The 57,671-nt window shown below is 66.3% G+C and carries 46 protein-coding genes and 5 pseudogenes; 26 read left to right on the forward strand and 25 right to left on the reverse strand.

Features of this window, described 5'->3' with window-relative positions:
* On the reverse strand, positions 1 to 194 hold a 194-nt coding region (locus VBO01S_RS06585; RefSeq protein WP_255221066.1), incomplete at its 3' end, for an ATP-binding cassette domain-containing protein.
* 469 nt (positions 195 to 663) lie between these two features.
* On the opposite strand from VBO01S_RS06585, the gene VBO01S_RS06590 reads away from it, so the two are divergent.
* The 6 genes from VBO01S_RS06590 (at position 664) to VBO01S_RS06615 (ending at position 8,277) form a co-directional block, all read left to right on the forward strand.
* On the forward strand, positions 664 to 2,085 hold the full coding sequence (locus VBO01S_RS06590; RefSeq protein ID WP_062472252.1) for an FAD-binding oxidoreductase: 1,422 nt from the start codon (positions 664 to 666) through the stop codon (positions 2,083 to 2,085).
* A gap of 76 nt (positions 2,086 to 2,161) precedes the next feature.
* Positions 2,162 to 3,241, forward strand: coding sequence for an ABC transporter substrate-binding protein (locus VBO01S_RS06595; RefSeq protein ID WP_062472255.1), 1,080 nt, complete (start codon positions 2,162 to 2,164; stop codon positions 3,239 to 3,241).
* A gap of 43 nt (positions 3,242 to 3,284) precedes the next feature.
* Positions 3,285 to 4,370, forward strand: coding sequence for an ABC transporter ATP-binding protein (locus tag VBO01S_RS06600; RefSeq protein WP_062472258.1), 1,086 nt, complete (start codon positions 3,285 to 3,287; stop codon positions 4,368 to 4,370).
* Positions 4,371 to 4,374: 4 nt separating this feature from the next.
* Positions 4,375 to 6,153, forward strand: coding sequence for an ABC transporter permease subunit (locus VBO01S_RS06605; RefSeq protein WP_062472261.1), 1,779 nt, complete (start codon positions 4,375 to 4,377; stop codon positions 6,151 to 6,153).
* Positions 6,154 to 6,195: 42 nt separating this feature from the next.
* Positions 6,196 to 7,098, forward strand: coding sequence for a 4-hydroxy-tetrahydrodipicolinate synthase (gene dapA / locus VBO01S_RS06610; RefSeq protein ID WP_062472263.1), 903 nt, complete (start codon positions 6,196 to 6,198; stop codon positions 7,096 to 7,098).
* Positions 7,099 to 7,110: 12 nt separating this feature from the next.
* Positions 7,111 to 8,277: an alpha-hydroxy acid oxidase gene (locus VBO01S_RS06615; RefSeq protein WP_062472267.1), complete on the forward strand. Its 1,167-nt coding sequence runs from the start codon at positions 7,111 to 7,113 to the stop codon at positions 8,275 to 8,277.
* Positions 8,278 to 8,325: 48 nt separating this feature from the next.
* Here VBO01S_RS06615 and VBO01S_RS06620 read toward each other — a convergent pair whose 3' ends face one another.
* The 6 genes from VBO01S_RS06620 to proC form a co-directional block, all read right to left on the reverse strand.
* Positions 8,326 to 9,165: an IclR family transcriptional regulator gene (locus VBO01S_RS06620; RefSeq protein ID WP_062472270.1), complete on the reverse strand. Its 840-nt coding sequence runs from the start codon at positions 9,163 to 9,165 to the stop codon at positions 8,326 to 8,328.
* 130 nt (positions 9,166 to 9,295) lie between these two features.
* A complete protein-coding gene (locus VBO01S_RS06625; protein ID WP_062472273.1) occupies positions 9,296 to 10,276 on the reverse strand; it encodes a Bug family tripartite tricarboxylate transporter substrate binding protein in 981 nt (326 codons plus the stop codon).
* A gap of 48 nt (positions 10,277 to 10,324) precedes the next feature.
* Positions 10,325 to 11,713 carry an MmgE/PrpD family protein gene (locus VBO01S_RS06630; protein WP_082818013.1) on the reverse strand — a complete coding sequence of 463 codons (1,389 nt, stop codon included), beginning with the start codon at positions 11,711 to 11,713 and terminating at the stop codon, positions 10,325 to 10,327.
* Entirely contained in the window at positions 11,710 to 12,408 is a 699-nt protein-coding gene (locus tag VBO01S_RS06635; protein ID WP_062472278.1) for an RraA family protein, read from the reverse strand. Before VBO01S_RS06635 ends, VBO01S_RS06630 begins: the two co-directional genes overlap by 4 nt.
* 108 nt (positions 12,409 to 12,516) lie before the next feature.
* Positions 12,517 to 13,404, reverse strand: a complete 888-nt coding sequence (gene gcvA, locus VBO01S_RS06640; RefSeq protein WP_062472281.1) for a transcriptional regulator GcvA — start codon at positions 13,402 to 13,404, stop codon at positions 12,517 to 12,519.
* A 56-nt stretch (positions 13,405 to 13,460) separates the two neighbouring features.
* On the reverse strand, positions 13,461 to 14,300 hold the full coding sequence (gene proC / locus VBO01S_RS06645; RefSeq protein WP_062472284.1) for a pyrroline-5-carboxylate reductase: 840 nt from the start codon (positions 14,298 to 14,300) through the stop codon (positions 13,461 to 13,463).
* Positions 14,301 to 14,787: 487 nt separating this feature from the next.
* Here proC and VBO01S_RS06650 point away from each other — a divergent pair, with 487 nt between their 5' ends.
* From VBO01S_RS06650 to VBO01S_RS06685, 8 genes are all read left to right on the forward strand, one after another.
* Complete coding sequence (locus VBO01S_RS06650; RefSeq protein WP_062472286.1) at positions 14,788 to 15,282, forward strand: gamma-glutamylcyclotransferase family protein; 495 nt, start codon at positions 14,788 to 14,790, stop codon at positions 15,280 to 15,282.
* A 165-nt stretch (positions 15,283 to 15,447) separates the two neighbouring features.
* Positions 15,448 to 16,224, forward strand: a complete 777-nt coding sequence (locus VBO01S_RS06655) for an ABC transporter substrate-binding protein (RefSeq protein WP_223301493.1) — start codon at positions 15,448 to 15,450, stop codon at positions 16,222 to 16,224.
* Positions 16,221 to 17,081 carry an amino acid ABC transporter permease gene (locus tag VBO01S_RS06660; protein ID WP_255221067.1) on the forward strand — a complete coding sequence of 287 codons (861 nt, stop codon included), beginning with the start codon at positions 16,221 to 16,223 and terminating at the stop codon, positions 17,079 to 17,081. The genes VBO01S_RS06655 and VBO01S_RS06660 overlap by 4 nt, the downstream gene beginning before the upstream one ends.
* Positions 17,078 to 17,896, forward strand: a complete 819-nt coding sequence (locus VBO01S_RS06665) for an amino acid ABC transporter ATP-binding protein (RefSeq protein WP_062472290.1) — start codon at positions 17,078 to 17,080, stop codon at positions 17,894 to 17,896. The genes VBO01S_RS06660 and VBO01S_RS06665 overlap by 4 nt, the downstream gene beginning before the upstream one ends.
* Positions 17,893 to 18,333 carry a VOC family protein gene (locus tag VBO01S_RS06670; RefSeq protein ID WP_062472293.1) on the forward strand — a complete coding sequence of 147 codons (441 nt, stop codon included), beginning with the start codon at positions 17,893 to 17,895 and terminating at the stop codon, positions 18,331 to 18,333. Before VBO01S_RS06665 ends, VBO01S_RS06670 begins: the two co-directional genes overlap by 4 nt.
* A gap of 20 nt (positions 18,334 to 18,353) precedes the next feature.
* A complete protein-coding gene (locus VBO01S_RS06675) occupies positions 18,354 to 19,004 on the forward strand; it encodes a GntR family transcriptional regulator (RefSeq protein ID WP_062472295.1) in 651 nt (216 codons plus the stop codon).
* A gap of 17 nt (positions 19,005 to 19,021) precedes the next feature.
* The gene (locus tag VBO01S_RS06680; RefSeq protein WP_062472298.1) at positions 19,022 to 19,324 is read left to right on the forward strand and encodes a hypothetical protein; all 303 of its coding nucleotides are present in this window, start codon (positions 19,022 to 19,024) and stop codon (positions 19,322 to 19,324) included.
* A 7-nt stretch (positions 19,325 to 19,331) separates the two neighbouring features.
* Positions 19,332 to 20,195, forward strand: a complete 864-nt coding sequence (locus VBO01S_RS06685; RefSeq protein WP_062472301.1) for a DMT family transporter — start codon at positions 19,332 to 19,334, stop codon at positions 20,193 to 20,195.
* Here the strand turns inward: VBO01S_RS06685 and VBO01S_RS31675 are convergent.
* The 3 genes and pseudogenes from VBO01S_RS31675 to VBO01S_RS06695 all read right to left on the reverse strand — a co-directional run.
* A pseudogene (locus tag VBO01S_RS31675) lies at positions 20,163 to 20,766 on the reverse strand (transposase); the annotation flags it as partial. The gene VBO01S_RS06685 and the pseudogene VBO01S_RS31675 overlap by 33 nt on opposite strands.
* A gap of 90 nt (positions 20,767 to 20,856) precedes the next feature.
* Positions 20,857 to 22,125 carry an alpha/beta hydrolase family protein gene (locus VBO01S_RS06690; RefSeq protein ID WP_062472304.1) on the reverse strand — a complete coding sequence of 423 codons (1,269 nt, stop codon included), beginning with the start codon at positions 22,123 to 22,125 and terminating at the stop codon, positions 20,857 to 20,859.
* A 15-nt stretch (positions 22,126 to 22,140) separates the two neighbouring features.
* Positions 22,141 to 23,199 (reverse strand): SDR family oxidoreductase, encoded by a 1,059-nt coding sequence (locus VBO01S_RS06695; protein ID WP_062472307.1) that lies wholly within the window; start codon positions 23,197 to 23,199, stop codon positions 22,141 to 22,143.
* Positions 23,200 to 23,360: 161 nt separating this feature from the next.
* On the opposite strand from VBO01S_RS06695, the gene VBO01S_RS06700 reads away from it, so the two are divergent.
* Complete coding sequence (locus tag VBO01S_RS06700; protein ID WP_062472310.1) at positions 23,361 to 24,056, forward strand: TetR/AcrR family transcriptional regulator; 696 nt, start codon at positions 23,361 to 23,363, stop codon at positions 24,054 to 24,056.
* Positions 24,057 to 24,083: 27 nt separating this feature from the next.
* Here VBO01S_RS06700 and VBO01S_RS06705 read toward each other — a convergent pair.
* Together VBO01S_RS06705 and VBO01S_RS06710 are read right to left on the reverse strand one after the other, a co-directional pair.
* A pseudogene (locus VBO01S_RS06705) lies at positions 24,084 to 24,281 on the reverse strand (GntR family transcriptional regulator); the annotation flags it as partial.
* 54 nt (positions 24,282 to 24,335) lie between these two features.
* Positions 24,336 to 25,289 (reverse strand): LysR family transcriptional regulator, encoded by a 954-nt coding sequence (locus VBO01S_RS06710; protein ID WP_062472316.1) that lies wholly within the window; start codon positions 25,287 to 25,289, stop codon positions 24,336 to 24,338.
* 135 nt (positions 25,290 to 25,424) lie between these two features.
* On the opposite strand from VBO01S_RS06710, the gene VBO01S_RS06715 reads away from it, so the two are divergent.
* From VBO01S_RS06715 to VBO01S_RS06745, 7 genes are read left to right on the forward strand one after another with little or no spacing between them, the layout of a single operon-like run.
* Entirely contained in the window at positions 25,425 to 26,468 is a 1,044-nt protein-coding gene (locus VBO01S_RS06715) for a porin (protein WP_169805030.1), read from the forward strand.
* A gap of 30 nt (positions 26,469 to 26,498) precedes the next feature.
* On the forward strand, positions 26,499 to 27,473 hold the full coding sequence (locus tag VBO01S_RS06720; protein WP_062472321.1) for a Bug family tripartite tricarboxylate transporter substrate binding protein: 975 nt from the start codon (positions 26,499 to 26,501) through the stop codon (positions 27,471 to 27,473).
* Between the two features lie 13 nt (positions 27,474 to 27,486).
* Entirely contained in the window at positions 27,487 to 28,998 is a 1,512-nt protein-coding gene (locus VBO01S_RS06725) for an FAD-dependent monooxygenase (protein ID WP_062472324.1), read from the forward strand.
* The gene (locus tag VBO01S_RS06730; protein WP_082818016.1) at positions 28,995 to 30,332 is read left to right on the forward strand and encodes an amidohydrolase family protein; all 1,338 of its coding nucleotides are present in this window, start codon (positions 28,995 to 28,997) and stop codon (positions 30,330 to 30,332) included. Before VBO01S_RS06725 ends, VBO01S_RS06730 begins: the two co-directional genes overlap by 4 nt.
* Positions 30,332 to 31,324 (forward strand): alpha/beta hydrolase, encoded by a 993-nt coding sequence (locus tag VBO01S_RS06735; RefSeq protein ID WP_062472326.1) that lies wholly within the window; start codon positions 30,332 to 30,334, stop codon positions 31,322 to 31,324. The genes VBO01S_RS06730 and VBO01S_RS06735 overlap by 1 nt, the downstream gene beginning before the upstream one ends.
* Positions 31,321 to 32,253 carry a VOC family protein gene (locus tag VBO01S_RS06740; protein WP_062472329.1) on the forward strand — a complete coding sequence of 311 codons (933 nt, stop codon included), beginning with the start codon at positions 31,321 to 31,323 and terminating at the stop codon, positions 32,251 to 32,253. The genes VBO01S_RS06735 and VBO01S_RS06740 overlap by 4 nt, the downstream gene beginning before the upstream one ends.
* Positions 32,254 to 32,274: 21 nt before the next feature.
* Positions 32,275 to 33,135 carry a fumarylacetoacetate hydrolase family protein gene (locus tag VBO01S_RS06745; protein ID WP_062472330.1) on the forward strand — a complete coding sequence of 287 codons (861 nt, stop codon included), beginning with the start codon at positions 32,275 to 32,277 and terminating at the stop codon, positions 33,133 to 33,135.
* Between the two features lie 390 nt (positions 33,136 to 33,525).
* On the opposite strand, the pseudogene VBO01S_RS31680 reads toward VBO01S_RS06745, so the two are convergent.
* From VBO01S_RS31680 to VBO01S_RS06770, 6 genes and pseudogenes are all read right to left on the reverse strand, one after another.
* Positions 33,526 to 33,726 (reverse strand): annotated as a pseudogene (locus VBO01S_RS31680) (GMC oxidoreductase); the annotation flags it as partial.
* A 14-nt stretch (positions 33,727 to 33,740) separates the two neighbouring features.
* Positions 33,741 to 34,451 (reverse strand): RNA polymerase sigma factor, encoded by a 711-nt coding sequence (locus VBO01S_RS06750; protein WP_082818018.1) that lies wholly within the window; start codon positions 34,449 to 34,451, stop codon positions 33,741 to 33,743.
* Between the two features lie 9 nt (positions 34,452 to 34,460).
* Positions 34,461 to 48,071 (reverse strand): filamentous hemagglutinin family protein, encoded by a 13,611-nt coding sequence (locus VBO01S_RS06755; RefSeq protein WP_062472336.1) that lies wholly within the window; start codon positions 48,069 to 48,071, stop codon positions 34,461 to 34,463.
* Between the two features lie 336 nt (positions 48,072 to 48,407).
* A complete protein-coding gene (locus VBO01S_RS06760; protein WP_062472338.1) occupies positions 48,408 to 49,418 on the reverse strand; it encodes a FecR family protein in 1,011 nt (336 codons plus the stop codon).
* A 64-nt stretch (positions 49,419 to 49,482) separates the two neighbouring features.
* Positions 49,483 to 49,998, reverse strand: a complete 516-nt coding sequence (locus VBO01S_RS06765) for an RNA polymerase sigma factor (RefSeq protein WP_062472341.1) — start codon at positions 49,996 to 49,998, stop codon at positions 49,483 to 49,485.
* Positions 49,999 to 50,000: 2 nt separating this feature from the next.
* Positions 50,001 to 50,729: a TonB family protein gene (locus tag VBO01S_RS06770; protein ID WP_157627298.1), complete on the reverse strand. Its 729-nt coding sequence runs from the start codon at positions 50,727 to 50,729 to the stop codon at positions 50,001 to 50,003.
* A 592-nt stretch (positions 50,730 to 51,321) separates the two neighbouring features.
* On the opposite strand from VBO01S_RS06770, the gene VBO01S_RS06775 reads away from it, so the two are divergent.
* Together VBO01S_RS06775 and VBO01S_RS06780 are read left to right on the forward strand one after the other, a co-directional pair.
* A complete protein-coding gene (locus tag VBO01S_RS06775) occupies positions 51,322 to 51,612 on the forward strand; it encodes a hypothetical protein (protein ID WP_062472346.1) in 291 nt (96 codons plus the stop codon).
* Between the two features lie 48 nt (positions 51,613 to 51,660).
* A complete protein-coding gene (locus VBO01S_RS06780) occupies positions 51,661 to 52,221 on the forward strand; it encodes a suppressor of fused domain protein (protein WP_062472348.1) in 561 nt (186 codons plus the stop codon).
* 546 nt (positions 52,222 to 52,767) lie between these two features.
* On the opposite strand, the pseudogene VBO01S_RS33175 reads toward VBO01S_RS06780, so the two are convergent.
* Positions 52,768 to 52,910, reverse strand: a pseudogene (locus tag VBO01S_RS33175) (IS701 family transposase); the annotation flags it as partial.
* A 285-nt stretch (positions 52,911 to 53,195) separates the two neighbouring features.
* Between VBO01S_RS33175 and VBO01S_RS06785 the strand changes: the two are divergent.
* Positions 53,196 to 54,080 carry a JmjC domain-containing protein gene (locus tag VBO01S_RS06785; RefSeq protein WP_255221068.1) on the forward strand — a complete coding sequence of 295 codons (885 nt, stop codon included), beginning with the start codon at positions 53,196 to 53,198 and terminating at the stop codon, positions 54,078 to 54,080.
* Between the two features lie 202 nt (positions 54,081 to 54,282).
* On the opposite strand, the gene VBO01S_RS06790 is transcribed toward VBO01S_RS06785, so the two are convergent.
* From VBO01S_RS06790 to VBO01S_RS32290, 3 genes are all read right to left on the reverse strand, one after another.
* Positions 54,283 to 54,723, reverse strand: coding sequence for a hypothetical protein (locus VBO01S_RS06790; protein ID WP_062472352.1), 441 nt, complete (start codon positions 54,721 to 54,723; stop codon positions 54,283 to 54,285).
* Positions 54,724 to 55,248: 525 nt separating this feature from the next.
* Entirely contained in the window at positions 55,249 to 55,542 is a 294-nt protein-coding gene (locus tag VBO01S_RS32285) for a hypothetical protein (protein ID WP_157627299.1), read from the reverse strand.
* Between the two features lie 72 nt (positions 55,543 to 55,614).
* A complete protein-coding gene (locus VBO01S_RS32290; RefSeq protein WP_157627300.1) occupies positions 55,615 to 55,899 on the reverse strand; it encodes a hypothetical protein in 285 nt (94 codons plus the stop codon).
* A gap of 127 nt (positions 55,900 to 56,026) precedes the next feature.
* Here VBO01S_RS32290 and VBO01S_RS33180 point away from each other — a divergent pair.
* Positions 56,027 to 56,170: pseudogene (locus VBO01S_RS33180) on the forward strand (IS3 family transposase); the annotation flags it as partial.
* Positions 56,171 to 56,368: 198 nt separating this feature from the next.
* Here the strand turns inward: VBO01S_RS33180 and VBO01S_RS06800 are convergent.
* The 3 genes from VBO01S_RS06800 to VBO01S_RS06810 form a co-directional block, all read right to left on the reverse strand.
* A complete protein-coding gene (locus tag VBO01S_RS06800) occupies positions 56,369 to 56,731 on the reverse strand; it encodes an Hsp20/alpha crystallin family protein (RefSeq protein WP_070059545.1) in 363 nt (120 codons plus the stop codon).
* A 63-nt stretch (positions 56,732 to 56,794) separates the two neighbouring features.
* Complete coding sequence (locus tag VBO01S_RS06805) at positions 56,795 to 57,232, reverse strand: Hsp20/alpha crystallin family protein (RefSeq protein WP_062472360.1); 438 nt, start codon at positions 57,230 to 57,232, stop codon at positions 56,795 to 56,797.
* A 50-nt stretch (positions 57,233 to 57,282) separates the two neighbouring features.
* A complete protein-coding gene (locus VBO01S_RS06810) occupies positions 57,283 to 57,618 on the reverse strand; it encodes a hypothetical protein (RefSeq protein WP_062472362.1) in 336 nt (111 codons plus the stop codon).
* Positions 57,619 to 57,671 lie beyond the last annotated feature (53 nt).

A 57,671-nucleotide genomic window follows, 5' to 3' on the forward strand; every position in this document is an offset into this window, starting at 1 on the left:
ACAGGCGTGTCTGAGTCTTCTTGAAGAGCGGACATGATGGTTTCCATCATCTGGAACTTCTCGTCGGCGGCGACCGCACTGGTCGGCTCGTCTAGCAGCAGCAGCTTGGGCCGGACTGTCAGCGCCATCGCGATGTCCAGCAGCTTGCGCACGCCACCCGGCAGTTCGCTGACACGCCGGTCGCGGTGCTCCAACAACCGGAACCCGCCTGCGAGCCCGCGCAGATGCGCCCACGTCTGATCGGGACGGCTGGGTCCAGCTTGCGTGCGAGCACCCTCGCTTCATCGACCGATGCCACGACATCACCGGGCAAACCGTTCGCGACGAGCGCCGCTGGCCACCCGCACTCGACGACATTCAGTGAAGCACGGTCCACATGCACCGTACCAGCCGGGGCTGCGCGTGTGCATGTCCACCCCTGGGCCCGCCTCGCATCGGCGCCCTTGTTCGCACTCCCCGCACTCCTCCCACTCCGAACGCCCGACCTGGGTCGCTTTGGGCGGTCATGGGTGCTAACCCCGATTCCATTTTCCTAAAGTCTAAATAATAATCGTATATCGATTAACAAGAGTGCATTGCAATTACTGGCCTGTTAATTGCTCAGGTCAGGCCGAGGCGTCCTTGGACGTCCTTCGATCCCTCAAACAGTGCAAAGGACCCGAAATGAAGCTCGTTGACGCGCTGATAGAACTGCTCGGCCGGGACGCCGTGCTCCAGGATGAAGCAGACACGGCAGGCTTCACGCAGGATTGGCGCGACCGCTATCGCGGGGCCGCCTCCTGCGTCGTGTTGCCGTCTTCGACCGCGCAGGTCGCCGCCGTGGTGCGCCTGTGCGCGCAGCACCGTACCGCCGTGCTGCCCCAAGGCGGCAACACCAGCCTGTGCGGCGGCGCCGTACCGGACGAGGCGCAGGCCCTGCCGGTGATCGTGTCGCTCAACCGCATGCGCAAGGTGCGCTCGATCGATGCGGCCAACAACTCCATGGTCGTGGAAGCTGGCTGCGTGCTCGCCGCAGTCCAGCAAGCGGCTGTGGAAGTCCAGCGCCTCTACCCGGTCAGCCTGGGCGCCGAGGGCTCCTGCCAGATCGGCGGCACCATCGCCACCAACGCCGGAGGCACGGGTGTACTGCGTTGGGGCGGCACGCGAGACAACGTGCTCGGGCTGGAAGTCGTGCTTCCCGACGGCACGGTCTGGGACGGCCTGTATGCGCTGCGCAAGAACAACACCGGGATCGACCTCAAGCACCTGTTCATCGGCGCGGAAGGCACGATGGGCATCATCACCGCCGCCGCCCTGAAGCTGCACCCGCTGCCGACGAGCCATGCGATGGCATGGTTCGCGCCGACCGATCCGCAGGCCGCCGTCGAGGTCCTGGGCCTGTTCCAGGCGCGCTGCGGCTCGCAACTCTCGGCGTTCGAGATGATCGATGCGCACCAGTTGAACCTGGTACTCACCCATGTGCCGGGGCGTCGCAATCCGCTCCCGTCACCCCACCCCTGGCATGTGCTGGTCGAGCTGGCCGACACCGGAGATTCGGCGGCGCTCGACCAGGTGCTCCAGGATGTCCTCGAAGACGCCAGCGAGAAGGGGCTGCTCGGCGATGCCGTGCTGGCCACGACCGAGGCACAGCGCGCGGCCCTGTGGGAAGTGCGGCACAGCGTGTCGGAAGCCAACAAGAAGGCCGGCATGGGCCTGACCACCGACTGCGCCGTGCCGGTATCGGCGGTGCCGGCCTTCATCGCGCAAGCCACGCAGGCGGTGCGCGCGATCGTGCCGGACATGCCGGTCGCGGTGGTCGCCCATCTGGGGGACGGGAACGCGCACTTCATTCCCTTCTATTCGTTCGCGCAATGGAACGCCTTGCCGGACCAGGAGGGCGCGGCACAGGCGGTGCGCCACGCCGTCAACGACATCGCCCACGCCCTGGGCGGCACCTTCAGCGCCGAGCACGGTGTCGGCCGCACCCAGCTGGCGGAGATGCGCAGCTACAAGCCCGCCGTCGAGTTGCGGCTGATGCATGCGATCAAGCGCGGCATCGACCCGGCGCACCTGTTCAACCCCGGCCGGCTGCTGCCGCCAGAGTGAACCCCGTCCACGCCCGTTCTCTTCTCTTGCTCTTTCTCTTCTTCCTTCCGTCCATCACTCTCATCCTGGAGTTGTCATGAAAACCAATCACCCCTCCTCGCGCCGCGTGGTCCTGAAGTCCGCTGCCGCCGGGCTCGTGGCCCTGGCAGCCCCCGCCATCTGGACGCCCGCACGGGCCGCCAGCAAGCGCATCGTCGTGCGCGATGACGGCGGCATCTACACCAAGGCCTACGGGGCGGTGTTCTATCGCCCCTTCACAGAGAAGACCGGCATCGAGGTGGTGGCAGTGCAGGCCAACGCTGAGCCCACGGCCCAGATCCGCAGCATGGTGGAGACCAAGAACTACACCTGGGACATGGCAAAGATCAGCCAGCCCGCCATCCGCACCCTGACCAGCGGCAGCAAGATCTATCTGGAAAAGCACGGCTTGGAAGCCGACCCGATGGTCGCCACCATTCCGGCGCAATACATGTCGCCCTACGGCGTGGGCAACAACGTCTACTCCACCGTGCTGGCCTACCGCACCGACAAGTTCAAGGGCCGCAAGGCGCCCTCCTCGTGGGCCGACTTCTGGAACGTGAAGGACTTCCCGGGCCGCCGCGGCCTGCGCAAGCACCCGTTCGACACCATCGAGGAAGCGCTGATGGCCGATGGCGTGCCCAACGGCCAGGTCTACCCGTGCAACCTGGACCGTGCCCTTGCCAGCCTGGACAAGGTCAAGTCGGCCGTCGACGTGTGGTGGACATCCGGCGCGCAGGTCGAGCAGATGCTGGGCAACGGCGAGGTCGACATGGTGGCCACCTGGGTCTCGCGCGCGCAATCGGCCATTGCCAATGGCGCACCGGTCTCGATCGTCTGGAACCAGAACCTGTGGGGCTGCGACAGCTGGTCGATCCTGGCTGGCTCGCCCAACGCCGACGCCTGCCGCGAATTCATCAAGTTCGCCTCCGACCCCAAGCGCATGGCCGCGCTCACCGAGTACTTTCCGGCCGGCATGACTCAGCCCGCCGCCTTCAGTTTCGTCAAGCCGGAACTGGCAAAGGGCTGCCCCACGCACCCGGACAACATCAAGAACGGCCTGCAGATCGATGCCCGCTACTGGCAGGAGAACCAGGCGCAGGTGCTGGAGAAGTTCAACGCCTGGATTCTCAAGTAAGCGCCGCTGCGCCTGCCATCCTTTACCCGCCTGCTCCTGCACCATGTCCAAGACCAGTCTGAAAATTTCCGGGCTCTCCAAGCGCTACGGCGACTTCGTTGCGCTCGCACCGACGAACATCGACGTCGCCCAGGGCGAGTTCCTGACCCTGCTGGGCCCGTCGGGCTCCGGCAAGACCACCCTGCTGAGCCTGATCGCCGGCCTGGCCCAGCCCGATGAGGGACAGATGCTCATCGACGGCGTCGATGCCACGCGCAGCGCGCCGTACGAGCGCGACATCGGTATGGTGTTCCAGAACTACGCCCTGTTTCCGCACATGACGGTGGAGGACAACATCGCCTTCCCGCTGCGCATGCGCAGGCAGGAGCAGGCCTCGATCGGGCGGCGCGTGGCCGAGGCGCTGGAGATGATCCGCCTGCCGCATGTCGCCAAGCGCTATCCGCGCGAACTCTCCGGCGGTCAGCAGCAGCGCATCGCGCTGGCGCGCTGCATGGTCTACCGCCCCTCGATCATCCTGATGGACGAGCCGCTGGGTGCGCTCGACAAGAAGCTACGCGACCAGATGCAGCTGGAGATCAAGCGCATCCACCGCGAGCTGGGCACGACCATCGTCTACGTCACGCACGACCAGGAAGAAGCGATGACGATGTCGGATCGCATCTGCCTGATGAACGGCGGACGCATCGAACAGCTGGGCACGCCCGCCGACCTGTACTTCCGCCCGCGCACCCTGTTCGTGGCGGACTTCCTCGGCGAATCGAACCTGCTGCCTGGGACCATCGCCGAGGTCGACGCCGACGGCGTGCACGTGGCCCTGAACGGCAGCGAGATCACGGCGCGCGGCGTGTCCAACGGCACCGCACTGGCGCGCGGCCATGCGGTGCGCGTGATGGTGCGTCCCCAGAACCTGAACGTCTCCTCGGCGGCGCCTGCGCCCGGCCAACTATCGGGCCAGCTGATCGACATCATGATCACCGGCAGCCTGACCAAGCTCTATCTGCAGGCGACGCAGCAGGCCGAACCGATCGTGGCGGCCTTCCCGACCTGCCAGTCCGCCGAGCGCTACGAGACGGGCCAGACGCTGTCGCTGCACTGGCATGCGAATGACGCCGTCGTGATCGCGGAGTGATGCCATGAACAACCGTGTGAAGGCGCCCGGATTCCGCTTGGGCGCGTCGTGGCGGCAGGCCCTCATGGCCACGCCGTTGGTGCTGCTGTTGCTGGCCTTGCTGGTCTATCCGGTCGGGCAACTGCTGCTGCTGAGCATCCAGAACGACGAAGGCTTCAGCCTCGCGTCGTACCGGCAGCTGTTCGCCTCGTCGGTGTACATCAACGTGCTGCTGATCACGCTCAAGATCTCGCTGTGGACAACGCTGCTGTCCGTGGTGGCCGCCTATCCGGTGGCCTACCTCATCTCGGCATCGTCACCGAAACGCAAGGCGACGCTGCTGTTCTGGGTGCTGCTGTCGTTCTGGACCAGCTTCCTGGTGCGTGCCTTCGCCTGGGTGGTTCTGCTGGGCCGCAACGGTGTCATCAACCAGCTGCTGGTCTCCCTGGGCGTGATCGATGCGCCGGCCAACCTGCTCTACAGCGTGGGCAGCGTGCTGGTCGGCATGGTCCATGCCCTGATGCCGCTGGCGGTGCTCACCATGCTGTCGGTCATGGAGAACATCGACCGCAACCTCCCGCGCGCCGCGGCCACGCTGGGCGCGCCCCCGGGCACGGCGTTCTGGACCGTGTACTTTCCGCAGTCGCTCCCCGGCGTGGCGGCCGCGGCGATCATGGTGTTCGTGACCGCGATCGGGTTCTTCATCGTGCCCGCGCTGCTCGGGGGACGCCAGGAGACCATGATCACGCAGATCATCATCGACCAGGTGCAGCAGACGATGAACTGGGGCTTTGCCGGTGCCATCTCGGTGCTGCTGCTGGTGGTGGTGCTGGCGGTGTTCGCGCTCTACGACAAGCTGCTCGGCCTGTCCAGCATGACGGGCAGCGCGCCCAGCCGCACGCGCCCCGCGGCCGACTCGGTCAGCACCCGCTGGATCAAGCGCCATGGCAGCGAGCTGCTTATCGCGCTGGGCCGCGCTTGCGACCTTCTCATCAGCTGGCTGCCGCGCCGCCAAGCCCATGCAGAAGGTCCTTCGCGCGGCTGGAACCTGCTGGTCTGGGCCCTTCTGGTGTTCCTCAGCGTGCCGGCATTCCTGATGATTCCGCTGTCCTTCAGCGGGGGCTCCGGCCTGGCATGGCCACCTAAGGGCTTCTCGCTGCAGTGGTATCAGCAGATGTTCGATTCGCCGCTGTGGATGCAGTCCGTGGTGCGCTCGCTCACCGTGGCGCTGGGCGCGGGCTTCCTGTCGATGCTGATCGGCACGCCGGCCGCCCTGTTGCTGGTGCGCGGGCAGATGCGCGGCAAGTCGGCCATGCTGGCGTTCGTGCTGTCGCCGATCATCGTGCCGCGCATGATCATCGCCGTTGGCATGTTCTATTTCTTTGCGCGCGTCGGCCTGGTCGGCACCTGGATCGGCCTCGTGCTGGGCCACACGGTGGTGGCGGTTCCCTATGTCGTGATGACCATGATGGCCGTGCTGCGCAACTACGACACGCGGCTCGACCTGGCAGCGCAAAGCCTGGGCGCAGGCCCGCTGGCCACGCTGCGGCATGTGACCTTCCCGATCCTAGCGGCCGGCCTGCTGTCGTCCTTCCTGTTCGCGTTCGCCACGTCCTTCGACGAACTGACGATTTCGCTGTTCGCCTCTGGAGGCTTGAACTCGACATTGCCCAAGCAATTCTGGGACGAAGTCACGCTGCAGCTGTCACCCGTCATCGCGGCGGTCTCGACCTGCCTGTTTGTCTTCATCGCGGCGCTGATCTGGGTCGCTGACCGGCTGCGCCGCGCCAGCCTGGCGCGCTGAACCGGCCCCTCCTCCATCCATTCCACTTCAAAGACATTTCTCATGAGCTTCATCGACGCATCCAAGCTGCGGGGCATCATTCCCGCCATCCCCACCCCCGTCAACGCGGACGACACGATCAACGAGTACGCCACCAAGGCGCTGCTGGCCCATCTGCTCGAGCAGGGCATCGACGGCGTGCTGCCGCTGGGCGGCACTGGGGAGTACGGCGCATTGGCGCGTGCCGAGCGCGTCAAGATGGCACGCCTGACGGTCGAGGCCGTGGCGGGCAAGGTGCCGGTGATCCCCGGCGTGCTCGACCCCGGGTTCCACGACGCGATGGATGCCGGCAAGGCCTTTGCCGATGTCGGCGCGGATGCGCTGCTGGTGCTGACGCCCTACTACACAAACCCCACGCAGGCCGGCATCCGTGACTACTTCCTGCGCTACGCCGACAGCTCGCCAGTGCCGATCATGATCTACGAGATTCCCTACCGCACCCGCATTGCGATTGCACCGGAAATCCTGCATGAACTGTCGCGCCACGAACGCATCATCGGCATGAAGGCGTGCAACACCGACATGTACCACTTCCTGCGCACCATCGCGGGCGTCGACGACTCCTTTGCCGTGCTCAGCGGCGAAGACACGCTGTTCCCCCTGCACGTGGCGGCCGGCGCCCGCGGCGGGATCGTCGTGACGGCCAGCCTGCTGCCGCGCGCCTGGCGCAACATCTATGACGCCGCGCGCGAGGGCCGTACCGACGAGGCGCTGTCCCTGCACCGCGACCTGATGCCGCTGATGAACCTGGCATTCGCCGAGACCAACCCGGGGCCGATGAAGTCCGTCATGGACCTGATCGGCGTGAATGCCCCCGAGATGCTGGCGCCCCTGGTGCCGCCCGCCCCCGAACTGCAACAGGCCATGCGCGCGGAGTTGTCGCGGCAACTGGCGATCGCGCGCTGATCGGCAGCGGCCATGGCGGCACTCGCTGCAGTACAGGACTACCGCGTGCTGGCACGCAAGCGTCTCACGCGCATCGCCGGCGACTACCTGGAGGGTGGCGCGGAAGATGGACGCACGCTGACGCGCAATCGGCGCGCTTACGACGCGCTGCTGTTCAAGCCGCGCGTGCTCACCGAAGTCAGCGCGGTGGATGCGGGCGTCGACGTGCTCGATCAGCATCTGGCCATGCCCGCGGTGGTGGGCCCCACGGGTCTGAACGGCCTGTACTACCCGCGCGCCGAGGAGGCACTGACCGTCGCGGCACATCGCGCCGGCTTGCCGTTCGTGCTCTCCACGGCCTCCACCTCGCTGCTGGAAGACGTGCGCCGCGCCAGCGACGGCGAGCTCTGGCTGCAGCTGTATGTGCAACGTGACCGCAGCATCGCCCAACGCATGATGCAGCGCGCACGTGACGCCGGCTACACCACGCTGATGCTCACCGTCGACACACCCGTGCACGGTGTGCGCGATCACGACATCCGCAATGGCTTCAAGATGCCCCTGCGCATCACGCCGCGGCTGATGGCCGATGTCATGACCCACCCGCGCTGGTGCATGCGCATGCTGCGCCAGGGCGGCTCACCGCAACTGGTGAACCTAGCACGAAGCACAGGCATGGCGGTCAACCTGGCCGCGCAGGCCGGCGCGATGAGCCGCCAGATGGACATGTCGCTGCGCTGGCAGGACATCGACTGGTTGCGCGCGCACTGGCCGGGCCGTGTGCTGGTGAAGGGCATCCTGTCGGTGGACGATGCGCTGCGCGCAAGCGCGGCGGGTGTGGATGGCATCGTGCTGTCCAACCACGGCGGTCGTCAGCTGGAAAGCGCCCCCAGTCCCCTCGAGCTGCTGCCGGCTGTGACCCAGGCGGTGGGGTCGGCATTGACGGTCATGATGGACGGCGGCATCCGTCGCGGCAGCGACATCGTCAAGGCGCGTGCCCTGGGCGCGCAGGCCGTCTTGCTCGGACGCGCGCCGCTGTACGGTCTGGCCGCGCGAGGTCCCCGCGGCGTGTCCGAAGTGCTGCAGATCCTGCGCAACGAATGCGAAACGACCCTTCGCCTGCTCGGGTGTCCCCGTGCGGCGGAACTGACGCCTTCGATCTTTCAGCCCGGATGGGAAGAACGCCTGAGAACGATCTGAGGCCTGCATGCCGGAATCGCCGGCATACCTGCAGAGCGTCGCCGCTCGCTACTCCCCGTAGCCCGCGAACTTGGCCTTGGAGATGGAGGTGGCGGCCACCTGCACGTGCTGTGCAAGCTGCGCCTCCACCTGCTCGGTCGTCCAGCGTGTCGTCGGCACGGCGATGTTGACCGCGGCCACGGCAACTCCCCGATGATCGGTGATCGCAGCGGCAATGGAGATGTCCCCCATCACCGTCTCGTTGGTGATCACGGCATAGCCGCGCTCGGCCGCACGTTCGATGCGCGCAAGGAGCTCATCCATGCGCGTCTCGGTATAAGGCGTGATCGCCGTCAGCCGTGAGCGCTGCAAGACCTCGACGCGCTGCGACGGCTCCATGCGCGCCAGGATGGAGGTGCCCGAGGCGGTGCAGAAGGCAGGAAGCCGGCTCCCCACCGCGATGTCGACGTTGACCAGGTGCTTGCCGGGAAACCGGGCCACGAACACGATCTCGGTGTCGTCCAGTTCCTGCAGGTTGGTGGTCTCTCCGAGCGTGCGACTGATGTCCAGCAGGTACGGCGACGCCTTGTCCACCAAGGCATTGGCACGCAGGTAGTTGTAGGACAGCTGCAGCACCTTGGACGTGAGTCCATATTGACGCGTGTCGGGAATGCGGCGCAGGTAGCCGATCTTCTCCAACGTGTAGACCACGCGCTGCGTCGCACTGCGGTCGAGGTTGGACGCGCGCGCAATGTCTGCGATGGTCAGGTGACCACGCGTTCCATTGAATGCATCCAGGACATGGAAGGCCTTTTCCGTCGAGCCGATGAACAGCGACGAATGGCCGTGACGCCTGGTTTGCTGGGTTTCCGAGGGGATCTCGGGAGATGGATCCGACGGACTGGGCATCTGCGCGGAAGAGCTGAAGTGGAGGAAGCGCCCCTCGGGGCCATGCGCCGTTGTTGCAACGGCGAGCCTGCCCAGTTTACCGCGTGCGCGACGCTCGAACGCACCTCATCCCTGCCCGCGCCGACCCATCTCACTGGAGCGTGATACCGGTCTCGCCAAGCACCTTCGCCCAGGTCGCCACCTCGCTGCCGATCTTCTTGCGTGCCTCAGCGGGGCTTTGCGTGACCACCTCGATGCCCAAGGCCTCGAACCGCTGATGCACCTGCGAGTCCTTCAAGGCAGTGTTGAGGTCTGCATTGAGCTGATCCACCACAGCCTTGGAGGTGCCGCGCGGCGCAGAGATGCCGAAGATGGAAACGACATCGTTGGTCAACTTGACGCCGCTCTCGCGCAAGGTCGGTACATCGGGCAATGCAGGGCTTCGCGCCGGCCCTGCGATGGCCAGCACCTTGATGCGGCCCCCTTTTAGGTTGTTGATGGCCGTCGAGGTGTTGACGAACATGGCATGAATCTGGCCGCCGATCAGGTCGGTAAGGGCCGGTGTCGACCCCTTGTAAGGCACTGCGAGCAGATCGATGCCCGCAGCGCGCTTGAGCATCTCGCCCGCGACGTGCTCGAGCGAGCCATTGCCCGTGGTCGCATACGAATAGCCGCCAGGGTTCTTCTTTGCGGCTTGGATGAACTCCTGCAGCGTCTTCACGGGCAGCGAGGACGGCACGACCATCACGTTCGGCAGGTTGCCCACGATGGCCACGTGCTCGAAATCCTTCATCAGGTCGTAGCCGGCGCTGCTGCCCATGAGGTTGGCATTGATGGCGTAGGTGGTCAGCGCGGACATCAGCACCGTGCGGCCATCGGCCGGCGAGCGCGCCACGTACTGGGCGCCGATGTTCCCGGAAAATCCGGGCCGGTTGTCGACGATGACGCCATGGCCGCGCAGCGCGGACAGCTTCTGGGCCAGCGCGCGTGCCATGGCATCGAGCGAGCCCCCCGCGGGGTAGCCCACCACGATCGTCATGTCCTTAGAACCTTGGCTGTGGGCGAGCTTGCTCGAGGCCAGCAACGGCAACGCGGCGCAGGCAAGCAGTTGGCGGCGTGAAATGGTGGGCATGGCGGGTACTCCAGAAGAATCGATGTGATGAATGAACGAATGCGGCGGTCAGCGCGTGGCAGCCAGCAGACGGCCCAGTGTTCGCGCATCGGGAAACGGTGTGCCGCGCAGTGCACTGAGCAGCTCGGCAGCCGCTGCGCCGTCCATCGCCAAGCTCGCGCAGGCCATGAATTTGTCTCGGTGCTCGGCATCGCTCAGAGGTTGCGATGGATGGCCTCGCGGCTTGGCGCGACGGTCATGGAACACCGTCTGGCCATCCACTTCGATATGAAGCTCGGCGAAGTCGCCGTTGCCCGCGGGGAAGTCGATGCCCGGTGCGACTTCGATGCGCTGCGCCAAGGCACGCACGTCGGGGCGCTCCAGCGCCGCATCCACGAAATCCGTCAGCCCCTGCGTCCCACCAAGCAGCGCCACGGCGACGCAGTATTCGACATGGAACTTGGCCTCCATCCCCGATGTCGGCCAGACCGTCCTGCGCGCAGCGCCCAGCCGCGTGCTGATGCCACAGCGGATCCGGCTGGCACCGACCAACTCGGGCAGGCGGTGGGCCCGCGTCTCGATCGCCATGTCGACCAGCGCATGCATCAAGGAACAGGTGGGGTACTGCTTGTAGACGATGCCCGGGGCCACCAGCTCGAACGGCTGGCCCAAGGCTGCCAGGGCGCGCTGCGGTCGCGCGTCGTCACCGCAGAACAGGGCTAGGAATCCTTCGTGCCCCTCCAGCGCCTGGGCACTGGCGGTGACGCCCGCCTCGGCCAGCCGCGCGGCCAGCACGCCGTTGTGGGCTGCCAGCCCCGCATGCAGCGGCTTGGTCATGGAGCCGAAGTTCACGCGCAAGCCTGCCGCCATCGATGCCGCGATACCCAGTGCGTGCACGGTGCGCATCTCGTCGAGCCCCAGCAGCTTCGCGCAGGATGCGGCGGCCCCCACGGCGCCCAGCGTGCAGGTGGTGTGCCACCCCAGCTGCGAATGGCGGTCATTGACGGCGAGCCCGAGCTTGGCGGCGATTTCAACGCCCACCACGTAGGCCTCGACGAGCGCTGGCCCCGCGACACCGATCTCTTCGCCCAACGCCAGCACGGCCGGAACGATCGGCGCCGAGGGATGGCCACGCATGGATTCGTTGGTGTCGTCGATGGCGTGTGCGTGCGCGGCGCAGCCGTTGATGAGCGCGGCATCGCGCGCCGAGGCGCGCCGCGGCTGGGCCCAGAGGGTGCACGGCCCGGTGCCGGTCTCGGCCAGCCGGGCCGCCTGGATGGAGACAGGCTCACCGGCACCGGCGAGCGCGCCCCCCAGGCAGTCGGCGATCGCGCGTTGCGCTTCGGCGTGCACAGAGACGGGCATGTGATCGCAGGCAGCGGACTGGACAAAGGCCGCGAAAGCGCGCGTCAGGCCCTGAGGCTGCTCCGCTTCACCTGCGCAGGACGCGGCGCTCATGCGGCGTCGCCCTGCGGTTGCCAGGCGGCGACGTGCGCCTCCATCTCGTCGAGAAAGCCATGGATGCCATGACCGCCGACTTGCACGCTCAGCGCCGCACACACCGCGTCGATGCTGCGGCGCGGGACGATCGCGACGCCTTCGACGCTCGCGCAGATCACATCCCCCGGGCTGACGATCACGCCACCGCAGGCCACCGGCACGTTGAGTTCGGCGGGCCCGAGCTTCGGTCCCGAATGGGGGGAGATACCCAGCCCGTAGATCGGGATGCCGGCCTCCTGGGCCTCTGCCATGTCTCGCCAGGCGCCATTAACCAGCAGACCGGCCATGCCGTATTCGTCGCGCGCCACCTTGAGCAGTTCGAAGCCTCCCATGCACCAGCGCGTGAAGGCTTGGCCGTCCACCACGAGGACGTCGCCAGGCTTGATGCGGCGGATCGCGGCCATGACGCCGAGGTTGTCGCCCGGGGGGCACTTGACGGTGAACGCAGGACCTGCCATCGGGAGGGCCGGCAGCACCAGGGGCCGCACCTCGGGCGCGCAGGTGTACATGCGCCCCACCAGATCGCTCAGGCGGGTGACGTCGGCCGCACGCAGCTGCGCCAGGCAGGCGGCATCGATCGGCGCGGCGTGCGGCTGGATCAGGAATGGCGCAAGGGGTCGCTTCCAGCGGCGATCGGAAGGTGTGGCAGACATGGTGGCTTCAGGGTCAAAGTGCAGATTTGCTGCGAATCTTTGCTATTTTCCGAAGCTCACCTCTATTGCGAAAGCGACGATTACTGATGAACCGATGAGGTTATCTCATCAACTTACGACGGCCGCCAACAGCCATTCGCGGAAGGCGGCCACCGCCGGGGCGTCGCGGCGCGCCTCGGGACACACGAAGTGATAGCCGCGCGAGCTCGGCAGTCCAAAGCGGGACAGCTGCACGATCCGGCCCTGTGCGATGTCGCTCGCGACCAGAAAGCGCGGCAGAAGTGCTGCCCCCATGTCGGCCAGCACCGCTTCCAGGATCATATTGAAGCTGTCGAAGCGCGGCCCGCGAAATGCGTTCGGCGGCTCCACCTCGACATGGCGGAACCAGTCTTGCCAGGCGGAAGGTCGCGTGAATTGCTGCAGCAACGTGGCCCGTCCAAGATCGGCCGGCGTGCGCAGCTTCAGCGCCTGCCGGTAGGTCCGGCTGCTGACCGGGATCATGTCCTCGTCCATCAGCAGCGTTGCGACCGCACCGGGCCAGGCGGGCTCACCATAGTGAATGGCAGCGTCGAAAGGCTCTTTCGCGAAATCGAACGGCGCGCTGCGCGACACCAGGTTGACGTTGACCTCGGGATGCATCGCCAGGAACGTGGGCAGCCGCGGGATCAGCCACTTGACGGCAAAGGTCGGCACCGAGGCGAGGTTCAGGATCTCCTTGTCACCCGTGGCCATGGCCTGGTTGGTGACCTCGCCCAGGTCCTTCAGGATGCGCCGGACCTCTTCCAGGTAACGTGCGCCCGGCCCCGTCAGCAGCACGCGCTGGCGCACACGCGCGAACAGGGCCACGCCCAGGTTCTCCTCCAGCTGTCGCACCTGCTGGCTCACCGCGCCTTGCGTCAGGTGTAGCTCATCGGCCGCGCGCCGGAAGTTCAGATGTCGCGCAGCCGATTCGAAGGCCGTCAGGGCCGTGATGGAGGGGAGTCGCGCACGCTTCATGGAATGCCATTGTCGGTGCGGCGTGCCCGCTAGGCGGCCGTGCAACGCGTTCGCGCTCAGGCCTGCTGCGCGAACTCTCTAGAGATGGCCTCGGCCCGCGTGCAGGCCGCGGCGACGGCATCCTTCAGGGCCTGGGCAGTCCGGGCCGCGTCCAGTTGCGCCAGCGCAGCCTCCGTGGTTCCATGCTTGGACGTCACGCGCTCGCGCAGCGTCCCGAATGCATCGCCCGACTGCGCCTGCTGCACGGCGCCGGCGACGGTCTTGAGGACCAGCTCGCGCGCCGCCACCTCGTCGAAGCCCACCGCCTGGGCCGCGGCCTGGAACGCCTCCAGAAAGTGAAACACGTAGGCGGGGCCGCTGCCGCTGACGGCCGTGACAGCATTCAGTCGTTCGTCGTTTTCGACCCAGAAGCAATGGCCCGTCGTGGCCAGCACGTCCTGCGCGACGCGTCGGTCGGCCGGCGCGGCCTCCGGCGCGGCGGTCAAGCCCGTCACGCTGGCACCGATCAGGGCCGACGTGTTCGGCATGGCGCGAATCACGCGCGCGCTTGCCAGCCAACCCGACAGCTCGACGCAGCGGATCCCCGCCGCGATGCTGATGTGCAGGGGTGCCCGCAGGTGCGCGCTGGCCTGCTGCACCGCCTGGCGCAGCACCTGCGGCTTGACGGCCCAGACCACCACCTCGGCACCCGCCAGACGATCGTCGACGCGGCCTCCCACATCGACGCCCAGCGAGGCGTGCAGGCGCTCTTGCTGCGCCGCGTCGGGGTCGAACACCACGATGGCCCGGGGCGGCAGCCCCGCCCTGATCAGGCCGCTGATCAGGGCCGTCGCCATCTGACCGCCGCCGATGAAGGCGTACGAGCCGGCTTGTGCTTTGGAAAATTTTGAGTTCATGAGAAGTCTGGGTTGATGCTGCGTGCACGGAAGACCCCGGCAGCAAAGTCTCTGGCGATAGGGGAAGCGCCGGCAAGAAATGCAGGGGGATGCCTCTGTGGCAACACTCCATGGCCGGCTACACCAAATCTACGCATCCCTCGCCGAGCATTGTTTCGAAGATGCGCATCGACACCACACAAAGCACGGTGCGGCCGTGCGTTGGCGATGCATCCGGCCCCCGGCCGCGTCCTCGCAGGCCACGGTCTGCAGCATCGATGCCGGCTTCGAGCGCAGCGCGCGGAGCGACCCGCCCACCTGAGCCGCCATCGCGCAAGACCACTCCAGCGGCGTTCCGCCGGCGAGCCGCGTTGCGCGCGTAAACCCTGCCTTGTTTTCGTATATTTCTTCGTATATCTTTGCGTATATGAAGAAGCCGGACGCGGTTTTCTTCTGCCAGGGGGCCCTCTTGCCAGGGCCTTTGTTCCTCATTTGCCAGAGAGATTTGATGTACTACTTCGCCTACTGCACCTGGATCAACGATCCGGAAATCAAACGCTACATGCCCGGATGCAAGAAGATTGCCAAGGCCGTGCTGCCTAACTACCGCCTGGAATTCCATGCCGCTGCCGGCCGCACCGACCGCGGCTGGTGCCACCTGAACGGCCTGCCCGAAGCGTGGAGCGAACAATGCGAAGGCCTCGTGTTCGAAGACGACGGCCTGACCGACGACTACGACGATTTCGAGCGCTTCGCCATCACCGTCCTCGGGGAAGATGGCAAGACCTACAACTGCTGGACCTATCGCATGACCTCGCCCGGCATGGCGATGCGCCCGCCGAACTTCTACTGGCAGCACATTCCCGACGGTCTGAAGTCCGAGGGCTTCTCCGCCGACTACATCGCCAAGGTTCAGGCCACCTACGAAGCTGCAGCGCCCTGCCCACGCGCGGACCGCCCGAATCCTTCCGCAATCCCTGGCAAGTCCGCCGACTCGCGTTAACCACGACTGCGCCTACGCCGTCAGCATCTCAAGAAATCACCGAGAAAGAAAATCATGCGAACGTTCATGTCATCTCTTCGGGCAACTCTGCTGCTGACGGCGTTGTCGCCGTTGTGCGGCCTTGCCCAGCCCGCGGCATCACCCGCCACCGAAGCGGCACGGGCCGTGCCCCCCGACGTCAAGGCGCGTGGCGTGCTGCGCGTGGGGTCGCAGCAGACCTTTCCTCCCGTCGAGTTTCGTGAACCCGGCGGCACCAGCGTCTCGGGCGTGAGCCGCGACCTGCTCGAGGACGTGGCGCGCCGTCTGGGCCTGAGGCTCGAATACATCCAGTCCGAGTACGCCTCCCTGATCTCCGGCGTGGAAGCCGACCGCTTCGACGTCGCCTCCGGCGGCATCAGCGACACGGAGGAGCGCGAACAGAAGCTCGACTTCGTGAACTACATGCAGTCCGGCGGCAGCATCCTGGTGCTGTCCGCCAACACCGACAAGCTCTCGACCATCGATGACTTCTGCGGCAAGGGGATCGCCACGATGCTCGGTGGACGCACCATCATGACCGCCGTGGAGGCGGCCTCGGAACGCTGCACGAAGAACGGCAAGGCACCGATCCGCGCTGAACAGTTGCCCACCGCACCCGATTCACGCATGCAGCTGGATCTCAAGCGCGTCGACGGCTACATCGGAGACTACCCGGCACTCGTCTACATGGGCTCGCAGTTCCCGGGCAAGTACAAGGTCGTGGGCGGCAACTACATGCTCACGCCTTACATCACCTCATGGGGCTTCGCCAAGAGCAAGACCGGCCTGCGCGATGCGGTTCAGAAAGCCACGCAGAGCATGCTCGAAGACGGCACCTACAGAAAGATCCTGGACAAGTGGAATGTCGGCGGCGCCGCGCTGCCGACGATCAGCATCAACCTGCCCTCCAGCAAGCGCAAGTGAACTCCACTCCTACTTCCTCTGCATCGGCTGCGCTGCCGGTGCGCCGCGTGGTACACCGGCGCCAATGGGGTGCCTGGTTCTTCGGCGCGGTCGTGGTGCTGGCGCTGGCCTGGCTGGTCACGGCCGCGGTCGGCTCCAAGGTGATCGACGTCGGCGTGTTCGCCAGCTACGTGTTCAGCCGCAACGTGCTCATCGGTGCCGGCCATTCCGTGATGCTCGGCACCATCGCGCTGCTGCTGGCGGTGGCGGTCGGGCTGATCGTGGCCATGATGCGCGTGAGCGGCAACCCGATCCTCGTGGGCTTCGCCGCCAGCTACGTGTACTTATTTCGCGGGACGCCGATGCTGATCCAGCTGATCTTCTGGTTCAACGCGTTCCCGATCATGTTTCCGCAGCTGCATCTGGTGGTGCCGTTCACCGGCCTCGTGCTGCTGGACCTACCGATGACGCAGGTCATCACGCCCTACGCGGCGGCCCTGGCCGGGCTGAGCCTGGCCGAAGGCGCCTACATGGCCGAGATCATCCGCGGCGGATTCATCGCTGTGGACAACGGCCAGCGCGACGCAGCGCGCTCCATCGGCATGACGCACGGCATGATCATGCGCAAGGTAGTGATCCCGCAAGCGGCGCGCATCATCGTGCCTGCCACGGGCAACCAGTACATCATGCTGCTGAAGTCGACCTCGCTGGCCTCTGCCATCGGCTACCTCGAGCTGCTACGCATCTCCACCGACATCTACGCGGCTAACTTCCGGGTGGTCGAACTGCTGGCCGTGGCCGGGTTCTGGTATTTGGTCATGACCGCCTTCGCCACCGCCTTGCAAACGTCGCTCGAGAAGCGATTCCCACACCGATGACTACGCCCACCTCCCGCCCCTTCACGCAGGCCGTCCGCATGGTCGGCGTGACCAAGTATCGCGCCACGCAGGCCGTCCTGCGCGACGTGAGCTTCGATGTGTCCGAGGGCCAGGTCGTGGCTGTGCTCGGCCCGTCCGGCGCAGGCAAGTCGACGCTGCTGCGCTGCATCAACCATTTGGAAACCATCGACGGCGGCAAGATCTTCGTCAGCGGCGAACTCATCGGCTATCGCGAACGAGGCGACGCGCTGATCGAGCTGCCGGACAGCGAGATCAGCCGGCAACGCCGGCGCATCGGCATGGTGTTTCAGAGCTTCAATCTGTTTCGCCACATCACCGTTCTCGACAACGTGATGGCCGGTCCGGTCCATGTGCTGGGACAGACGAATGCCCAGGCCAGGGCACTGGCGATGGAGTTGCTGTCCCGCGTGGGCCTGGCCGAAAAGGCCGGCGCGTACCCGAACCAGCTCTCAGGCGGCCAACAGCAGCGCGTAGCCATCGCGCGGGCACTGGCGCTCAAGCCGCGGCTGATGCTGCTGGACGAGCCCACCAGCGCGCTGGACCCCGAGCTGTCGCATGAGGTGATTGCCGCCATCCGTCAGCTCGCGCTGGACGGCATCACGCTCATGATCGCCACGCACGAGATGTCGCTGGCGCGCGATTTCGCGCATCGGGTGCTGTTCATGGTCAATGGCGAGCTGGTCGAGGACCGGCCGGCACGCGACTTCTTCCAAGCCCCGCGGCACGAGCGCAGCAAGCAGTTCCTCGCGCACCACGCGGACGCCCCCGCTTCTTTGGAAACAACGGCTTCATGAAACAATTCTTCAAGACCCTCCACCATGTGTGCATCGTCGTGCACGATCTGGACAAGACGGTGAACTACTACGAAAAGCTCGGCGTGGGCCCCTGGTTCGACTACCCCAAGGCGGGGCCCTACGTCGAATTCGATGTGCCGAACCGGGCGGCCTCCGATGCCATGCGCTACAAATGCGTCGACCTCGACAATGTGCAGATCCAGATCTGCCAGCCTTCGGAACTCGATTCGCCGCAGCGGCGCTTCCTGGACCAGCATGGTGAAGGCGTGTATCACCTGGGCTTCGAGGTTGCGGATCGCGACGCAGCCGAGGCCGCCGCGCGTGCACGGGGCATTGGCGTGACCGCCCGGGGTGCACGTGCGGACGGCTCGGGCTTTGCCTACTTCGACACGCGTGCGCAGGCCGGGGTGGTGCTCGAAGTGCGCAAGAGCGCTTGAACAATATTGCAGGAGGCCGAATGGCACTCAAGAAGACCGGCAACGACCTGATCGCCGGAGATGTTTTCCAGAAGCTGCGAACGAAGATCCTGACCCTGGACATCAAGCCGGGCTCACGGCTGGTGGAGGACGAGGTATCGGCTTGGCTGGAAGCCGGCCGCACGCCCGTGCGCGAGGCGCTGCTTCGACTGCAGGGCGAAGGCCTGGTCAGCCGCGACCGCGGCTGGGTCGTCGAGGCCAGCGATCCTGCGTCGTTCCGGACCATCTTCGAGAGCCGCATCGCCATCGAGGGCTATGCCACGCGACTGGCTGCCGAACGCGCCACGCCTGCGGCGCTCGATGAGCTCGAACAGTTGGTCACCGAGATGGACCGCGGCGAGGAGCTGCCACGCAGCGAAATCAACCGGCTCAACCAGACATTTCATCGGCAGATCGTCGCACTCTCGGAGAACCCCTTCTTCGCCGAGTTGCACGAGCGCACGCAGTTTCAATACTGGAACCTGCGGCTGCCGGTGATCTTCATGAAGGACCAGCTGGGTCGTTCGTCCGAGCAGCATCATGCGATCCTCTCGGCATTGAAGGACCGCGATGGCGAGCGCGCGGAGCGCGCCACGCGCGAGCACATCCAGACGACGATGAGCATCGTCGCGGACGCGCTGCGCGACGACTGACGCCGAGACGACTGCCCATGCACGCCTGGCGCATCGCGGCCCGAAATACGCATCTGTACCCCGGCGCGAGGATGCAGGGCCTCGACCCGGCGCTGCGCCATGCCCTGCATGCTGGCGATACGGTCACCATCGAGTTCTCGGACCAGGGTGTCGCGCAGGGCGAGGTGCTGGCGTGCTCCGACCAGGGCTGGCACCTGGGGGCGCGGCCTCATACCACGATGGCGGGCACCACCGTCGCGGCCAAGCACTGGCTCATCGAGTGGGCGGGCACGGACGACGACGACGCTGCGGGCATGCGCGTCAAGGCGCACCTAGCCTGAGCTTGCCGTGACCTCCCCCCATCGCCCCGCCGCGGGCGGCGCGCTGCTGGTCGCGGCCATGGCCGGCTTCGCGCTCTCGGACATGTGGGCCAAGGGACTGGCCAGCACTTTCCCCCCCTTCCTGCTGGCCTGGTTCCGCTACCTGGGCCTCTTCGCCCTGGTGTTGCCACTGGTGCTCACCAGGCCCGCCTTGCTGCGCACTGCCCAGCCGCGCCTGCAGGTGCTGCGCGCAGTGGCACTGGTTGGCTCCGCCCTCTTCTTTCTCTACGCGCTGCGATCGATACCGCAGGCCGAAGCGACGGCCATGGTGTTCGCGTCACCTCTGTTCGTCATGCTGCTGGCGCGGGTGGTGCTCGGTGAGCGCGCAGACTTGCAGCGATGGCTGCCGGTGCTGTGCGGCTTCGCGGGAGTGCTGGTCGTGGTGCGGCCCGGTACGCTGGCCTTCGGCGGTGCCGAGATCTTTCCGATGTTGTCATCAATGTCCTGGGCATGCGCGGTCATCCTCACGCGCCGCCTGTCCGCCGCAGAGCACACCGCGACCACGGTGCTCTATTCATCCACGATCGGTGTACTGGGCCTGAGTCTGTTGCTCCCGGCCATGGACTGGTCGCCCATCGGCACCGCCTGGTGGCGTCTGGCGCTCATGTCGCTCAGTTGGTGCGCCGCGCAATGGTTGGTGCTCCTGGCCTACCGCATTGCGCCGCCCTCGGCGATCGCGCCGTTTTCGTACTCACAGATGCTGTGGGCCGCCCTGCTCGGGTGGATGGTGTTCGGCCACTGGCCCGATGCGACCAGTTGGACAGGCATGGGCCTGATCGCACTGGGCGGAGGCTACGCAGCGCTTCAGACCCGGTTCATCCGGCGCCGATGAGAGGCGTCGCGCCTTACGGTCGGCACTGATGACTTCGCCCTGTTGTCTCTGAACGATCCGAGGGCGACCATAGCTTCGGCGGTTGACATCATGGATGACTGCCACCTTGGCGTCCAGAGCCTGGTTGGCCAGTGCGCTGGGGCTGGGCGGGCGCACGCGCCATTGGCAATAGCCGCTGCGAGACACGCCCAGGACTCGGCAAAGCCGGCTGACGGCGTACTGGTTGCGATGCTCGTCGATCCAGGCGTACTTCATCGCGCCCCCTGGCGAAGTACGACGTCACTTTTCGAAGGATTTCGACATCCAGCTTCACGTCGGCCAATTCCCTGCGCAGCCGGATGTTCTCAGCTTCACGTTCACTGATTGGGCGACGCGCAGGCGCCTCACCAGACACTGCCGCGTCGCTGACACCGGCCGATGCAATGCCTCGCCTGGACCAGTTGCCCAACGTGGCCACCGGCACACCAAGACATCGTGCGGCCTCGTGGCCACCAACCGACGCCGCGAGCTTGACAGCCTGGGCTTTGAATTCCCCTTTGTACTGCCTCTTAGGCAGCTTACCTTCTCCCATCTCGATTCTCCGTACCTCTGAAGTTATCAATTTCTTGCTGTACGTGAAATCAAGGCAGGGTCAGGTAGAGCCGGTCTCAAAAAATGGTCGTCAGTGGTCGGATAGATTTTCCATCTTTAGTCGCCGCGTGAGCCAGTTTGCCGTGAACTCGAAGTGCTCACGCATGTTCGATTCCGCCGTGTGGCCGTCATCCCCGAACACCAGTTGGGTCACGTTGAAGCCTAGCGCTGCCAGAGCGGCGGGCTCGTCTCTGGAGACGAGATCTTCGTGCGCGCCGTTCACCATGAGAATGGGTTTGCGCAGCTGCGCCGCAGTCGGCATCTTCAACTGGCGCGAGAGCTGGAAGGCTTCGTAGTATTCGCACATCGCTTCACGCGGTGTGGTCTGCGGATTCATGTTCGCAAACACGGTGTAGGGCGCGACGATCCAGGCAGGCGCCACCTTGCAATGCGCTTGTCCAAAGCTCGCATCGCTGGGGCCGCCCACATTGACCACCGCCTTGTAGAGGTCGTTGCTCAGCCCGCCAAGCGTTCCCAGATAGCCGCCCATGCTCCATCCATACAAGGCCACCCGGCTTGCGTCCAGGTCGCTGCGGGCCTTGATGTAGTCCGCCACGGCGTCGAACATCACATGGGACTCCGGCCGGAACCCCAACTGGTTCTCCCCGGTGTCTGGGTTTTCCACAATGATGGTGGCGAAGCCCCGACCCATGAAGTAATCACTGTGCCGGATCATCTCGGTCTTCAGGTTGTCGAGGCCGCCGAGAATCACCAGCACCGGCAGTTTCTCGTTGCGACTTGTTCGTGCAGGCGGCGCCCGGAAGTAGCCGGTAAATTCTTTCGCGCCGGTCTTGAAGGCGATGCGCTGGAGCGGCTTTCCCATGAGCGCATGGGCTCGTTCGGTTGCCTGCAGATCGGCGGTGGGAACCCGCTTGGGAAGCCGGTTCATCCGCAGGTAGAAGGCGGCCTTCTTGTATTCGACCGATGCGGCAGCGTTGTTTCCTCGCGCTTCGGAGGCGCGGGCTCGTTCCAGGTGCAGTTGGGCGGGCTGGTTGAACGTCGCCTGCCAGATCGCCTGCGACGGCCCGGCGTGTTCCGGCAGCGCTGCGGCGATTTCGTCGAAGGTGCTTGCTTCGATGCCGGCGTCCTCGAGCCACCAACAGATGTTGAATTTGAACGAGGGGTGCATGCGGGCGATGCCCTGCGGATACTCCGCCTGCCCCTTGCTGCAGAACTCGGCCATGCTGTCCGCGGTCTTGGCGGCCGGGAGACTTCGGGCCGCAGATGCTTGCGGCGCTGCCGCGATGCAAAGAACAGCCGCGAAGGCTGTCGAGAGTTTCAGGATCAATCTGTTCGTCACGGTTTTTCCTCTTGTTCAGGATTCGGTTCGGGTCGGCACACCAGGCAGCCAGCCATTGCCGCGATACCAGGCGAGCGTGTCGGCCACGGTTTGCTCGATCGGGCGAAACTTCAGCTGAAGCTTCTGCTCGCTCTTGGTGTGGTTGAAATGGCTGCGCCCCGCCTCCTTGCGCATCAGCCGCACGGTGGCCAGGCTGAGCAAGATGGGCTTGCCTGTGGCCCGCGCATAGAGTTCCTGCACCGCCGCCAGCAGGTACAGGAGCGGAAAGGGCAAGTGGCGTGTCGGCGTGCGGATGCCCGCGATCTTTCCAACCAGGGGCACCAGTTCCTGCATCGTCATGTGGCGCCCGGCTGCCAGATAGCGCTCACCGCGCTGGCCGCGTTCCGCGGCAGAGATCTGCGCCTTGGCCACGTCGCGGGCATCGACAACGGAAAAGCTGCCCGGCACCAGCCCGGGCAGTTTGCCGAGCACCACATCGTTGACGAACTGTCCTGACGAGGTGGGACCGATGTCGGCCGGCCCCCACATCCATCCGGGCAGGACAAAGCTCGCGTGCATGTCCGGGTGCGCGCCCAGAAAGGCCAGCACGACCTGGTCGGCCATGATCTTGCTACGGTAGTAGTCGTCGCTGGCATCCGCCAGGTCGCGCAGGCAGGTCTCGTCCATGGGCACGCCCGGCTCGCCGTTCAGCACCGCGATGGACGAGGTCTGGACGAAGCGCCGGATGCCGGCACCGTAGGCCCGCTCGATGAGCTGGCGGGTGCCGTCCACGTTGATGCGCTTGAGCTCTGCCCAGTGGCTGCCGCCCTTGAAGTTGTCCCTGAAGAACGCGGCGGTGTGGAACACCACGTCGCACGCTTGCAGCTCGCTGGAGAACGCAGGCACGTCGGCCATGTCGCCCAGCACCAGCTCGACGCCTTTCACCCCCGCAAACTGCTGCTGGCCCTTGGCCTTCGAGCGAACCAGGGCCTTGACGAAGACGCCGCGCGCGACCAGCTCGCGCGCGAGGTTGTTGCCGAGAAGGCCGGTCGCGCCAGTGACGAACGCGGTCTTCAAGGGCTTCGGTTTTTCCATATCAATCGAACTTCAAAAATCAAACGAGTTTTTGAATGTACCTTCACCATTTCTAAATATCAAGTGATATTCGAACGTGGGATTCAGGACGGCGACCCGGAAGGAGGCGCTGGCAGGCGCTGGCAGGCGCTATTCAAAGTTCATGTGATATCTTTTCGACCATGACCCCGACGACAGCAAAAACGCGCCTGACCCGCGAGGAAAGCCGGGCGCAGACGCGCGAGCGCTTGATCGAAACCGCGCAGCACTTGTTTGTGTCGAACGGCTATGGGGGCGCGTCGATCCGCGACATCGCGGACAAGGCGGGCTACTCCCAAGGCGCCTTCTATTCGAACTTTTCGAGCAAGGAGGACGTCCTGCTGGAGTTGCTGCGGCGGCACATGGAAGCCGAAGCGCTGCAGCTTTTCAAGGTCATGGGCGACGAGCGGCAAGAGCCCGAGCAGATGCTTGCCGAGCTGGAAGCCTGGGCTTCCACACTCAATCACGATGCCGACTGGTGCATGCTTTCCATCGAGCTTCAGCTGCATGCCAACCGCAGTCGAAGCTTCGCGCAGGAGTACCAGAAGGTGTGGGACAAGCACCGATCCGAAATCGGCGGCGTGATCGGGCAGTTGTTCGACAAGCTCGGGCGCACGCCTCCCGCCGCACCGGACGAGCTGGCCACAGCCTTCATGGCCCTGTCGCACGGGCTGGCATTGCAGCGGATGAGCACTCGCCCCGATCCCTCGGGACGCCTGATCATGGTTTTCCTGCGCGGGCTGATCGCAGGCGCGCAAGGCCTGGAAGCGGTCGCCGTCGCATCAGATGGCCCCGCTGCGCGCGAGCCGAAGAAGCGCGCTGCGAAAACCACGCGCTGAGCCGGGACAGGGACTCGGGCAGCCTTTTCAGGCAAGCAGCGCCTTCACCAGGTCGAGTTGGCGGTCGGGCTTCTCGGTGCCCAGTTCGAGGCTGGCCTCGATGCGTTCGAGGTGCTCGATCATGCAGGTCACGGCCGCCTCGCCCTTGCCGCACAGACGAAGAAAGTCGGAATGCTCGTCAGACGACCAGTGCGGGTCGTTCGACGAGTGGTAGAGCACAGTGATCCCCGCACCCTCGCCCCGCTGCAATGCGCAGCCTGGGGCATTCGAAGGGCTACGTCATTTCTCGCTCGCCCCTCTGACACGCTTCGTTGTCGCCCGGCTCGACGGCAAACCCTGCGCAACTTCCAGAAGCAACCCGCGGAGCCAGGCGATCGCAGGATCTCGCTCCTGATACTTGTGCCATTGCATGTGCTCAGCAAACGCAGGGATCTCCACCGGGCACGCGACGACGCGCAGCGGAAAGCGCTCGGCGATCTGCTGCGCCAGCCGTGTCGGCAGCGTGGCGATGCGCGGCGTTCCGACCAACAGCGGCGGCACCAGGGTGAAGCTGGGCGCGATGACGTCCTGCCTGCGGGCGCGCTTGCCCACGGCGATCAACTGCTGGTCATAGGTCAGGCGCCGACCACCGCCCCACTCGACACCGATGTGCGAGGCCTCGAAATACTGCTCCGCCGTGAGCTTCTTCGTCATGCCGAAATGCTCGGGACTCACGAGACATGAAAACGTGTCCTCGAACAACAACTCGGAAGGATGCCCGGGCACGATGGCGAACTGCGGCGTGATGAGCAGCTCGATCTCTCCGGCCTGCAACAGGTCGCGAGACTGCGGGCTTCTGGCGCGCAGGTCGAACTCCATCCGAGGCGCTGCGCTGGCCGCACGCCTGACCGCCGCCGACAGCAACACCGAGATGACGTAGTCCGAGGAATCGATGACGAAGCGCCGCTGCGAGGTGGTCGGGTCGAACGTCGGCTGCGCCCGGGCGATGGCCTGCACACGCAGGAGCACGTCGTGGACCGGTTTGACCAGTTCGGCAGCCAGCGGCGTGAGGACGAATGACTTGCCGATCGGCTGCAGCAACTCGTCCTTGAAGTACTCGCGCAGGCGCCGCAAAGACAAGCTGGTCGCAGGCTGGCTGAGGAAGACGCGCTCCGAGGCGCGCGTCACGCTGCGGGTGGTCAGGAGTGCGTCGAGCACGACGAGGAGATTCAGGTCGAGTTTGTCGAATCGCATGTCGGTTCTTCCATTTGCGCGGCAAATGACAATACTTTAAACAATTCATTTGTCGCATGGATGTGGGCTGCGAACAATCGAGCCCATCGAGGGACGCCTCGGTCCGTCACCTCACTCACCCGGAGACAAACAAGAATGACCTCATCGCTCGCGCGGCATGCAGCTGCGCCAAGATCCGGCTTGCGCCGTTCGCCTGCCAGGCACATCCATCTGGTGGCCGCGTGCGCGGCATGGGCTGCCACAAGCGCAGGCGCCCAGAGTTCCATCACCCTGTCCGGAAAGGTGGAAATGTCCGTCGACCACCTGCGCATCTCCTCGCCCAACGGCAGCTCCCGCACGCTGACGGCGCTGTCCAGCGACTCGTCGCGCCTGATCTTCGAAGGCGTCGAGGACCTGGGTGGCGGCTGGGGCGCGAAGTTCAAGCTCGATCATGGCTTCAACGCAGACACCGGCACTGTGGGTTTCGGCGGAATCTACTTCGGCCGCGAGGCCATGGTTGGGCTGGTGACGCCCTATGGCGAATTGCGGCTGGGTCGCAACTACATCCCCATGGACGACCTCACCGGGCCGCTCGATCCCTTCTACTTCACCGGCATCGGCGCAGCCTGGCCGATGACCCTCTTCACGCCGCGCATCAACAATTCGGTCAAGTACCTCAGCCCGCGCATGGGCGGCTTTCAAGTGCGTGCGCTTGCCAGTGCCAGCGAAGGCGTCAGGGGTGCGCAATACACCGGCCTGGGCGTCTCTTACAACGACACGAATTTCGACCTACACGCGGCCTACACCATCCAGAAGAACGCGGTGCCCGCCGGCGATCGCAAGGAATTCATGGTGGGCGGCGACTACAAGTTCGGCGGTCCGCGCCTGACCGGTTTCTACATCCAGCGCAACGATCCGGGCCAACCCCGACGTTCCTCGGCATTGGTCGGCACAAACTGGCCGCTCGGCGCCGGTGAAATCCGCGCGAGCTACCTGGTCGAGCGGCAAGGGGCAAGCAAGGCCTCCAGAGTCGCCCTCCAGTACATGCACTTCCTCTCTCGGCGCACGGCCGTCTTTGCCGGCATCGCACGCCTGAACAATGGCGTGGGCTTCTCCGAAACACTAAATCCAGCGCTGCCCGTTCTCGCCAAGGGCGAAGACGTCATGGGCACGCAACTCGGCGTTCGCCACAGCTTCTGACGCGGCCCTTCAAGAAAAAAGGACATCCCAATGAGACGAACCTTCCTGACCTTCTGCGCCGCAGCCACCGCACTGCTGGCGCTCACGCCAGCCTTCGCGCAAGAGACGGCGTATCCCAACAAGCCCATCCATGTCGTGTTTCCCTATCCTGCAGGCTCTTCGCTGGAAGTGGTGGGACGCCTGGTGTCGGAACGCGCCTCGCGCATCCTCGGCCAACCGATCGTCTTCGAGAACAAGGCCGGCGCCAACGGCATCCTCGGCACCACCCAGGTGGCCCGGGCCAAGCCGGACGGCTACACGCTGGCACTGACGACGACCTCGGCCCTGCTCCTGAACAGCCTGCAGCGCAAGGACCTGCCCTACGACCCGGTGCGCAGCTTCACGCCGGTCATTGCCGTCGCTGACATCCCGGTGGGCCTGATCGTCAGCTCGCGGCTGCCCGCGACCGACCTGCGCGCACTCGTAGAGCAGCTAAAGAAGCAGCCGGGGCAGCCCTATGCGAGCGTCGGCATCGGCTCCTTCAACCACTTGCTGATGGAGCAGTTCAAGGCGGTGGCGGGCGTGGACATGCTCCACGTGCCCTACCAGGGCGCCGCGCCCATCATCCCTGAACTGCTCAGCGGTCGCGTGGACGTGACGGTGCTTAGCGTCGGGTCGGTGCTGGGGCAATGGAAAGCGGGACAGGTGCGGGTGCTGGCCTTCATGTCGGACAAGCGCCTGGCATCGCAGCCGGGCGTTCCGACGATGACGGAAGTGTTCCCGTCGTTCCGCCCGTTCGGCAACTGGATGGGCTTCGTCGCACCGGCGAACACGCCGGAGCCGATCGTGCGCAAGCTCAACGCCGCCTTCGCCCAGGCGCTTCAGCTGCCGGAGGTGCGCAAGAAGATCGAGGAAGAACAGTGGCACGTCATGGGCGGCTCGCCGCAAGACCTGGCGCGCCTGATTTCGAATGATCGCCCGATGGTCGAAGCGGCCATCAAGGCAGCAGGCATCCAGCCTGAATAGGGAGCAAACAAACATGCAGTCATGGGATGTCATCGTGGTGGGGGGTGGCCCTTCGGGCTTGACACTCGCCGCCGAACTGGCGGGTGCGGGCGCGAAGACGCTGGTGCTCGAACGCAGGACCGAGGGCGTGCAGTCGCGGGCGGGGACCATCCTGCCGCGCGTGCTCGAGTTGTTCGATGCGCGTGGCATTGCGGATCGGTTCATCGAGCGCACGCGCGAGATCGTGCCGTACCCGTTTCGGCCTTCGCACATATGGGCCGGCTTTCATCCGATTCGCTGGCAGTACCTGGAAAGCCGATTCGGCTTCACACTGGGATTGCCACAGAACTTCACCGAAGAAATCCTCTGGCAATGGGCGACCGAGAGCGGCGCGCAAATTCGCCGCGGCACGGAACTGCAGTCCTTCGAGCAGGATGGCAGCGGCGTGACCGTGTCGGTCACCGATGCCCAGGGGGCGCCAGCGACGCTGCGCGCGCGCTACCTCGTCGGCGCGGACGGCGGCCGCAGCACGGTGCGCTCCGGTGCCGGCATCCCGTTCGATGGCCATTCCGGCACCTTCCGCGGCATCGTCATCGATGCGCACCTGGATGCGCCCTGGCCCGGAGGACGCATCAACGTCGACAACGAGATGGGCTGGGTCCGCGGTTACGCCTTCGGTGAAGGCATCACCCGTTTCAACATCGTCCATCGCGACCGACGCGTGGCACCGAAGGATGAACCCGTCACCCTGGAAGAAGCGCTGAAATGCATCGCGGACGTGCACGGCACCGACTACGGCATCACCAGCCACCGCTGGGCATCGCGCTTCGACGACCAGATGCGTTCGGTGCCGTCGCTGCGAAAGGGTCGCGTGTTCCTGGTGGGCGAGTCGGCCCGCATCCACTATCCAGCCAGCGGCGTCGGCATGAACTTCTGCCTGCAGGATGCCTTCAACCTGGGGTGGAAGCTGGCCAACGTGGTCAACGGCCATGCCGATGAGTCGACACTGGACAGCTACGACGCGGAGCGCCTGCCTGTCATGCGCGCCCTGCTGGAGAGCGTCAAGGCGCAGTGTGTGCTGCAGTTCAACTTCGACGAAAGCGGCCTCACACTCAAGCGGCGCATGGCCGAGCAGATCATTCCGCTGCCGGACGTGCAGCGCAAACTGGTGCTGGAGTTGTGCGGGCTGGAAGCGCCGTATCCGCACGAAGCGGGCAACCACGCGCTGACCGGTTGCCGCCTGCCCGACTTCGACCTCCTCACGCTCGATGGCCGGTCGCTTCGGCCGGCCGAGCTCCTGCGCGATCGCAAGTTCCTGCTGCTCGACCTGGAAGGCCAGAGCCGCCAGTTCGAAGCGCTGCAGTGCGCTGGCCTGCCCTTGAACGTCGTCAGCGCCCGCGTCGGCCGCGTACCGGCAGAGATGGACGGCGTGACGGGCATCCTGGTGCGCCCGGACGGCTACGTCGCCTGGGCCAGCAGCGCCTTGGCACGGGCCGGTGAGGTCGAGGCGCAACTGGGCCGCTGGCTCACGCGGAGCAAGCCGTGAACACCCACCGCACCCTCCTGGCCGGTGGCTGGGTCCTGAGCATGGACCCCACCATCGGCGACCTGCGCCGCGGCGACGTCCTGATCGAAGGCGAGCGCATCGTCGCGGTCGCCCCCCACATCGAGACCGAAGCGGCCGAGCGCATCGACGCGCAACGCATGATCGTCATGCCGGGCTTCGTCGACACCCATCGGCACACCTGGCAAACCTGCGTGCGGCATCGCTATGCGGACATCGATCCTCAGATCTACTTCGTGGAAATGCTCGGCGCCAAGGGGGCTGCTTTCCGCACCGAGGACGTCTATGCCGGCACCCTGCTGGGCGCGGTGTCGGCCCTGGACAGCGGGACGACCACGATGCTGGACTGGTCGCATGTCCAGAACACACCGGAGCATGCGGACGCCGCCATCCTAGCCCTGCGCGACGCCGGCATCCGGGGGGTCTTCGCCCATGGCTGGCCGCTGGTCGAGGGGCATTCCTGGATGTTCGACAGCGAACGCGGTCATCCGCAGGACATCCGCAGGCTGCGCAGCCAGTACTTCTCTTCGGACGACCAGTTGCTGACGCTGGCGATGGCCGGGCGCGGCCCGGAAATGGCACGCCGCGAGGTCTGGCTGCAGGACCTGCGCCTGGCGCGCGAACTAGACATTCGCTCCACCATCCACATGGGCGCGTATGCGCGCAATGCACCGGTCCGCGCGATCGCCCAGATGCACCAGGCCGGCGTGCTGGGCGACGACCTTACCTTCGTTCATTGCTGCTTCTGCGGGGACGACGAACTGGCCATGATGGCCGACGCGGGCGTGACGGCCTCGTTGGGCGTGCACTGCGAACTGAACGCGCAGGGAATCGGCGATATCCCATTCGACCGGTTGCTGGCCGCCGGGATCCGTCCCAGCCTGAGCGGCGATACCGAAACGAAATGCGCTGGCGACATGTTCACGCAGATGCGCCATGCCTTTGCGCACTACCGCTCCTGGATGGGTGGCGGCCATTCGAAGGCCGCGAACGCACCACCGACCATCACTTTGCGTGACGTGCTCGAGTTCGGCACGATCGCCGGTGCAAAGGCCACGGGGCTGGCGCACAAGACGGGATCGCTGACGCCGGGCAAGCAGGCCGACTTCATTCTGGTGCGGCAGGACGACCTGAACCTCACCCCCGTGTCCGACGCCGTCGGGGCCATCGTGCTGGCCGCCCATCCAGGCAATGTCGATTCCGTCTACGTCGCCGGACGCGCGGTGAAGCGCAATGGCCGCATGCTGCACATCGATGTCGACGCGCTGCGCGCCCGCGCCTTCGACTCGCAACGACACGTGCTGGGGGAGATGTGATGCCGGCCATGCCGCAGCTTGATCCCCAACTCGCCGTGGTGGTTGCTGTCCTGCAGGCACGCGGTGCGCCCCCACCGTTCAGCGGCACGCCGGACGAGGCGCGCGGTCGCATGCGCGCCGCGGTCCTTGCCGCGCGCGAGCGCTCCGGATTGCCGGATGTGCAGTCTGCGGAGGACACCGTTGCCGCGCACGCAGACGTGCGCGTTCCGGTGCGCGTGTACCGCCCGCATTCGCACAGGCCGTCGCTGCCGACCGTCGTCTTCTTCCACGGCGGCGGCTTCGTGCTCGGAAGCGTCGAGCTGATGGACGACATCGCGCGCAAGCTGTGTCGCGACATCGAGGCGGTGGTGGTGTCCGTGGACTATCGACTCGCGCCGGAGCATCCCTTTCCCGCCGCGCACGACGACGCGCTGGCTGCCACGTTGTGGGCGCTGGCCAACGCCGTGGCCCTCGGTGGCGATCCCGCGTGCGTGGCCGTGGCCGGGGAAAGCGCGGGCGGCAATCTCGCTGCCTCGTCGGCTATCCAGGTTCGCGACCGCGGCTTTGCGCTCGCGGGTCAGCTGCTCATCGTGCCCGGCGTCGATTTCGCACGCGACACGGTCAGGCTCGAGAGAAACGATGGGTGTGCGTATCCAATGCTCACGCCGCACGACCTGCGGGAGGTGGCGCGGCTCTACCTGGGCACGGCAGCGGACCGTGCGACGGACTTTCCTCCGTCTCCCCTGCACTGCGCAGACTTGGGCGACTTGCCCGCCACGGTCATCGCCGTGGCAGGGTGCGACCCCCTGTACAACGAGGGGCTGGCCTATGCGGCGCGGCTGCAGGCGGCTGGCATTGCCACGCAGGTGCTGCGCTACGAAGACATGTTCCATCCCTTCTTCGGGTTCTTCGAGGTCTCAGAGGCTGCACGGCGCGCCAATGACGAAATCTGCAGCTGCTTCGCAGCGACCCTGCGTGCCCGCCCCGACGACACAAAGGAGGCTGAGGTATGAATCAAGCCCCCCATGCGTCGGTCCATTCGGTCGACCGCTTCGTGTTCAGCGTGCCCGACCTGCATGAGGCCGAGCAGTTCTACCGCGCCTTCGGCCTGGACGTGCGCCGCGAAGGCAACCGCCTGGCGCTGCACACCTTCGGCCATCCGCATTGCTGGGCCTGGGTCCATGCATCGGGCCGGTCGAAGCAGCTCGAGTACGTGCGCTATGGCGTGCATGCGCATCAGCTGGATGCCTTGCGGGAACGCATTGTCACGGCTGGCCTCGAGGCACAGCCGCACCCGCTGGGCGATGCCGAGGGCGTCTGGCTGCGCAACCCGGACGGCACACACCTGCAGCTCGTGGCAGCGTCGAAGGTGTCGCCCTCGCACAAGTCCCGCCCGGTCGTGACACCGCCCGTCGCACCGGGCCATGGCGCCGCGCCAGCGCGCAGCCGCGCGCTGCAGGTTCGCCCCCGTTACCTGTCGCACGTACTTTTCTTCACGCCCGACGTGCCGCGAATGATCCGCTTCTCGCAGGAAATCCTGGGCCTGCGGTTGTCCGATCATTCCGGCGACTTGATCGCCTTCCTGCATGGAGCCCATGGCTCCGATCACCATCTGGTGGCCTTCGCAAAGTCGCACGCGGCCGGCCTGCACCATTCGAGCTGGGACGTGGGCAGCATCGACGAGGTCGGGCGCGGCTCCGAGCAGATGCGCAATGCTGGCCATGGGCGAGGCTGGGGCGTGGGGCGGCACGTGCTCGGGTCGAACTACTTCTACTACGTGCGCGATCCGTGGGGCAGCTATGCCGAGTATTCGCACGACATCGACTACGTGCCGGCCGACAGCGAGTGGCCCGCGGCAGACCATCCGCCAGAAGACTCGCTGTATGTGTGGGGGCCTTCGCTGCCCCCCGATTTCATCACCAACCTGGAGCAGCCGGCATAAGCCGGCCTTGAAAGCCACACCATGAGACTCATCGCCTTTATCGCCAGCAACGGCCTGCCCGCCTTGGGGCTGCGAACCGGTTCGCAGGTCGTCAACCTCACCGAAGTCGGATTGCCGTCGACGCTGGACGCGCTGCTCAAGCACCCCGACGGACTGAGCGCAGTGAAGGATGCCGCCGCCCGCGCGACGCAGCACCTGGCGTTCGCCGAGCTGAAACTGCTGCCGCCGCTTCAGAACCCCTCCAAGGCCTTCGCCATCGGCCTGAACTACGTCGATCACGCCTCGGAAAGCAACTTCGAGCCGCCCAAGCACCCGGTCCTGTTCCAGCGCTTTCCCTCTTCATGGGTCGCACACGGCGAGCCCCTGGTGCGCCCGCGGGTCTCCACGCAGTTCGACTATGAGGCGGAACTCGTGGCCATCATCGGTAAGGCAGGCCGCTACATCGCCAAGGAGGATGCGCTGGCGCACGTGGCCGGTTACGCCATTTTCAACGAGGGTTCCATCCGCGACTACCAGTTCCGCTCCGGCCAATGGCTGTGGGGAAAGAACTTCGATCGCAGCGGCGGCTTCGGCCCCGAATTCGTCACAGCGGACGAACTGCCGGCAGGCGCCACCGGCCTGCAGCTGACCTGCCGACTGAACGGCGAAGTGCTGCAAAGCGCCAACACGCGCGACATGATCTTCGACGTAGCGACCCTCGTTGCCGCGTGCTCGGAAGGCATGGAATTGCAGCCGGGCGACATGATCATCACCGGTACGCCCTCGGGCGTGGGTCTGGCGCGCACGCCGCAGGTCTGGCTTAAGCCGGGCGACGTCTGCGAAGTGGAGATCGAAGGCATAGGCATTCTGCAAAACCCCGTGATCGACGAAGTGTGGGCCTGAGGCCTGATCGTCCTCCCCCGCTACCGCGGGAACAATGGGCAGGCGTGCCGCGCGCAAATGGGGAGCGGCTCGTTTTTGACGGACAGCTCCTCTCAAGCCGAGCCTCTCGAACGTCGGCAACCCATTTGAAGGGGGGCATACCCCAAGGGCGGCTATGCAGCGATTGCTGCCGGTCGCAACCGCATCGCGATTGAACGCTTACCGCCCCGGAGCAGTCGATCAGGCACCAGCGCTTTCGCCGATCCAGTGGCCAGTTTCGGAGGTACAACCACCCGTCCTGTCCAAACGCCCCTGACGAAGATCTCATCAGCGCCTCCGATGTGCAGGCGGCCAACCGACGACACCGACGGGCAAGAAAGAACCCAGTTCTCGGCAGTTGGGGATCTGGTGTCAACGTCCCTCTGTCGCGCGGATCATGTCGGCGCCTTTTTCCCCGATCATGATTGCATGCGCGTTCCTGTTGGAAGAGGGAATGCAAGGCACAACGGAAGCATCTACCACGCGCAAGTCGTCGATGCCGAGCACTCGTAGTTCATGGTCCAGCACGGCCATACTGTCGCCGCCCATCGCGCAAGTGCCCACCGGGTGGTAACGGGCCACAACACCTAGAGAGCAGACCTCACTGTCCGAAGCTTGCGTCGCGAGGCACTGATACCTGCGAACACCTGCTGCCCGGAACTATTTGCACAATGGTCCAGGGCTTGGCGTAACGCGGTATCCACACCGCGCAGTGACAGGCCATAGCGGGTCGCAACCTCATCGCGCGTCATCTCGTCGATTCGTAAGGAAATGAGCACGGCACGGTGGCGTCGCGGCATGCGCTCCATCGCACGATCGACCGCATGCAATTCCGAGCGGGCTTGCGCAATCGTCTCCGGACCGGGCGAATGGTCGACGAATTGTTCGAGCACGGCCTCGGCATCGCCGCTGTACTGCCACGGCCGATCGGTGCGCAGATAGTCGATGGCCAAGTTGCATGCCACGCGCAAGATGTAGCGCTCGGGGCTTAGCACCGGCTCGCCGACGACTGTCTCGCCCAGGCGCAGCCAGGTGTCATGCAGACAGTCACTGGCCAGGTGCGCGCAGCCGACACGGTGCAACAGGCGCTGACGCAGGCGCTCGTAGTTCGCGACAAGAAAATCCTGCAACGCAAAGCCATGATGCGCCTGGCCGAGCGGCTCGTTCGCGGCCTCGGTGCCGGAGGTCGGCCGCGAACATCGGAACACGCCCGGCTCCATGGGCAACGGGTGACCCGGCAAGTCATCGGCATGCACTGGACCCAGCGAACCAGGCGAACCACGCGATAGGGAAAGCATGCCGCTTCCCTACCGAACCTGTTGCAGGCGACGACGCTCTTCGTCCGTCAGGCGGGCCAGTTGCTTCGGATCGAAGCTGTCACCCAGGCCCACGAGCTGCATCGGAAACGACGGATCGTAGGGATGCTTCGCACTCGCCTGCCGGGCTGAATTCGGCGGCGGGGAAGCTTCGGCGCCGTTCCTTGGGCCAGCCTCGTCGCCGAAGCCCAACACCCGCACCGTGAACACCGATGGCAAGCTTTGCCGGGCTGCGGCGCGCTCACGCTGCAGCACATCCTGCGCGGCGCTCGCAGCCTGCGATGCGGCGGCGCTCGCGTTGGTGAGCGCGCCCACGTTCACCGCCGCAATCACCGGAATGCCCACGGCCTGCCCCTTCACCTGGATGTTCTCGGCGTTCACCACGCGCAGCGCCGCAAGGTTCACGTTGCCCGACACGCGAATGCCGGCTTCGCCTGCGTCGATGGTGCCCAGCGGCGCGATCAGGTCCACGTCGCCCGGCGGGATCTCCGGAATCGGGTTCAGCGTGGCAATGCCGGCACCGGTGTTCGGCGTGTTGGGCGACAGCGCCACATTGCCCACGTTGTCGTAGGCGCGCCGCTGCGGCGTGTAGACGATGGTGGTCTTGGCGCCGCGGCCCGCGTTGATGTCGCCTTGCGCCGACCACGCCAGCACGTTGCCGCCGAAGGTGGTGAAGATGCGGCTCTGCCCGAGCAGCAGGCTGCCGCGCGTGTAGACGTTGATGTCGCCTTCGCCCTGCGTGAGCAGGCCCGAGCCCTCGCCTGGCGTGAAGCCGCCATCCACGCCCACCACCGCGCGCCCGCCCGGCACCAGCAGGCTGATGTCGCCGCCGAAGTCGGTGTGCATGCCGGCGTCGAGTACCTTGTAGTACGGCAGGCTGGAGCCCGCGCTGCCCATGGCCAGCCATTCGTCGTAGCGCATGTAGTTCCTGCCCGGCAAGGCCCGCTTGGTCGGCTCTGCGATGGCCTGCTCGTAGTACAGGGCGCTGCTGAACATGGTCAGGTCGCCGGTGTAGTCGCGCGGGTTGCCCTGCGCATCGTGCGACGGCAGCAGCGTGGCGATGGCTTCGCGCCCGCGCAGGTAGCTGCCGCTGCGGCGGCTCTTCGGGTCGTTGTATTCGCGACCGCCGGCCTTCAGCTCAGCGTAGTACACGTTGCGCAGGAAGGCGCGTTGCTGCGGTGGCGGCAAGGCGTCGAAGAAGGCGCGCGCGTCCATCGTCCTCGCATCGAAGTGCAGACCCAGGCCGTTGGCGCCGCCGAAGCGTTCGGTGAGCCAGTTGACCAGGTGCAAGCCGCTTTCCAGACGGTACTCGCGCTCCAGCGTGCGGATCGCCGCGCCGCTGCTGGTGCTCCCATTGCCCTGCCGCGCTCCATCAAGCTCGGCCTGCTTGCTCGCCAGGTACGCGGGGGCACCCGCTTCGTCGCCGTCGTAGCCGAACTCGCGCGCCAGCCATTGCGACAGCGTCAACGTGCCTTCGTAGGTGCGCAGCGCCTTGCCCGGCTGTTCTGCGAAGGACTGCTCGGCGTTCGCCAGGTTCTTCGGATCGAGGTAGCGCGCGGCAAAGGCTGCCCAGTCGGCGCCTTCGCGGCCCACGCCCGCGGTCACCGCAATGCCGGCGCCGCTGCGGCGGTCACCCGGCACCACGCCGGGCCCGCGCGCCACCGAGCCGATGCTGCGCAACTCAGCCTTGTCGGCCATGTACACGTCGCGGCCTGCGGTGAGTTCGAGCTGGCCAGGGCCCGCCACGTAGAAGCTGCTGTAGCGGATGTCGCGGCCCGCCTCCACCACCGACACGTCGTCGATGTTGTTGTGCACGATCAGGTTGCCCGTGGCAAAACCGCTCCCCTGCGAGGGCCACGGCCGGTACGGCGCATTGCTGTCGGCGGCGCGGGTGCGCGTCCAGCCCAAGGCATCGGCCGGCAGGGTCTCGACGACGCCCAGCGGCGTACCGGCATTCACGATGTCGCGGCCGGCGCGGATCGCGACCGGGCCGCTGCCTTCGTACCAGGTGTCGATCGGGCCGGTGGCCTCCGAGCGCGAGATGATGGAGCCGGTGCGCAGGCCGACGATGTCTCCCTGCACCGCATAAAAGCGCGACGGCGCCTGGCCCGTGACGCTGTAGCCCGAAGCCGTGGGCGACACGAAGCTGAACAGCGGATAGCTCTGCTGGGTGGCATTGGGCAGGGAATCGCCCGACACCAGCACCGAAGGCGCGATCGCATCGGGGTGCACGTTGGTGATGCGAAGCGGCCCGTACCAGATGGCCTGGCCCATGCCGACAAAGCCCGGGTTGAAGGGCGTGGGCAGCATCGCCGGATCGACGCCCGAGGGCGTCACGGCGTAGCCGCTCGCGTAGATCGAATCGCCGGCCAGCAGTTCGAGTTGCGGCTTGCCCTGGCGGGCGAACTGCGCGCCGACCGGTGTCGGTGCCAGCAGGATGCTGGTGCTCGACTTGTCCGGCATGTCGCTTTTGTTGAACGCACCGGTCACGGCGTTGCCGTAGTAGAGGCTGCCGTTGGCCGCTGCCGCGCGCAGTACCGCGGGGTAGATGAAGCGGTCGCCGCTCGCCACCTGGTCGCTCCGGCCGCGGTTGTCGGTCCAGGCCATGCCCGGTGTCAGGTTGCCGCCGGCCGAGAACAGGTCGACCGCCGTCGACGGCGTCCACAGCGAGAACCAGCCGATGCCGCCGCCGGCGAAATGCGAGCCGCCGGAGGAGAACGGCACGCCGCCGTTGAACTGGGGCACGCGCCCGGCATCGGTCACGGTACCGATCACCAGGTCGCCGCGCGCTTCCATGCGCAGGCCGCTGTCGCCCAGCACCAGCACCGGTCCGCCGCCGGCGATGCCGGAGCTCGACACGTTGACACGCAACGCGCGCGACTCCGTCGGGTCGGCCCGGTCGTAGCGCAGCTCGATGCCGCCCACCGAGCCCGCGTCCACGCGCAGCGCGCCGCGCAAGTTGGTGAAGGTGCCGTTCAGGTCCTGCCGCTGTTCGGTGCGGCGCAGGTCGCTCGCGGACTGGAGGTTGCCGTTGGGGGCGAAGCTGCGCGTCTCGGCCACGGGGTTGAGGCCGCCGCCGATGCGGATGTCGAGGTCGCCGCCACCGGTGAGCACCAGCTCGCCGGCGGAAGTCACGCGGCCGGTGCTGCCCACGGCCAGGTTCAGGCCCTGGCTGCGCGAGACGAAGGCGGCGTTCCAGTCGCTGCGCATGTTGAGCATGCCGGCATTACGGCCTGCCTCGAAGACCAGGTTGCCGCCGCCCAGCGTGCCGAAGCCGGTGAAGCCCGTCAGGTAGGGTGCGCTGTCGTTGAGGAAGCCGGCCACGTAGGTTCCGAAGTTGATCCACCAGGCAGTCGGGACGTCCTGGGCCACGGTGCCGCCGCCCTGGCGCCACAGCCATTGCCCGACGGAGCTGGTGCCCGTCATCGTCCCGCGCATGCGCAGCGGGTCCGCGCGGAACAACGCGGTACCATTTCCGATCTGGTCGCCCATGACGTCGCCCCCCGCGCGCAGCAGCAGGTTGCCGCCGTGCTCGGGGTACCACGCTTGGTAGAGGCTCTGGCTGCCGCTGCCGTCGACGAAGGGCGCGAGCGTGGTGCCCAGCGAACCGAGCATGCTGCCGTCGGGCTGTTGGCCGCGGGGCAGGTTGTGGAGATCGTCCTTGCCCGGCGCGGCCAGCGAGGCCGAGGGCGTGCCGGCGGTGTAGACGCCATACGGCGAAGTCATCAGGATGTCGCCGCCGGAGACCAGGTCGAGGTCGCCGGTGCCGGTGCGCAGCACGCTGAAGATCGGCTCGCGCAGCGACTTCTCTTCCAGCCGGGTCTGTGGCGGCTTCCCGGGCGCGGTCTGCACCAGCAGCGGGCCGGCGCCGAAGTCGTTGAGTTCCAGGCCGCCCCAGCCCATGACCTCCTCGACCTGCGCCGGGGTCAACGCCTGCCCGGGATGGATGTCGAAGCCCAGGCCTTGTTCGTTCCAGAGCGCCACGTCGGCATCGATCGCCCACATGAACTCACCGGGCGTGGCGGTGCCGGGAATTTCAACCCTGATGAAGTTGGAGCCGTAGTGCGTGTCGGACAGGCGGATGCCGGCCCGGGCATGCGGCTGCGTGAGGCGCGTGTCTGCCGCCGACAGGTCGGCCCCGCCGACCAAGCGCAGGTCCCAGGACTGCGAGCCCTGCGCCAGCAGCGGCGCCAGTGCCCAAGTGCGGCCCTGGGTGCCGTCGGCGTTGCGATCGCGCAGGTCGACGACGTCGATGCCGCCGGGCAGGCGCACCAGGGTTTCGCTGGGAATGACCGCGCCCTTGGCCAGCGCGAGCGGCCGCGCGAGCTGCACGCCGTTAATAGGCGATCCCGGGGAGAACTCGTCGCGGATGACGCCGTCGGGGAAAGGCAGCGCCACGCCATGCGGCCAGGTCATTGCAGCCACGTTGGCGACGCTGTTCAGGCGGAAGCCCGCGCCCAGGCGGGCGCCGGCGGGCAAGGTCACGTCCGCCGCGAGCACCGTGCCCGCGGCATACAGCACGTTGCCGGCCGCATCCTGCACCGCGCCGCCGAGCACCGCGCCCTTGGCCAGCGCCAGCGGCTGGCTCAGCGTGGCCGTGGCGGGCAGCAAGGTGCCGCGCGCCAGGCTCATGGGCTGCATGGGCAGGTCGTAGTTCAGCACGCGGCCCGACTGGAAGAAGGTGCCGGTGTCCAGCGTCACGCGCCCGCCTTTCGGCAGCACCACGTCGCCGCCCATGGGGATGCGGCCGCTGGGAAGCACCCAGCCCTTGTCGTCGGGCGTGACCGGCAGGCGCGCACCGTCGAAGCCGTCGCTCAGGCTGCCGAAGACGTCCAGCCTGCCCTTGGCGCGCAGCACCAGCGCACCGGCTTCGCCCGAGCCCGCAACGCCGGTGCGCGGCGTGTGGGGGTTGATGCCCTGGTAGCGGTAGCGCGACAGGTCGATGTCACCGTCCAGGTGCAGGTCGCCGTCGGCCGTGCGGCTCGCGATCTCGATACCCGGGCGCAGGTGGAAGGCGTCGCTGTATGCGCGCAGGCCCTGCAGCCGGGTGTTCATCAGGTTGCCGTTGGCCAGCGCGTTGGCCATGAAGGCCGAGCTGTCGGCGTGCTTGGCATCCAGGTAGACCTGCGTGACCGACTGGTAGCTGCGGCCGTCCACGCCAATGTCGGTGCCCACCGGCGCATCGTCGTAGCGCCAGAAGGCGTTGAGCATGATCGACCGCGCGCCGTCGATGGTGATGCCGCCGGCAGCGTCGATGCCGACGTCGTTGCCGGTCGCGCCGCCCAGGCGCGGCGCGTTGAGCGCGACGGTGCCGAGCGCGCGGCCCGAGCTTCCCGCGCGCAGGTCCATGCGCACGCCGGGCTCGATGCGCAGGCGTCCGCTGCCCACGTCGATCTCGATCACCGCGCGGTTGGGCGCCTCGATGGCCTGGCCGTAGCTGTCCACGCGCAGCACGCTGCCATGCGCGTCGAGCACGGCATTGCCGGCCAGCGTGACGCCGTTCTTCGCCGCAAGGCGGATGCTGCCCACCTGCTCGCCGCCGGCATCGACGGTGCCGGCCACGGTGAGCTGGCCGTTGTCCACCGACACGTTGATCTCGCGTGCGCGCAGTTCGTTGCCCACTTGCAGGTCGCCCTGCTTGAGCTGGAAGCTGCGGCCACCGAGCACGCCGCCGTCGTTCAGGCGCTGGTTGAGGCCGGTGAAGTCGTCGATGTGCTGCGCGCGAATGTCGGCGCGGCCCGCCGCGTAGGGCACGTCGGTGCCGCCCGCGTCGTAGCGACCGCTGGTGGCACCGCGCAGGGTGCCTGCAAGAGACACCGTGCCCGCGGCATCGCCCAGCGCCATCGCCACGATCTTGCCGGCGCGGTTCTCCACCGCCGACACGTCGATGACCGAACCCGTCGCCTGCGCGATGTTGCCCGCGCGGCTTTCGATCTGCACGTCGCCGCCCCAGCTGTGCTTAGCGCTGTCGAAGAAGTCGATGCGCCGGCCTGCCATGTCGACCTGCGCGCCCGCTCCCAGCAGCAGGTCGCCCTGCGCCGCGAGGCTGAGCTTGCCGCTGGGCAGCAGCACGGCGGTGTCCAGGCGCAGGCTGCCTTTGCGGCTTTCGAGCGACAGCTCTGCGCCGAGTGCGTCGGCCAGCGCCGCGTTGTCGGGCACGCCTGCACGGGCACCGGGGAAGGCCACGGCTTCGATGTTGCCGCCCGCCACCAGCTTGTTGACCGAACCCGCGCGGCCGGTGAGCAGCGGCGTGCGCAGGTGCAGCGTGCCGCCGCTGTAGCTGAAGTCGTTCAGGGTGTCGTCCCACGCACCGCGGCTCTGGTAGACCGACAGCGAGCCGCTGCGGTTGGCCGTGATGCGCTCGCTCGCATTCAGGCTCACGTCGGCAAAGCCGAGCGTCGTGCGGTCGAAGGTGTGGACGGAGTCGACGCGCGCACCGGGGCCGAAGCCGAACTCGATGCGGCGCGCGTCGATGGCCAGGCTGCCGCTGCCGGTGCCCGCGCCGCCGGCCACCACGTTGCCGGCCGGCGTGGTCGCGCCGTTCCACACCAGCGTGTCGGTCTGGATGCGCGCGAGCGCGTCGGCACCGCCGTAGCCATAGATGGCGGGCGTGCCCAGCACCAGCCGCTCGACCGACGATCGGCCGGTGGCGGGGTCGATGGTGGACAGCGTGGTCGTGTCGTAGAAGTTGAGCGAATCGCGCACCGTGAGAACCAGGTTCTCCAGCGCGGGCGCGCCGGCCTCGGTGTCGCCCCGCAGCAGGCGGTCGAGCACGCGCTGGTTGAGCGTGAGGCCCGGCGGCAGCACGCCGCGCGTGGTGGCGTCGGCCAGCGACTGCTCGCTGCCCACGTTCACGCCGCCCACGGCCAGCACCAGGTTGCGCGTGCCGTAGCGCACCGCCTCGCCGAGGTCGAAGGCGTTGTCGGTCGCGGCCGTGATGGTGCCTTCGGAGTACAGGCGCGTGACCCCGGCGCACGGCACGAGCGTGCAGGCGCCGATCCGGATCGCACCCGCGCCCTTGCCGTCTTCGTTGATCGGCAAGGTGGGCGCCAGCATGTCGAGCCAGCCGTTGGACACGGCCACCAGGCTGTTGGGGCCGGGCGCGAAGACGAAGCCGTCCTTCGAGTCATAGGCGGCCTTGCCGCGGCCCAGCGTGTTGATGCTCGCGCCCTGCTCCACGGTGATGCCGCCGGCGCGCGAACTGGTGATCAGAAAGACCTCCGCCGCGCGCAGTTCGCTGCCGGCGCGCAGCACGATGGCGCGCGACTGCGCCGTGGCATTGACCATGTTCGCCTGCTGCAGGCTGCCCTTCCTGTCGAGATAGGACGCCGTGAGCTGGCCGCCGATGACCAGGCGCGCGGCGCCGATGGCGTTCAGCTCCGAGGCGTTGATCGACACGCCGGTGAAGCCCGGCGTGCGCGAAGCGCCGTCGGGCAGGATCTCGAAGTCGCTGCCGCCGCCGGCCGACACCGTGCTGCCGCGCCCGCCCTCGGCCGGCGCGGCCAGCACCGTGCCGGCAAAGCGCAGTTGCTGCGGCCGTCCGAGCGAGCCTTCTTGCGTGGGCGGCAACAGGTCCAGGCGCATCGACTTGGCGTCGCGCTCCAGCACCGCGCGCGGCACGCCTTCGCGCAGGGCCTGCGCTTGTGCGAAGGCGCTGTAGCCCATCTCGTTGTACTGCGAGTAGCTGCGCAGCATGTCGGCGGGCGTCAGGATCACCTGCGTGGGCATCGCATCGCGAAACGCCGTGCCGGCCGTGCCGAGCTGCCCCGAGGCCGCCCACGACCCGTTGCGCATGGCGTTGGCGGTGCCCATGGCGCCCACGCTGGGCGCCAGCCCGTTCAGCTCGACGCGGAATGCACCCGGCATCAGCGCGTAGGTGGAAGGCAGCAGCGTGTAGGTGCCCGCAGGCAAGCCGGGCACACCCGCGCCGATCGTGATCTGGCGGCCCACGGCCGCGTTGCTTGCGCCCTTCTCCCCGTTCACCGGCGCATAGGCGGCCTGAATGCCCGGCACGATGGCGTACACCGGGTTGGTCGCCGGGCCCGGCAGCACGAAAGCGCGACCGTCGGCGCTGCGCTGCATCAGCGGGTTCATGCGCGCATCGACCGAGCCGCCACGCCCCGGCAGGAAGGCCGTGCCCGTGAGTTCGCCGCCGCCGGACAGGTCGAGCACCGCGCCAGCGTGCACATCCACCGCGTGGCCCACGAAGTTGAGCGACGGCTCCCAGCCCACGCCCTGGTACACCACGTCCTGGCCGTTGAAGACATAGTTCAGCCCGTCCGACGTGCCGCCATAAGGCATGCGCAGCCCGGCCGCGCTGACCGACGTGACGCTGCCCGGCATCAGCTCGACAAGCCCGGTGTAGCCGCCGCCCGCTGCGGTGCCCAGCGTGATGCTGCCCAGCGGCGCGCGCAGCACGCCGGCCTGCACCACCTTGGCGGCCGCCAGCGTGAGCCGGCCGAACGCGCTTTGCGGCATGCCCGGCAATGCATCGCCGATGCGCTCGATGGTGAGGGTGCGCTGGGGGTCGAACGCGGTCTGTATCGTGCCGAATTCAGGGCTCACAGTGCTGTAGCGCCCGACCAGCACGGTGCCGGTGTCGTTGCTGGCCGGATAGATCTGCGCCGCCGCGAGCGTGAGGTTGCCGGGCACATAGAGCCCGCCCCGGTCGTGGAAGCGGATGTCTCCCTGACTGGCCAGGTGCATGTCGTCGAAGGCAAGGCGCTCCACGGCCACCTTCTTGCCGGCGTTCAGATAGATCAGGCCGCGGGTGCCGGTCGTGACGTCGCCGGCAATGTCGATCTGGTCGGCATCCACCCGCAGGCTGCTGCCCGCCGCCACCTTCGGAATGCCCAGTTCCCCACTGCCCTGGCCGTAGTTGCGCACGCCGGTCACGGGGTTGGGCATGAGCGTGTTGTCGACCTGCCGGTTGGCTGAACCGCCCAGGCGCACATAGGGAGCTGCGAGCACGATGCGGCTGTCGATGGGGGCGTTCTCGACCAGGCCCAGGCTGCTGCTGGTCAGGCGCAGGCTCTGGCCCAGCCGCAGTGCCACCGAGCCGTCGAAGCTCAGCACGCCGTTCACGCCCAGCGCCAGGTTGTCGAAGCCGCCGGCCTGGATGCGGTCCACGCCGATGCGCGCGCGGCCATACGTCAGCGCGGGATCGGCCGCGCCGGCCCGCAGGCCTGCCGCCAGCACGCCGTCTCCCTGCGTCTGTGCCAGTACCAGTTCACGCGTCTGGCGCACCGTGTCGGTCACGCTCGGGCCTGCGTAAGTGGAGTATGCGACCGGGCCGTAGAGCGGCGTCTCCAGCGTCAGGGCCAGCGTACCGCCGGCCGCGCCCGCGCCGCCCGAGGCGGCACGCATCTGGCCGTCCAGGAACAGGCCGCGCGAAGAGGTCAGCGAGATCACGCCGCCCTGGCTGGGCGCTTCGACGGGCCCCGCGCCCGGCTGGTACAGCGTGGCCGTGGCGCCCGATGCGTCGAGCCGCGCGCCGGGGCGCACCACCACGAAGGTGTCGGCCTGCGCCGACTTGCGGGTGTCCAGGTCGAAGGGCACGCCGATCTCGATGGTGCCGCCCGCGCTGACCTTGCCATAGGCGTGGCCGAGCGAATCGGTGGCGGTGAAGGCGCGTCCGGACACGTCGAGTTCGGCGTGCTCGCCGATCCAGATCGAGCGGCTGTCGCCGCGGCCGCTGGCGACGCCCGCCGGCCCGACCTCGTTGTAGGTCCCGCGCAGCACCGAGATGCGTCCGCCCGCTGCCTGCAGCAGCCCATCGATGGTGGTTTGCGCATTGCCTTCGAGCGCAATGGTGCGGCCCGGGTCGACCTGGATGCGCGCACCGGCTCCGATGGTCAACGCCCCTTCCGCTTCCAGCGTGCCCGCCTTCAGCGACAGGTCGGCGCCGTCGCGCATCGTGAGCGTGCGACGCACCGCGTTCTCTTGCTGCAGCGGCGGCAGCCAGGTGCGCAGCGCCTGCGAGGTGTCGCTCCCGGTGGCCAGCATGCGTCCCGTTGCCGGGTCGAAGCGCAGCACCGGCATGACGACCTGCAGCTGCGTGCCATCGGCCACCGAGATGCCGTCGGGCGAGCTCACCGCGTAGCGGCTGAAGCCGCGCTGGAACAGGCCGGGGTCCAGCGCCAGAAAAGGTGCCACGGCAACCGTGTCGGGCCACACCGTGCCGGCGGCGATGCGCGTGCCTGCAGGCACCGTGGTCGGGTATTTGGCCGCGGTGCCGGCCTTGTAGACGGTGGTCTGCTCGAAGGTCGGCAGGCCTTTCGGGAACACGTCGGCCGGCAACACATAGCCGGCGGGAATGTTGGAGATGACGATCAGCGTGCTGCCCGCCGGCACCACCTGGTTGGCGCCGATGAACTTGCCCGAGGCCAGTTGCACGGTCGATGTGCTCACCCACGGGGCGGCGGTGACCACGGGGTTCTGGTCGCTCAGCCGCGGCTGCGAGTCTTGCCGCACCACCTGTCCCGGCGCCAGCCTGTCGCTGGTGACGGAGAAATCCATCGGGATCGGCGCGCCCGCGCCGATCACGTAGTCGTTTGCCAGGCGCAGCGGCTGCGCGCTGACCAGCCCGCCTTGCAGCACCTTGTCGGCATCGGTCAGAACGCCGCCGATGCTGATGGTGGTGCCGTGCTCCACGCTCAGCTTGCCGCCACCGCGCACGCCGAAGCCGCGCAGCTCGCCGTCCATCGCCAGCGCGCCGGTGCCCAGGTTCTGGCTGGCGCCCAGCGTCACGTTGCCGCCCTTGCCGCCGCGCAGCAAACCGTCTTCCATCAGCGCCGCGCCCGAAGACACGTCGATCAGGCTGCCCGCGCCCAGCGCCACGCTGCCGGTGCTGCGCACCGACACGCTGCCGCCGTCCACGTAGGGCAGGCCTGCGATGTCGCTGCGGTCGATCTTCAGGTTGGTCCAGAGGCCGCGCGCGTCGAGCGTCACGCCGTCGGCCACCAGCGTCCGGTTGACGTAACCGCCGGGTGGCGCCTTCTCGATCGGCTGCTCTAGCCAGGGCTGGGGCAAGGACGTGTGACGCTCGATCATGTTGCCCAGCAGGATGCTGCCGCCGCGCGCCGTGAGGTCGGCATTGACCTTCAACTCGGTCGCGTGCAGCGCGAGCGTGCCGCCGTGGGCCACGCCCACCGCGCCGTCCACCTGGATGCTGCCCGCCGCGTACACGCGCAGCTCACCCAGCCCCAGGCTGCCGAGCCAGCCGGCGTCGAGCAGCAGGCTCCTCGTGGCCGCTTCGGGCAGCGGCTGCGCGAGTGCCAGGTCGTCGGCCAGATGGCTCGCGTGCGTGCCGATCTCCACCTTCTCGACCACCGCGTCGGGGCTGTTGCGCAGGTTCTGCAGGGCCTTGTCGTAGTACGGCGTCAACGCGCCGATGACGAGCTGGCCCTGCTTCGCCACGGCGGTCTGCGCCTGCAGGTAGCCGTCGATGCCGGCGTCGCGTGCGCGTTGCTGGCGCGGGCCCTGGAAAGCCGTGGTCGTGAGTTCGCCTTCGAGCACCGCGGCGCGGGTGGACACCACCAGCCGGCCGGCGTCGCGGCCCACGGTGTAGCCGCTCTCGAGCCGCTGCTGCGGTGCGATCAGCGGGTTGTAGAAGAAGTCGGTGGTCGAGTCGCCCCAGCGCTTGTGCGCCGACTCGAAGCCCTTGTACACACCGTCGTACAGCAGGTCGCCCGGTGCCTTCGAGGCTTCGTAGAGGCGGCCGTCGCGGCCCTTCAGGTAGCTCTGGCGGATGTTGCCGGTCTGCACGTCGATGGTGCCGCCCGAGAGGTTGATGCTCGAGCCGCCCTGCGTCACCAGCTCGCCGCCGCCGAACTGCACCGTGCCGCCCTGCGCCGCCCATTCGCCTATGCCGTGGCCACTGGTGCCCAGGTAGCCGCCCACTTCGAGCAGGCCGCCGGCCGTGTACCAGCGGTCGCTGTCGTTGCCCTGCGTGCCCTTGGGCACGCGCACCAGCGCGCGCCGGTCGATCCACAGCTTGCCGTTGTTCAGCCGCTTGCTGTCGCGGTTGCCCGGTGCGTCACGCTGCTCGTTGCCTTGCACGTCGACCTGCACGTTGTTGGCTTCCATGGCCACGCTGACGCCCACCGCGCCCGACACGTCGATGCGCGCGCCGCTGGCCACATGGCTGCGACGCACCGCATCGACCATCACCTGCCCGCCGGTGGCGAGTGTGAGCGATTCGCCCTGGAAGTCGACGTTGCCGCCGCTTGCGATGCGCACCAGCGACTGGTCGCGGCGGTTGAACCCGTCGCCGCCGGTCTTGTCGCTGTCCATCAGGAGCGACTCGCGTTGCACGTCGAGTGCGGTGGCGGGGTCGGTGTCGAGCCGGATCGCGGTGATGCTGCCGGGCGCGAGTGTGACCGTGGCGGCGGCCTGCTTCCCGTCGGCCACCAGGTGAATGGTGCCGCGCGTGTGCACGGAGGTGGTCGCTTCCAGCACGCCCTCCTGGTGCACCTGGCGACCGACCAGCGTGATGTCGCCGGTGGGCGTCTGCACGAGACCGCTGTTGACCACGCGGCCAGCGGCTGAGTCGGGCAGGTACAGCGGCGTGACCACGTTGCCGCGTGTGCTGGAGGCCTGGTTGGCGTCGGTGCCCATGCCCTTGCGGATCACGAAGGCATCGCCGGCGGCCAGCACGGTCTGGCCCGAAGGCGTTTCGATGCGCCCTCGGTTGACTGTCTCGCGGCCCGCGAGCAGCACGTAGCCACCACCCTCGGTCACGCTGGTGGGCTTGTGCGTGGCAATACGCGCACCGGCCTCGACCGTCACATCGGCCGTGGCCGCGCCGTGGGTGAAGCCGGTGGCTGTTGTCGCCAAGTCGTTGGCCAGCGTCGGAATGAAGGTCGAGCCCTGCGCGTCGCTGTACAGGCCCTTCTTGAACTGCGCGTCGCTGAGGCCGACGGCGGAGGCCACGAGGTTGCGCGTGTTCACCTGGCTGCTGCCGCTGAAAACGATGCCGTTGCGGTTGACCACCAGCACCGTACCGTCGGCCTGGATCTGCCCCTGGATCTGCGAGGGCCGCGCCTTCGGGTCGTTCACGCGGTTGAGCACGGCCCAGCTCGGCTGCTGTTCGAACTTCACCGTGGTGTTCTTGCCGACGTTGAAGGTCTCCCAGTTCAGGGTGGCCTGCGCGCCGGTCTGCGCGATGGTGACCTGGGTCTGGCTGCCGCTCTGGGTTTGCACCGGCGTATTGGCATTGGCCCAGCCCGCGGTGAGGCTCGCGGTGTCGACCTTCAGGCCGCCTTCAGCCAGGCCGTCGGGCACGCCCTGGCCGCTTTCGAGTGCCGCACGCCGCGCCGCTTCTTGCGCAGCCTGCTGCGCCGCAATGCCGCGCGCGGCCAGGTTCAGGTTGCCGATGGAGCGCTGCAGTTGTTCGGCCGCGCGCTGCTGCTGCGCCTGCGGGCTGGTGAGCATAGACGCTGGCATGCCGTTGGGCAGCCGGCCCGTCGCCACGGCCGTGTTCTGGATCGCGCCCTTGTCGTTGAACCAGGCCGGGCTGAAGGCACGCGGCTGCGCATGCGCGGCGCCGACCACGCCGCCGGCCATCAGCGTCAGCGCGACGGCGCGCGCAACGGGTGCCATCCGGAAGAGACTGCCCTGGGTGGTTGTCGCTGGCCCGTGGTGGCTGCGTGCGCGTGTGTTCATGTGAAGTCTTGCCGATAGGTTTTGAGCGATGCCATCCGGCTGCCAAGCACATGCCGGCGCAGCCGCTTCGTGGGGGCGGCACGCACGGCCCGCGAACCCGCCGCCTGCCATGCCCGTCCTGCCCCCGATGCGCTAAGACGGAGCCAGCTTCTGCAAAACCGCAAACTATTTTTGAGGCGCCGTGTGGCGCTGTCTTGTCACGCGCGGCGCACCACGACGCCGCGTGCACCGTGCCTTTGAACGGTCATGTTCGCGCGGGAAAAAACCGGCGCTTCAGGCAAGGATGAGCAGGCCGCCGGGCAAGGTTCGCGCGCTCAGCTCGAAGTTGTGCTGGAGCTGCGCGAGCGCCGAGTCCAGCGCCTTGATGACGAAACGGCCGCTCACGCGGTTGTCCTGCACGCGCGTGTTCATCAGCACCACGCGACCCGCGCGATAGCGGTTGATCTCGTCGATCACCTCGGCCAGCCGCGTGTTGTTAAACACCAATTCGCCGCGACGCCACGCCGCCGCATCGGCCACGTCGACGCGGCCGATGCCGCTGAGCGCGGCGGCGTCATACACCGCCTGCTGCCCAGCCCCGAGTGCCTGCATGCCGGCCGGATGCTCCACCCGCACGGCGCCCTCGATGCAGGTCACGCAGACCTTGCCCGCGAGGTGCCGCACCTCGAAGCGCCCGGCCTCGGCCAAGCTGCGACCCACGCCCGCCACCACGCTGAACGCAGGGCTGCCCGCGCGCCGCCCTGGTGGCAGGTCGACGGCCGCCTCGCCCGCAAGCAGGTCGATGCCCACGGTGTTGCCATCCACCACCTGGCGGCGAATGCTGGTCTGCGTGTTCAGGGTGACGCCGACGCTGCCGGTCAACGTCAGGGCCTGCTGCTCGCCCACCGCCGTGCGGAAATCCGCGCTCCATTCGCCGGGCGAGTACAGCAGCCGCGCCGGCGGCTGGAACACGGCGACGCCAGCCACGGCGGCTGCCGTGCCCAGTGTCGCGCCCAGGAATGCACGACGCTTCATCAGCCCCGGCCCCTGCAGCGTGCGCGCATGAAACTCGGCGGCCTGCGGGTTGGCACGCAGCATTTCGCCCACCACGGGCTTCAGCGCGGTCCATCGGGCCTTCACTTCCCGAAAGGCTTCCTTGTGCGCCGGACTGGCGTTGAGCCAGCGAGTGAACGCCTGCGCGTCCCATGGCTTCACGTCCCCCGAGGAGAGCGTGCGCAGCCACACCCGCGCCTGCCTGTGCGGCAGGTCGAATTCGGTGTCACGGTCGCCGGGAGATTTCTGCATGTTCAGCGGCTCGGTTCAGCGGGGTCCATGGGTCATGACGTTTTGACACACCCCAAAACCGCAATCAATTTTTTTCATCGGCCATCCGCGTGTCGAGATATTCATGCGCGCGCCGGAGGTCCAACTCCACCGTGCGCAGCGACACGCCCAACTGCCTGGCCACTTCTTTCTGCGCCATGCCCTCCCATCGCACCAGCACGATCACCTCGCGCTGGCGCTTGGGCAGGCGGTCGAGGTGCTTCATCAGCGCGCCGAGGTTCGAGCGCGCCTCGGCCACCTGCGCCGGCCCCGGCGCAGTGTCGGCCAGATCGAGCAATGCGGCCACGTCGTCATGGGGCAAGGACTGGCCGTGCCTGCGCTGGATGTCCACGGCCGCATTGGCGGCCATGCGCATCAGGTACGCACGCGGGCTCTGTATAGGGCCTTCCTCGTCCTCCCGGCTCTGCAGGCGCAGCCAGGTGTCCTGCAGTGCATCGCCTGCCAGGTCGGAGTTGCCGAGCACCCGCGTGAGCCGTCGCTTGAGTTCGCCGTAGCCTCGGGTCAGGTAGTCCAGCAGGACCGGCTGTGCCTTGTCCGACATACTCAGGACGCCGCGCCGTTGCGTGCGCAAGCGCTGCCCGGTGCGGCATCGGGGCTGCCACGCTCGCTCGGCAGGATGAGCATCGTCATCGGCTGGAGCATTCCCGCAGGCGGGGGCGCGTCCATGCGCACACGGCCCAGGGCTTCGAGCATGGCGGTGTCGCGGCCCGTGTCGCCGGTCGATCCAAGCAGCTGGACCCGATGAACCCCGCCAGCCGCATCCACGTGAAAGCGCAGCAAGGCGCGATAGCGGCCCGGCGCCGTGCCGATGCCACCGCACAACGCCTGCCAGAGGCGGGCCTGCACCAGGCCGGGATAGTCACCGGCACCTGCCCATGCGGCCTGCACGGAAGGCGCCGGCTGTCCAAGCACTTTCAATGCGAAAGCCTCGACCGGTCCGGTCCGCGTCCGCTCGGCCACCAGGCCGGTGCCTTCAAGGAGCATGGCCAGGGCCGCTTCGGGCGTGTAGCGACCGCTAACGGCTGCCGAGGTGCGCCCGGCAACGACTTCACTGCGGAACAACGCGGCGCGCTCGGTGATCGACGCGTAGTGATTGAGCGCGGCCGCCAGAGGCTGCGCCGGGATGTCGAAGCGGAAGAACTGGCCCGTCATTTCTGGTGCAGGCGCCTGAAGCCGCGCGTCGCCGGACGGCGAAATGCCCACACCGTCCGCGGCCCACGCCGAGGCTGCAAACATGCACAAGCCCCATAGCACCACGCCGTGCAGGCTCAAGAGGACGGCCTGCAAGCGCACCCGGAGCCCCCCCCATCGCCATCTATCTGGCCGGTATCGCCATGAATGACATCGCCCCTGCGGCCATACCGAAAGGCGAATCGCAAATGGCTGGATCGGCGTAGCAAAACTTAGGCACTGGTTTGAAGCACAAGATGATGGCAGTGCCGCGTGACCCCTTCGTTACACATCAGGGCGCGCACGTGATGGTCTATGACAGCTCGAACCTCGCCCAACAGCGAATCAGGAGCGATCTCTCGCCGGTGCGGTAGACCCCGGCCAGGATCAGCCTCAGCCTCGTGTTGGGCATGTACCGAAGCCACCTTTTTCTTATGTTGTGCTTCGGCTATTTCCGACACTTGTCTACGGCTTTCGATGTCCTTCGCCCGCTACGCGGCGCCTTGTTGCCGTTTCAGCGCATCCTCTTTCGCCTTTTGGTAGGCGCCCTGCTTCTGAGTACGTGCTTGTTCAACAGATGATGCGACCACCGATTCAAATTCAAAGGCTAGCCCTGGCAGGGTGACCGGCTACAGTCGGCCAGAAGCAGACATCCAACACTACCGCCTAAATACGCATAAGAAGGCTGCAACACATGTTCAATTGGCTTCGCAGGCAGACAAAAATCCAACCGGATGAGCAGCGCAAGGTCACGGTCTATCTAAACCCCCTGCATGCGCTGCTGCACGCCGCGGAAAAGAGCAAAGGCTCACCTCTTACTGAAGCCGAGGTGCTTCAAGTTCGCGATACGACCATCGCGGTAGAGATGACCGAAGAGCAGGCGGCCAAGTTCTATATGTCGCTTGATGCGCAGGTCGAGGTGTACCGCATGAATCCCGACCGCATCTGGGAAGAGTGGCAGGAAATCCGTGCTCACGTCACTTGAAGCCTGCGAGACTCCTGCCGGCCACAACCAGTCACTCGCATCGAGCAAATGACAGACAAAGAAATCTTTCTCGCCCATCTCGACAGCATCACCGGAAATCTGGAGCCGGACATACGAATGGTTCAGTCGGAAGATGCGCAGCTTCCCGATGTAGCAGTGCTGACCTATGAGAACTGGCCGAAGCCTGGGTTCATAACGGCGTTCACATACGGTTTGTCTCTGGCCGATCACCCAAATTGGAAGCGAGGGCGATGCGAACTAATGATCTCAATGGAATCGCTGATGCATGCGTGGCCGTTCGCCATCGGCGCTCTTGTAAGCCGTCTTCGCGGTCGCTGCCCCTTTAGCTACGGGAACACGATCAAATATGGGCGCTCGATCAGCGAGGAGTCCGAGATGGACGCTTTCTTGGTTTTTGCTCCACCCCATCTGGACCGAGACCAAAAAACTGTGCGGATGAACGACTACGACTGCTTCATTGCCGGCGTATACCCACTGTACGGCTCTGAGCTTGACCTATACGAGCAGATTCAACTTGAAGCGTTCTGGCATCACCCGGGTTGGGATCCACTTAACCCGCAGCGCGAGGTCATGAGAATGGTCCAGTGAAGGTCCGGTTTAGGTGCGCGTCGTACGGCCGCTCAGGGCCCATGGCAGACACCAAGCCTTCCCAAAAGCGGTCACTTAAACGGAGCGGCCGAAATGGGCCCCAAAGCGGTTTGACGGCAACACCAGCCTTGGCGATCCAGCCGGGGTGCGATTACTAGGCAGAGATTCGGGGCTGATCGTGGAACCATCGGTCAAGGGGCTGTGACGTTGGCATGTCACAGGACGCCTCGCCTACTCGCCGAACCAGAGCACGAGCCACGCGCCGACAAAGGCGAGTGCCACCAGCATGTCGAAAGTCTCGCGCGACCACAAAGAGACGCGCACACCCAATGAGCGAATAGCAGACAACATTTTTCCCCTTCATCTTCTCCGCGAACGCCCCCTCGGTTGAGCTTGCCTTACCCTCCCCTGGGCAGTCAATACGAAGATGGTCTCACCTCCACGGCTGCATCACGCTCGCTGTTTTGGAGAAGGTTCTGAGCCAGGTCGTTCAGACGGCGAAATGCAGTAGGCGCAACGTCCGCGGTCAGGTGTGCGGCACTCGCAGGACATGGGCGCCACGGTCCTGCTCGACAGGGGGAGCATCAGACCCGTGCAGTAACCACGAAGGCCCGCGCACCGGTCCGTGCGCCCCCAAGACCTTCGCTCAGGTGCCCAAGATGGAGATCGAGCCGCTCGACTGCACTCACTGATCCTCCAGCACAAAGACCCCAACGTCCTTCGTTGAGGCTGGTCTCAAGGAGACGCCGCTCTGTAGTCAGGAAGTATTCAGAATTTCACCCCAATATCGATCCTGAAAGTACTGCTTTTGCCCCCGGACTTCACCCCGACCCCATTCAAGGGGGCGGGAGTCCGAAAGCGATCTGGAGGGTGCGATGCACGCAACCAGCATGAGTTCTGTCGGGACCTCGGAAACGACATACCGTGTGTGGATGGACGATCCCGGGAACTTCTCTACCCAGAGGATCACGCCGATGCACCACAACTTTCACGAGCACCCGTTGTTTCAAGTGCCCGAACTTGTGAAGCTCGGGATTGAACTCTCGAAGACGGACCAATGCAGGTTCATGAGTCCGGACAGAACGGTCTCGTCCTCGCTCGCGCACGACAACCGGCATCCCGACGGGCGCAGCATCGAGGAATTCTTCCAACGCATGGAAGAGCCGGGTTCGTCGGTTGCCTTCTACAACATCGAGGTCATCCCCCGCTATCAAGCGCTCCTGATGCTGGTGGTGAACTCCATGCGCTCCCTCGTGGAGCGCGAGCAACCGAACATCTTCAGGGTGAATGGATTCGTCTTCTTCTCTGCCCCGCCTTCCGTCACGCCCTTTCACATCGATCGCGAGAACAACTTCTGGCTGCAGTTGCATGGGCACAAGCTCCTCAACGTATGGGATCACCGTGATCGCAGCATCGTGCCGGCCGATGCCGTGGAGGACTTCATCGTCACGCAGTCGCTCAAGAAAGTGCGCTTCGATGAATCCTTCCTGCCGCGCGGACAGGAGTTCGATGCACACCCGGGGGATGCCGTGTACTTCCCGAGCACCTCGCCCCACATGACGAGATCCTTGGTTGACCGAACCACCGCTGGCAATCGCCTGTCGATCTCGATCGGGGTGACCTTCTACACCGCAGTCACGCGCGAGGTGGCCCGCATTCATCAGGTGAACCGGCTGATGCGAAAGTGCGGCCTGTCACCCTCGTACCCGGGAGAGTCGCCGACCGCGGACGCAGTCAAATCGACCGTTGGCGGCGTGGTCGGCGCCGGGCGCGCGCGGCTCGGTGTCGCGCGCGCCCGATTCATCAGCCTGACCACGACCCGACGCTTGAAGCACATTCCGCCTCCGGGCTCCTACTGAAGAACGGGCCTGCAGGAGCGGGCCAAATACCATCCAGCGTCTTGCGACGGCGCTGCGAACGTCCGCTGTGCGGTGAATCAGAGCTCGGTGACGAAGGACTGGTTCTGGCCGGATGCCGTCAACGTATCTGAGGCTCCACCGGCACAAAGCCGAAGTTCAATGCCCCGCAAAGTCGTCGTCGGTCAGATGATCCGAGAGGCGTTCATAAGCTACCCCATAGATACAGCGACTTCTGTTCAGCAATCGCCTGTTTAGCGAGTCTTTGAAGATCCAGCACCACAGGTCGCAGTTCCGCCACATCCACTTGAAGCTCCTCGGTGTCGGCCCATCGGGGGAGTGCAGCATCAAGCGCCGAGTGTTCGACGTGAGCAAGAAGTTGGACTAGCCGATCTGGGAACCGGAAGAGCCAGGAGTCCCCTTCATCGCCGCCCTCGTCACTTTCCAACTCGTGCAGGTCAGCATCCCATTCCTTCCCTTCTAGGATTGCCCACAAAGTGCCTACTTCAAGGTCGGTGAAGCCTTTGTACTCAGCCGGGCGCAATTGCAATGCAATGGCCTTTCCTTGGTCATCTTCGCTCATCCGGTCCGCGTAGCGCGCGGCTTCTCCTTCATTCGCGACGAAGAAGTCGGAAAGTAATCCCATTGCATTCCTCCTATGTTTCTATGCTGCCACTGAGCGGCGTAACGCGGATTTAGATGACTAGACCGCTTCCGAGGGTGTCTGGCTCCGACGCCAAGTGACCGGTCCTGGCCGACTACTGCCGTCCTAGCCATGCAACGGATAGAACTTCTCTCCAAATTGCTCAACCACTGCACAGCACTCAGGCGTAGAGACCGGTGGGAAGAGATCCAGCAACAGTTCCCGGAGCTTGCGCTGAAGTGCAGTCGTGGCATGGGCCGGGAGAGCGTCTCGTAGAACAACCTGAACCAGTATTGAGTCCAGTGCCCCCTCTCCAGAACGCTCCACGTAGACCGTCCCGTTCTGCCTCACAAGGTCTTCAACGGCCCTCTCCACTTGGTGCTCAAGTCGCTCGCGTGCGAGATGCCTAGATTTGCGATTCGACACCGATCCTGCTCCCCCTGCGGTTTAACACCTGAACGTCTGCCGATCGAATTTTGACAGGCCGTGCAATCGACCAGTTGTGGCCGGATTCTGCCGGCCGCGCCTTCAGTCGTGAAGGCTGACCTGGATGCTGATGCCGGGATGCCGCTTTTCGAGTCCACGTAGCCACGCAGACAGTTCAGAGCCCTCATCGCGATAGAGCGTGGCCAAACGAGGAAGACCAATGACCGTGACCTTGGCCGGAAGCGAAGGTTCTGAACCAGCCACCAAGCTCTCACGCAGGAATTCCCACGTGAGCTCGCGGTCAAGAGACAGGCCGAGAAAGCGCGCCACGGCCTGTCGCACGTATAGCGGTGATGTGGCGCCGCTCACGTCAAGCACCGATTTCCTGGTTTCCATCAATATCCTCGTCTATTGAGCGTCCGGTTGCGGGCGAATTCTGCGTCGGCCCCGAACGGCAGGTCTTGGCCGTCAAGCGCCGGTCGCCGCTGCACGTTGGCCGTAGCGCAATGCGTGGTCACGAAGCCCCAACCGCGCCGAAACTTCTTGCAGTCTGCTCCAGAACTGTTCTCCACCAAATCGATTGCCGAGTTCCTCGAAAACCTCAACGGCTTGCGCGAAATCGCCCCGTGCAACGAAAGATGCGAACTCGCCTTCCCGCTCTTGGACGAACTGGCTGGAAAGCGATGTTGCCAAGTGGTATCGACAGTCCGAGAACAAGGCTGCAATGTCTGGTGGCAACTTGCTGGTTGTCATGTTGGTTGAAGTGAATTCTCGAACGCCTGGTTCTAGCCGACTGTAGTCAAGGCGGAAGCGCAAGCGAAGTGCTGCCGGAGGAAAACTGGAGTGGCGTGACGTCATCACTTCGACCAAGGAATCCACTCAAGATACCAGCGAGCACTTCCAGGAGCTGCTCAAGGAACCAGGTATTTCCTGCAGCATGAGCCATGCGGGCGAGGTCTGGGGCAGCTCGGCCATGGAGAGCTTCTTCAGTTCACTGAAGACTAAGCGCAGGGCCAGAAAGGTAACCGGGTCAGCGAGCAGGCTCGCGCCACCATGCCCGCTGTCGGGTCGGGGGCGGTCAGCAATCACGATGGAGCTGAACGGCGTCCGTCTGGACTGACGCTCCTTCGCGGGCGGCCGGCGAGCGCAAGCGCTGCACATTTGCCGCCCATGCGTGTTGACGCTCTCTTGAGGGCGCCCGCGGGCGCCCTCGCCTTACGACTCATCCAACCTCGACATTGATTCGCCGCGGCTTGGCATGCTCGGCCTTGGGGATACGCAGTTTCAACACGCCCTGCGCCAGCTCGGCGGACACCTTCTCGGTGTCCAGCTCCTTGCTGAGCGTGAAGACGCGGCGAAACCGGCCCAGGCCGACCTCGGTGTGGCTGGTCTTCAGGTCATCCGGCACGCTCAGGCCCGACTCCGCCTCGATGGTCAAGGTCTCCGCTTCGACATGAAGATTCAGCTTGTCGCGCGACACGCCGGGCAGATCGGCGTAGAGCGTGATGCCCCCGGCGTCTTCCACCACGTCGACAGGCGGTGTGAGGGCCGCGCCCTGATAGCGTGGCGCCTGCCCACGATCCATGGGTTCCGGCGCGCTGGGCGATGCGGTCTGTACGTCATTGCTCATGATGTTCATCTCCTTGTTTCACAGGACAGCGATGCGCCGCGGCTGTGCCGAGGCCCGGCGGCGGACCGTGATGCGCAGTACACCGTCGCGCAGCCGGGCCTCGACGGCCTCTGGATCGGCATCGTCCGGCAGAGTGAGGACGCGGCGAAACGGCCCCTCGAAGCGCTCGTTGATGTGCACGGCCGCCTTGGCCTGCGCATCGGGAAGCAGGCTCTTGCGCTCACCCGCGATGGTCATGAGACCACGCTCGAGGTTGATCTCCAGCGTGGCCGGGTCGACGCCGGGGGCGAACGCGAAGATCTCCAGCGCCTGCGGTGTGGCGCCCACGTTCAACGCGGGAAATCCGTTGCTGCCGTAACCGCGAATGGTGGGTGACAGATCGAACGCCTGCTGCATGTCCCGTTGCAGGCGATCCATCTCGGCCAGCATGTCGCGCGGGAAGAAAGATCGGTACATGGGAAACCTCCTGTCAAATCAATTGAACCTGAACAGAATCGAGCCGTCCCTCACTGGGGCAGGCCGTGCGTGCCCGTTGGCCGCGCAGCGCCATCGCTGTCCGCGCGGTGCCGTGCAAAGATCCGGGAGGGTCGCTGTCGCCAGCGCGCGGTGCGCGACTGCGGGTACGAGAATTTCGCCAACTCCTCGCGCCCCTTCTGCGTGATGGCCAGCACCTGGGCGGCCGAAGGGGAGCCAGACAGCGTGAGCGAGTTCGAGGGCGCGGGGATCAGGGCAACGACGAGCCCGGCGGCCCGAAGCACCCGCACCTGATCGATGTCCGCGGTGCGATAGAACGAGACAGGCAAGCGAGAGCCGGCAATTTGCTTGAGCAAGTTCATGGCCATTGAATACCTCCTTTTCGGTTGACCAATTTCCGACGCAAGCGAACATAGGAGCC

This window comes from Variovorax boronicumulans NBRC 103145, from assembly GCF_001591345.1.
Taxonomy (GTDB): Bacteria; Pseudomonadota; Gammaproteobacteria; order Burkholderiales; family Burkholderiaceae_C; genus Variovorax; species Variovorax boronicumulans.

Coding starts and splice junctions, on each gene's coding strand:
- VBO01S_RS06590 (WP_062472252.1), top strand. CDS start 664: ATGAAGCTCGTTGACGCGCTGATAGAACTGCTCGGCCGGGACGCCGTG.
- VBO01S_RS06595 (WP_062472255.1), top strand. CDS start 2,162: ATGAAAACCAATCACCCCTCCTCGCGCCGCGTGGTCCTGAAGTCCGCT.
- VBO01S_RS06600 (WP_062472258.1), top strand. CDS start 3,285: ATGTCCAAGACCAGTCTGAAAATTTCCGGGCTCTCCAAGCGCTACGGC.
- VBO01S_RS06605 (WP_062472261.1), top strand. CDS start 4,375: ATGAACAACCGTGTGAAGGCGCCCGGATTCCGCTTGGGCGCGTCGTGG.
- dapA (WP_062472263.1), top strand. CDS start 6,196: ATGAGCTTCATCGACGCATCCAAGCTGCGGGGCATCATTCCCGCCATC.
- VBO01S_RS06615 (WP_062472267.1), top strand. CDS start 7,111: ATGGCGGCACTCGCTGCAGTACAGGACTACCGCGTGCTGGCACGCAAG.
- VBO01S_RS06620 (WP_062472270.1), bottom strand. CDS start 9,165: ATGCCCAGTCCGTCGGATCCATCTCCCGAGATCCCCTCGGAAACCCAG.
- VBO01S_RS06625 (WP_062472273.1), bottom strand. CDS start 10,276: ATGCCCACCATTTCACGCCGCCAACTGCTTGCCTGCGCCGCGTTGCCG.
- VBO01S_RS06630 (WP_082818013.1), bottom strand. CDS start 11,713: ATGAGCGCCGCGTCCTGCGCAGGTGAAGCGGAGCAGCCTCAGGGCCTG.
- VBO01S_RS06635 (WP_062472278.1), bottom strand. CDS start 12,408: ATGTCTGCCACACCTTCCGATCGCCGCTGGAAGCGACCCCTTGCGCCA.
- gcvA (WP_062472281.1), bottom strand. CDS start 13,404: ATGAAGCGTGCGCGACTCCCCTCCATCACGGCCCTGACGGCCTTCGAA.
- proC (WP_062472284.1), bottom strand. CDS start 14,300: ATGAACTCAAAATTTTCCAAAGCACAAGCCGGCTCGTACGCCTTCATC.
- VBO01S_RS06650 (WP_062472286.1), top strand. CDS start 14,788: ATGTACTACTTCGCCTACTGCACCTGGATCAACGATCCGGAAATCAAA.
- VBO01S_RS06665 (WP_062472290.1), top strand. CDS start 17,078: ATGACTACGCCCACCTCCCGCCCCTTCACGCAGGCCGTCCGCATGGTC.
- VBO01S_RS06670 (WP_062472293.1), top strand. CDS start 17,893: ATGAAACAATTCTTCAAGACCCTCCACCATGTGTGCATCGTCGTGCAC.
- VBO01S_RS06675 (WP_062472295.1), top strand. CDS start 18,354: ATGGCACTCAAGAAGACCGGCAACGACCTGATCGCCGGAGATGTTTTC.
- VBO01S_RS06680 (WP_062472298.1), top strand. CDS start 19,022: ATGCACGCCTGGCGCATCGCGGCCCGAAATACGCATCTGTACCCCGGC.
- VBO01S_RS06695 (WP_062472307.1), bottom strand. CDS start 23,199: ATGGAAAAACCGAAGCCCTTGAAGACCGCGTTCGTCACTGGCGCGACC.
- VBO01S_RS06700 (WP_062472310.1), top strand. CDS start 23,361: ATGACCCCGACGACAGCAAAAACGCGCCTGACCCGCGAGGAAAGCCGG.
- VBO01S_RS06710 (WP_062472316.1), bottom strand. CDS start 25,289: ATGCGATTCGACAAACTCGACCTGAATCTCCTCGTCGTGCTCGACGCA.
- VBO01S_RS06715 (WP_169805030.1), top strand. CDS start 25,425: ATGACCTCATCGCTCGCGCGGCATGCAGCTGCGCCAAGATCCGGCTTG.
- VBO01S_RS06720 (WP_062472321.1), top strand. CDS start 26,499: ATGAGACGAACCTTCCTGACCTTCTGCGCCGCAGCCACCGCACTGCTG.
- VBO01S_RS06725 (WP_062472324.1), top strand. CDS start 27,487: ATGCAGTCATGGGATGTCATCGTGGTGGGGGGTGGCCCTTCGGGCTTG.
- VBO01S_RS06735 (WP_062472326.1), top strand. CDS start 30,332: ATGCCGGCCATGCCGCAGCTTGATCCCCAACTCGCCGTGGTGGTTGCT.
- VBO01S_RS06740 (WP_062472329.1), top strand. CDS start 31,321: ATGAATCAAGCCCCCCATGCGTCGGTCCATTCGGTCGACCGCTTCGTG.
- VBO01S_RS06745 (WP_062472330.1), top strand. CDS start 32,275: ATGAGACTCATCGCCTTTATCGCCAGCAACGGCCTGCCCGCCTTGGGG.
- VBO01S_RS06750 (WP_082818018.1), bottom strand. CDS start 34,451: ATGCTTTCCCTATCGCGTGGTTCGCCTGGTTCGCTGGGTCCAGTGCAT.
- VBO01S_RS06755 (WP_062472336.1), bottom strand. CDS start 48,071: ATGGCACCCGTTGCGCGCGCCGTCGCGCTGACGCTGATGGCCGGCGGC.
- VBO01S_RS06760 (WP_062472338.1), bottom strand. CDS start 49,418: ATGCAGAAATCTCCCGGCGACCGTGACACCGAATTCGACCTGCCGCAC.
- VBO01S_RS06765 (WP_062472341.1), bottom strand. CDS start 49,998: ATGTCGGACAAGGCACAGCCGGTCCTGCTGGACTACCTGACCCGAGGC.
- VBO01S_RS06775 (WP_062472346.1), top strand. CDS start 51,322: ATGTTCAATTGGCTTCGCAGGCAGACAAAAATCCAACCGGATGAGCAG.
- VBO01S_RS06780 (WP_062472348.1), top strand. CDS start 51,661: ATGACAGACAAAGAAATCTTTCTCGCCCATCTCGACAGCATCACCGGA.
- VBO01S_RS06785 (WP_255221068.1), top strand. CDS start 53,196: ATGCACCACAACTTTCACGAGCACCCGTTGTTTCAAGTGCCCGAACTT.
- VBO01S_RS06790 (WP_062472352.1), bottom strand. CDS start 54,723: ATGGGATTACTTTCCGACTTCTTCGTCGCGAATGAAGGAGAAGCCGCG.
- VBO01S_RS32285 (WP_157627299.1), bottom strand. CDS start 55,542: ATGGAAACCAGGAAATCGGTGCTTGACGTGAGCGGCGCCACATCACCG.
- VBO01S_RS32290 (WP_157627300.1), bottom strand. CDS start 55,899: ATGACAACCAGCAAGTTGCCACCAGACATTGCAGCCTTGTTCTCGGAC.
- VBO01S_RS06800 (WP_070059545.1), bottom strand. CDS start 56,731: ATGGATCGTGGGCAGGCGCCACGCTATCAGGGCGCGGCCCTCACACCG.
- VBO01S_RS06805 (WP_062472360.1), bottom strand. CDS start 57,232: ATGTACCGATCTTTCTTCCCGCGCGACATGCTGGCCGAGATGGATCGC.
- VBO01S_RS06810 (WP_062472362.1), bottom strand. CDS start 57,618: ATGGCCATGAACTTGCTCAAGCAAATTGCCGGCTCTCGCTTGCCTGTC.